Origin of the sequence: Streptomyces triculaminicus, assembly GCF_017349075.1 — a bacterium.
Lineage (GTDB): Bacteria > Actinomycetota > Actinomycetes > Streptomycetales > Streptomycetaceae > Streptomyces > Streptomyces triculaminicus.
Window position 1 is genome coordinate 1,031,082 of sequence record NZ_JAFMOF010000004.1, and the last position, 57,671, is coordinate 1,088,752.

46 protein-coding genes, 1 tRNA gene and 2 pseudogenes (2 of these 49 cut by a window edge) are annotated in these 57,671 nt (G+C 73.9%); 16 read left to right on the forward strand and 33 right to left on the reverse strand.

The window, feature by feature from the left end:
- From shc to J1792_RS27700, 12 genes are all read right to left on the reverse strand, one after another.
- On the reverse strand, window positions 1–1,275 hold the 5' portion of the coding sequence (gene shc / locus J1792_RS27645; protein ID WP_086568483.1) for a squalene--hopene cyclase. It extends 744 nt beyond the left edge of the window; only the first 1,275 of its 2,019 coding nucleotides appear in the window; it begins with the start codon at window positions 1,273–1,275; its stop codon lies beyond the left edge, outside the window.
- A gap of 151 nt (window positions 1,276–1,426) precedes the next feature.
- Window positions 1,427–2,491, reverse strand: a complete 1,065-nt coding sequence (locus J1792_RS27650; RefSeq protein WP_242705312.1) for a polyprenyl synthetase family protein — start codon at window positions 2,489–2,491, stop codon at window positions 1,427–1,429.
- Between the two features lie 71 nt (window positions 2,492–2,562).
- Window positions 2,563–4,023 (reverse strand): hydroxysqualene dehydroxylase HpnE, encoded by a 1,461-nt coding sequence (hpnE, locus tag J1792_RS27655; RefSeq protein WP_086568482.1) that lies wholly within the window; start codon window positions 4,021–4,023, stop codon window positions 2,563–2,565.
- 82 nt (window positions 4,024–4,105) lie between these two features.
- Complete coding sequence (hpnD, locus tag J1792_RS27660) at window positions 4,106–5,056, reverse strand: presqualene diphosphate synthase HpnD (RefSeq protein WP_086568480.1); 951 nt, start codon at window positions 5,054–5,056, stop codon at window positions 4,106–4,108.
- Complete coding sequence (gene hpnC / locus J1792_RS27665) at window positions 5,053–5,952, reverse strand: squalene synthase HpnC (RefSeq protein ID WP_179198840.1); 900 nt, start codon at window positions 5,950–5,952, stop codon at window positions 5,053–5,055. The genes hpnD and hpnC overlap by 4 nt, the downstream gene beginning before the upstream one ends.
- A 418-nt stretch (window positions 5,953–6,370) precedes the next feature.
- Complete coding sequence (locus J1792_RS27670; RefSeq protein ID WP_086568478.1) at window positions 6,371–7,162, reverse strand: ABC transporter ATP-binding protein; 792 nt, start codon at window positions 7,160–7,162, stop codon at window positions 6,371–6,373.
- On the reverse strand, window positions 7,155–8,090 hold the full coding sequence (locus J1792_RS27675) for an ABC transporter permease (RefSeq protein WP_086568477.1): 936 nt from the start codon (window positions 8,088–8,090) through the stop codon (window positions 7,155–7,157). Before J1792_RS27675 ends, J1792_RS27670 begins: the two co-directional genes overlap by 8 nt.
- 79 nt (window positions 8,091–8,169) lie before the next feature.
- Window positions 8,170–9,063: a glycosyltransferase family 2 protein gene (locus J1792_RS27680; protein ID WP_086568475.1), complete on the reverse strand. Its 894-nt coding sequence runs from the start codon at window positions 9,061–9,063 to the stop codon at window positions 8,170–8,172.
- Complete coding sequence (locus J1792_RS27685) at window positions 9,060–9,839, reverse strand: CDP-alcohol phosphatidyltransferase family protein (protein WP_086568473.1); 780 nt, start codon at window positions 9,837–9,839, stop codon at window positions 9,060–9,062. The genes J1792_RS27680 and J1792_RS27685 overlap by 4 nt, the downstream gene beginning before the upstream one ends.
- Window positions 9,817–10,878: an iron-containing alcohol dehydrogenase family protein gene (locus J1792_RS27690; protein ID WP_086568472.1), complete on the reverse strand. Its 1,062-nt coding sequence runs from the start codon at window positions 10,876–10,878 to the stop codon at window positions 9,817–9,819. The genes J1792_RS27685 and J1792_RS27690 overlap by 23 nt, the downstream gene beginning before the upstream one ends.
- The gene (locus J1792_RS27695; protein ID WP_086568470.1) at window positions 10,866–11,618 is read right to left on the reverse strand and encodes a phosphocholine cytidylyltransferase family protein; all 753 of its coding nucleotides are present in this window, start codon (window positions 11,616–11,618) and stop codon (window positions 10,866–10,868) included. Before J1792_RS27695 ends, J1792_RS27690 begins: the two co-directional genes overlap by 13 nt.
- Window positions 11,615–13,390: a DUF5941 domain-containing protein gene (locus tag J1792_RS27700; protein WP_086568468.1), complete on the reverse strand. Its 1,776-nt coding sequence runs from the start codon at window positions 13,388–13,390 to the stop codon at window positions 11,615–11,617. Before J1792_RS27700 ends, J1792_RS27695 begins: the two co-directional genes overlap by 4 nt.
- Window positions 13,391–13,668: 278 nt before the next feature.
- Between J1792_RS27700 and galE the strand changes: the two genes are divergently transcribed.
- The 3 genes from galE to idi all read left to right on the forward strand — a co-directional run bounded on the left by galE (window position 13,669) and on the right by idi (window position 16,475).
- Window positions 13,669–14,655 (forward strand): UDP-glucose 4-epimerase GalE, encoded by a 987-nt coding sequence (gene galE / locus J1792_RS27705; protein WP_086568466.1) that lies wholly within the window; start codon window positions 13,669–13,671, stop codon window positions 14,653–14,655.
- 153 nt (window positions 14,656–14,808) lie between these two features.
- Window positions 14,809–15,756, forward strand: a complete 948-nt coding sequence (locus J1792_RS27710) for a cation diffusion facilitator family transporter (protein WP_086568465.1) — start codon at window positions 14,809–14,811, stop codon at window positions 15,754–15,756.
- Between the two features lie 110 nt (window positions 15,757–15,866).
- Window positions 15,867–16,475 carry an isopentenyl-diphosphate Delta-isomerase gene (gene idi / locus J1792_RS27715; protein WP_086568463.1) on the forward strand — a complete coding sequence of 203 codons (609 nt, stop codon included), beginning with the start codon at window positions 15,867–15,869 and terminating at the stop codon, window positions 16,473–16,475.
- On the opposite strand, the gene J1792_RS27720 is transcribed toward idi, so the two are convergent.
- Complete coding sequence (locus tag J1792_RS27720) at window positions 16,450–16,962, reverse strand: ATP-binding protein (protein WP_086568461.1); 513 nt, start codon at window positions 16,960–16,962, stop codon at window positions 16,450–16,452. The genes idi and J1792_RS27720 overlap by 26 nt on opposite strands.
- A gap of 235 nt (window positions 16,963–17,197) precedes the next feature.
- On the opposite strand from J1792_RS27720, the gene J1792_RS27725 reads away from it, so the two are divergent.
- From J1792_RS27725 to J1792_RS27735, 3 genes are all read left to right on the forward strand, one after another.
- Window positions 17,198–17,950, forward strand: a complete 753-nt coding sequence (locus J1792_RS27725; protein WP_207248414.1) for an enoyl-CoA hydratase/isomerase family protein — start codon at window positions 17,198–17,200, stop codon at window positions 17,948–17,950.
- A 71-nt stretch (window positions 17,951–18,021) separates the two neighbouring features.
- Window positions 18,022–18,879, forward strand: coding sequence for an SCO6745 family protein (locus J1792_RS27730; protein ID WP_207248415.1), 858 nt, complete (start codon window positions 18,022–18,024; stop codon window positions 18,877–18,879).
- 99 nt (window positions 18,880–18,978) lie between these two features.
- The gene (locus J1792_RS27735) at window positions 18,979–21,363 is read left to right on the forward strand and encodes a Tex family protein (protein ID WP_372446185.1); all 2,385 of its coding nucleotides are present in this window, start codon (window positions 18,979–18,981) and stop codon (window positions 21,361–21,363) included.
- 155 nt (window positions 21,364–21,518) lie between these two features.
- Here the strand turns inward: J1792_RS27735 and J1792_RS27740 are convergent, their stop codons facing one another.
- Complete coding sequence (locus J1792_RS27740; RefSeq protein ID WP_086568455.1) at window positions 21,519–23,156, reverse strand: ABC-F family ATP-binding cassette domain-containing protein; 1,638 nt, start codon at window positions 23,154–23,156, stop codon at window positions 21,519–21,521.
- Window positions 23,157–23,169: 13 nt separating this feature from the next.
- Window positions 23,170–24,249, reverse strand: coding sequence for an oxidoreductase (locus J1792_RS27745; protein WP_242646630.1), 1,080 nt, complete (start codon window positions 24,247–24,249; stop codon window positions 23,170–23,172).
- 70 nt (window positions 24,250–24,319) lie between these two features.
- Between J1792_RS27745 and J1792_RS27750 the strand changes: the two genes are divergently transcribed.
- Window positions 24,320–25,270, forward strand: a complete 951-nt coding sequence (locus tag J1792_RS27750; protein ID WP_207248417.1) for an FAD-dependent oxidoreductase — start codon at window positions 24,320–24,322, stop codon at window positions 25,268–25,270.
- 76 nt (window positions 25,271–25,346) lie between these two features.
- Here J1792_RS27750 and J1792_RS27755 read toward each other — a convergent pair whose 3' ends face one another.
- Entirely contained in the window at window positions 25,347–27,275 is a 1,929-nt protein-coding gene (locus tag J1792_RS27755; RefSeq protein WP_307843109.1) for a Xaa-Pro dipeptidyl-peptidase, read from the reverse strand.
- A gap of 234 nt (window positions 27,276–27,509) precedes the next feature.
- On the opposite strand from J1792_RS27755, the gene J1792_RS27760 reads away from it, so the two are divergent.
- Together J1792_RS27760 and J1792_RS27765 are read left to right on the forward strand one after the other, a co-directional pair.
- The gene (locus J1792_RS27760; protein WP_086572351.1) at window positions 27,510–29,021 is read left to right on the forward strand and encodes a M1 family metallopeptidase; all 1,512 of its coding nucleotides are present in this window, start codon (window positions 27,510–27,512) and stop codon (window positions 29,019–29,021) included.
- A gap of 154 nt (window positions 29,022–29,175) precedes the next feature.
- Entirely contained in the window at window positions 29,176–29,913 is a 738-nt protein-coding gene (locus J1792_RS27765; protein WP_086572353.1) for a MerR family transcriptional regulator, read from the forward strand.
- 40 nt (window positions 29,914–29,953) lie between these two features.
- Here the strand turns inward: J1792_RS27765 and J1792_RS27770 are convergent, their stop codons facing one another.
- The 7 genes from J1792_RS27770 to J1792_RS27800 form a co-directional block, all read right to left on the reverse strand.
- Window positions 29,954–32,134, reverse strand: a complete 2,181-nt coding sequence (locus tag J1792_RS27770; protein ID WP_207248418.1) for a 3-hydroxyacyl-CoA dehydrogenase NAD-binding domain-containing protein — start codon at window positions 32,132–32,134, stop codon at window positions 29,954–29,956.
- Between the two features lie 218 nt (window positions 32,135–32,352).
- Window positions 32,353–33,567, reverse strand: coding sequence for an acetyl-CoA C-acetyltransferase (locus tag J1792_RS27775; protein WP_086572357.1), 1,215 nt, complete (start codon window positions 33,565–33,567; stop codon window positions 32,353–32,355).
- Between the two features lie 60 nt (window positions 33,568–33,627).
- The gene (locus tag J1792_RS27780) at window positions 33,628–34,770 is read right to left on the reverse strand and encodes an acyl-CoA dehydrogenase family protein (protein ID WP_207248419.1); all 1,143 of its coding nucleotides are present in this window, start codon (window positions 34,768–34,770) and stop codon (window positions 33,628–33,630) included.
- Entirely contained in the window at window positions 34,767–35,936 is a 1,170-nt protein-coding gene (locus J1792_RS27785; protein WP_207248420.1) for a CaiB/BaiF CoA transferase family protein, read from the reverse strand. The genes J1792_RS27780 and J1792_RS27785 overlap by 4 nt, the downstream gene beginning before the upstream one ends.
- Window positions 35,937–36,040: 104 nt before the next feature.
- The gene (locus tag J1792_RS27790; protein WP_372446186.1) at window positions 36,041–36,400 is read right to left on the reverse strand and encodes an MmcQ/YjbR family DNA-binding protein; all 360 of its coding nucleotides are present in this window, start codon (window positions 36,398–36,400) and stop codon (window positions 36,041–36,043) included.
- A 131-nt stretch (window positions 36,401–36,531) separates the two neighbouring features.
- Entirely contained in the window at window positions 36,532–37,455 is a 924-nt protein-coding gene (locus J1792_RS27795) for a dihydrodipicolinate synthase family protein (RefSeq protein ID WP_086572074.1), read from the reverse strand.
- Window positions 37,456–37,486: 31 nt separating this feature from the next.
- A complete protein-coding gene (locus tag J1792_RS27800; RefSeq protein WP_086572072.1) occupies window positions 37,487–38,188 on the reverse strand; it encodes an endonuclease V in 702 nt (233 codons plus the stop codon).
- Between the two features lie 83 nt (window positions 38,189–38,271).
- On the opposite strand from J1792_RS27800, the gene J1792_RS27805 reads away from it, so the two are divergent.
- Window positions 38,272–38,571 (forward strand): YciI family protein, encoded by a 300-nt coding sequence (locus tag J1792_RS27805; RefSeq protein WP_086572070.1) that lies wholly within the window; start codon window positions 38,272–38,274, stop codon window positions 38,569–38,571.
- A 28-nt stretch (window positions 38,572–38,599) separates the two neighbouring features.
- On the opposite strand, the gene J1792_RS27810 is transcribed toward J1792_RS27805, so the two are convergent.
- Complete coding sequence (locus J1792_RS27810) at window positions 38,600–39,679, reverse strand: WD40/YVTN/BNR-like repeat-containing protein (RefSeq protein ID WP_372446187.1); 1,080 nt, start codon at window positions 39,677–39,679, stop codon at window positions 38,600–38,602.
- 292 nt (window positions 39,680–39,971) lie between these two features.
- Here J1792_RS27810 and ssgD point away from each other — a divergent pair, with 292 nt between their 5' ends.
- Window positions 39,972–40,385, forward strand: a complete 414-nt coding sequence (gene ssgD / locus J1792_RS27815; protein ID WP_086572067.1) for a spore wall synthesis regulator SsgD — start codon at window positions 39,972–39,974, stop codon at window positions 40,383–40,385.
- 47 nt (window positions 40,386–40,432) lie between these two features.
- On the opposite strand, the gene J1792_RS27820 is transcribed toward ssgD, so the two are convergent.
- From J1792_RS27820 to J1792_RS34640, 3 genes are all read right to left on the reverse strand, one after another.
- A complete protein-coding gene (locus J1792_RS27820) occupies window positions 40,433–40,933 on the reverse strand; it encodes an inorganic diphosphatase (protein ID WP_086572065.1) in 501 nt (166 codons plus the stop codon).
- A gap of 322 nt (window positions 40,934–41,255) precedes the next feature.
- The gene (locus tag J1792_RS27825; RefSeq protein WP_086572063.1) at window positions 41,256–42,323 is read right to left on the reverse strand and encodes a DMT family transporter; all 1,068 of its coding nucleotides are present in this window, start codon (window positions 42,321–42,323) and stop codon (window positions 41,256–41,258) included.
- A 270-nt stretch (window positions 42,324–42,593) separates the two neighbouring features.
- On the reverse strand, window positions 42,594–42,929 hold the full coding sequence (locus J1792_RS34640) for a hypothetical protein (protein ID WP_242646793.1): 336 nt from the start codon (window positions 42,927–42,929) through the stop codon (window positions 42,594–42,596).
- Between J1792_RS34640 and J1792_RS27830 the strand changes: the two genes are divergently transcribed.
- The 4 genes from J1792_RS27830 to J1792_RS27845 are packed head-to-tail and all read left to right on the forward strand — an operon-like array spanning window position 42,846 to window position 50,360.
- Window positions 42,846–44,270: a flavin monoamine oxidase family protein gene (locus tag J1792_RS27830; protein ID WP_242646780.1), complete on the forward strand. Its 1,425-nt coding sequence runs from the start codon at window positions 42,846–42,848 to the stop codon at window positions 44,268–44,270. The two genes, J1792_RS34640 and J1792_RS27830, sit on opposite strands and share 84 nt — an antisense overlap.
- Window positions 44,270–47,563: a ferritin-like domain-containing protein gene (locus J1792_RS27835; protein WP_207248422.1), complete on the forward strand. Its 3,294-nt coding sequence runs from the start codon at window positions 44,270–44,272 to the stop codon at window positions 47,561–47,563. Before J1792_RS27830 ends, J1792_RS27835 begins: the two co-directional genes overlap by 1 nt.
- Window positions 47,560–49,164, forward strand: coding sequence for an FAD-dependent monooxygenase (locus J1792_RS27840; protein ID WP_207248423.1), 1,605 nt, complete (start codon window positions 47,560–47,562; stop codon window positions 49,162–49,164). The genes J1792_RS27835 and J1792_RS27840 overlap by 4 nt, the downstream gene beginning before the upstream one ends.
- A complete protein-coding gene (locus J1792_RS27845; protein WP_086572058.1) occupies window positions 49,161–50,360 on the forward strand; it encodes a cytochrome P450 in 1,200 nt (399 codons plus the stop codon). The genes J1792_RS27840 and J1792_RS27845 overlap by 4 nt, the downstream gene beginning before the upstream one ends.
- A 6-nt stretch (window positions 50,361–50,366) precedes the next feature.
- On the opposite strand, the gene J1792_RS27850 is transcribed toward J1792_RS27845, so the two are convergent.
- The 6 genes and pseudogenes from J1792_RS27850 to J1792_RS27875 form a co-directional block, all read right to left on the reverse strand.
- The gene (locus tag J1792_RS27850) at window positions 50,367–51,941 is read right to left on the reverse strand and encodes an FAD-dependent oxidoreductase (RefSeq protein WP_179198981.1); all 1,575 of its coding nucleotides are present in this window, start codon (window positions 51,939–51,941) and stop codon (window positions 50,367–50,369) included.
- Between the two features lie 82 nt (window positions 51,942–52,023).
- Window positions 52,024–53,343: an FAD-dependent monooxygenase gene (locus tag J1792_RS27855; protein WP_207248424.1), complete on the reverse strand. Its 1,320-nt coding sequence runs from the start codon at window positions 53,341–53,343 to the stop codon at window positions 52,024–52,026.
- Between the two features lie 65 nt (window positions 53,344–53,408).
- Window positions 53,409–53,549: pseudogene (locus J1792_RS27860) on the reverse strand (FAD-dependent oxidoreductase); the annotation flags it as partial.
- Window positions 53,550–53,691: 142 nt separating this feature from the next.
- A complete protein-coding gene (gene uriT / locus J1792_RS27865; protein ID WP_086573245.1) occupies window positions 53,692–55,155 on the reverse strand; it encodes a uridine transporter UriT in 1,464 nt (487 codons plus the stop codon).
- Between the two features lie 67 nt (window positions 55,156–55,222).
- A tRNA-Leu gene (locus J1792_RS27870) sits at window positions 55,223–55,307 on the reverse strand.
- Between the two features lie 178 nt (window positions 55,308–55,485).
- Window positions 55,486–57,029: pseudogene (locus tag J1792_RS27875) on the reverse strand (aldehyde dehydrogenase family protein).
- A 186-nt stretch (window positions 57,030–57,215) separates the two neighbouring features.
- Here J1792_RS27875 and fdhD point away from each other — a divergent pair.
- Window positions 57,216–57,671: the 5' portion of a formate dehydrogenase accessory sulfurtransferase FdhD gene (gene fdhD / locus J1792_RS27880; protein WP_207248490.1), read on the forward strand. It continues 378 nt past the right edge of the window; the window shows 456 of its 834 coding nt (coding positions 1–456); the start codon lies at window positions 57,216–57,218; its stop codon lies off the right edge, out of view.

The window sequence follows — 57,671 nt, forward strand, 5'->3', positions numbered from 1 at the left end:
CGCGACGCGCTTGAGGGCGAGGGCGACCTCGGCGGTGTCGTCGATGTCGGGGTAGTTGTCGTTGTCGAACTCGAAGGCCCAGCCACCCGGGGGAAGTTCCGGCCGGCGCACGGCCCAGTCGCCGGAGCGCAGGATCTGCTCGTCGAGCATCCAGTCGGCGGCCCTGACCAGCGCCGGGTGGTCGGCGGGCACGCCCGCGTCGGCGAGCGCGATGGTGGCCAGGCAGGTGTCCCAGACCGGGGACTGACAGGCCTCGATCATCCGGACGGGGGCGCCGTCCGCGTCCTCGTGCCAGACGGCGAAACGGTCCAGCGACTCGAGCCCGGCGCGCAGCACCGGGTGGTGGAGGTCGTAGCCGAGGAGGTTCAGGGCGATGACGGAGTAGACGGCGGGGGGCTGGATGCCGCCCCAGCAGCCGTCGTTCTCCTGGCGCTCGATGATCCAGCGGGCCGCGGAGTTCAGCGCCGCGCGGCGCAGCGGGCCCACCGGGAAGCGGTGGTAGAGGTGCAGCGCCTTGTCCATGCGCTGGAAGAGGCCGTCCCAGGTGGTGGCCGGGGCGAGCGGGCGCTGCGGGTTCGGCCGACGGGGGTCGGTGTGGAGCTCGTCGAGGCCGAAGGGGGCGGGCCGTACGGGCCGCAGGGCCGAGACGATCGTCAGGGGGACGATGGTCTGCCGGGCCCACTGGCCGAAGTCGTAGATGTTGAGGGGGAATCGCTTCGGCAGGTACATGATCTCCGGCGGCAGCTCGGGGAGATCCTCCCACCGCCACCAGCCGAAGAGGGCCAGCCAGATGCGGGTGAAGACGCGGGTGGCGGCGATGCCGCCCTGCTCGCGGACCCAGGCGGAGGCGGCGGTCATGTGCGGCGCGTCGGGGGCGTCCCCGGCGAGCCGCAGCGCGACATAGGCCTCGACGGTGGCGGAGAGTTCCGGGGGCCCGTTGTGGAAGGTGGCCCAGGTGCCGTCGGGGAGCTGCCGCGAGCGGATGAAGCGGGCGGCCGCCGCGGTGGTCTTCTCGTCGCGGACGCCGAGGAACTGACGGAGCAGCAGGTCTTCGGCGTCCATGGTGACGTTGGTCTCCAGGTCGCCCTTCCACCAGCCCCGCGGGTCCTGGCGGGTGAGGAGGTGCTCGACGGCGCGGGCGGTGGCCCGCTCCACGGCTTCGCGCCCCTTGGGCGGCTCGGCGTCCGTCGCCGCGCCGGGTGGCGCGGTGGTGCTCTGGCCGGCCTCGGCCACCCGGGGCGGTAGCGCCCCGGTGCCGTCGGTCGTCGCTGTCATGGCTTCCCCTAATGCAGTGAGTTTCTTCTCTGCCGTACTGCTTGTTACTGCCGTACTTGGGGGGGGGTTCCGTCGGCCGGCGCCGAGCAGGGCACCGGCCGGCGACCGCGAGGGTGGCTAGTTCGGGTGAATGGCGATCCTCTTTCGTTCCTCAGCTCTTGCGCACGACGACGAAGTCGGCGAGCGCGGTCAGCTGCGCCCGGACCTCGGCCGGCATGTCGATCGCGCTCAGGGCCTGGATGGCCGTGGCGTGCTGGCGACGGGCCTCCTCGGAGGTCCACTCGCGGCCGCCCGCCTCCTCGATCAGCGCCGCGCGGCTGGCGAACTCTTCCTCGGTGAAGTGGGCGAGCTGAGCGTCGCTCAGCTTGGCGTCGTCGGCGAGGATCCGGGCCAGCCGCTCGGAGGCCGGGCCGCCCGCCGCGAGGGCGGCGACGACCGGGAGGGACTTCTTGCGCTGGCGCAGGTCGCTCCAGGTCTGCTTGCCGGTGGTCTCCGGGTCGCCCCAGATGCCCAGCAGGTCGTCGACGGCCTGGAAGGCGAGGCCGAGGTGGTAGCCGTAGGCCTCCAGGGTGTCGGCCGTACGGTCGTCGGCACCGCCGAGGACCGCGCCGATGGAGACCGCGCAGGCCAGCAGGGCGCCGGTCTTGTTGCCCTCCATCTCCAGGCATTCCTCGACGGTGACCCGCTCGCGGTGCTCGTAGGAGATGTCCTGGGCCTGGCCGTCGATGAGCTTGCGGGTGGCGGTGGTCAGCCGCCGGGTGGCCCGGCCCGCCTCGACGGTGCCGAGCTCGAGGAGCACCTCGTTGGCGAGCGCGAAGAGCGCGTCGCCCACGAGGATGGCCTGGGCCGGGCTGTAGGCCTTCCAGACGGTGTCGCGGTGGCGGCGCTGCTCGTCGCCGTCCATCAGGTCGTCGTGCAGCAGCGAGAAGTTGTGCACGAGCTCGACGGCGACGGCGCCGGGGACGCCCACCTCGGGAGCGGCGCCCGCCGCCTCGGCGGACAGCAGGGCGAGGGCGGGCCGGATGGCCTTGCCGCTGTCGCCGTGCGCCGGCCGGCCTTCGACGTCGATCCAGCCGAAGTGGTAGGCGGCGACGGTGTCCATGGGTGCCGCGAGCCGGTTGACGGCGGCACGCAGCACCGGCGTGGCAAGCGTCCGTCCGCGCTCCAGCAGGGCGCGAACGCCCGCGGTGTCGACAGCTGGGATCGCCGATGTCACGGTCTCTCCTCTGGTGATCGTGCTCACGCGCGTCCCGCCTGCGGGAACGCGCGCCTTGATGGCTCGCTGGTTCATACCGCCGCCTCCCTGAGGGGGCTTCGGTGAGGTCGGCCGAGCTCGGAGAGTGCCGCGCCGGCGGCGTTCAGACCGCTTCGCACCGCGCTCTCCATGGTCGCGGGCCAGCCGGTGGCGGTCCACGCACCGGCCAGGTAGAGGCCGGGCGCGTTCGTGGGGGCGTCCGGCCGCAGCCGGCCGACGCCCGGGGCGGGGGCGAACGTCGCCGTGCGCTCCCGGGTGACGAAGAAGTCGCGTACGACCGCGCCCCGGGCCGCCGGAAGCAGCCGCTCGAGCTCGGGAAGATAGCGCTCGCGCAGCTCGGCGACGGGCCGGTCGATGTCGTCCTGCGCGACCGACTGGGAGACGGCCAGGTACTGGGCGCCGGGCTCCCGCTCGGCCAGTCCGGAGGAGTCGGTGCGGTCGAAGACCCACTGCACGGGGCTGCCGAGCGCGGCGAAGAAGGGCTGCCGCAGCACCGTGCGGTCGTAGACGACGTGCAGGTTGAGGATGGGGGCCGTGTCGATGCCGAGCAGGCGGTCGGCGTCGTCGAGGGCGCCCTCGGGCAGCAGGGCGTGGGTCTCGCGCTGGGGTACGGCCAGCACGACGACGTCGGCGTCGAGCCGCTCGGCGGCGCCGGGTCCGGCCTCGGTGCGCACCTGCCAGCCGCCGGCGCCGACGCGCTCGACGTGGGTGGCGCGGGTGCGCAGGGCGTAGCGGACGCCCGCCCGGTCCAGGGCGGCGCGGGCCCGGGCGTCGTGCAGCTCGCCGAGCGGCACGCGCGCCCAGCCGATGTCGGCGGCGCCGGGCTCGGAGAGCAGCCCGGTCTTGAAGACCATGGCGGCCAGGCCCAGCGAGGACCGGTCGGCGGTGGCGTTGAGGGTGGCCACGCCCACCAGGTCCCACAGGGCCTCGACGGCGCGGTCCGACTGGCCGTGGCGGTGCAGCCAGGAGGCGAAGTCCTCGCCGTCCAGCGCGGGGTCCATCGGGTCGAGCTTGCCCAGGGCCAGCGCGGCCCGGCCGACCTTGGCCCGCTCGGCGAGCGAGAGGTGGGGGTAGGTGGCCAGGCTCGCCGCCAGGTGCAGGGGCACGGGCAGGGCGGCGCGGCGCAGCCGGCCCAGGCGGGGCCGTCCCGAGGGGTGGCCGACGTCCAGGACGGGCACGTCGAGCCGGTCCTGCAGGGGGGCCAGGTGCAGCGCGTCGACCCGGTCGAGGAACCACTGGTAGGCGGTGCAGCAGCGCAGGTAGACGTGCTGGCCGTTGTCGACGGTGAGGTCGCCGCGGCGGAAGGAGAAGGCCAGGCCGCCCAGGCGCGGCCGGCCTTCGACGAGCGTGACGGACAGGCCGGCGTCGGCGAGCTCGAGGGCGGCGGTGACGCCGGCGAGCCCGCCCCCGATCACTACCGCGGCCGCCCCGTCGGGGCGGCCTGCCTCGTCTGTGCGGAGCCGGTCGGGCCGGGTCGTCGTCTCCGATGTCATGCGCCCACCCCCTCGGCTGATGTCAGGGACGCGACGGCCGGCTGGAGGGTTGCGCACCGCTTTCCGGTGCCGGGACGGAGCATCAGGCGCGCCCCCTGGCGGCCTGCCGGTGGACGCTGCGCGCGTCGTAGCCGGACAGCCCGCGCACGGCCACGAAGGCCTTCTCCCGGCCGGGCAGGGAGACCCTGCCGCGCAGCACGGCGGCGGGCTCCTCGGCGATACGATCCAGCAGCCTGCGGTAGATGCCGGACATGGCGGCCACGCAGGCGCCGCTGCGCCGGTCGAGCATGGGCAGCAGCTTCATTCCCTCGGCGAACAGCGCGCGGGCGCGCCGGACCTCGAAGTGCACCAGCCCGGCGAAGTCCGCGCCGGCCGGGGGCCGGACGGAGTGGAAGCCCGCCGAGCAGCCGAACTTGGCGAGGTCGTCGGAGGGCAGGTAGCTGCGGCCGTTGGCGGCGTCCTCGCGGAGGTCGCGCAGGATGTTGGTGAGCTGCAGCGCGAGGCCCAGGGTGTCGGCGTACTCGGGAGCGCGCGCCGCGTCCCGGGCTCCGGGCACGGTGCCGAACACGCCGAGCGAGAGCCGGCCGATGGCGCCCGCCACGCAGCGGCAGTACCGGGCGAGGTCGTCCCACGTCTCGTAGGTCTCGCCGCGCACGTCCATCTGGACCCCGTCGATGAGCTCGTCGAGCCCGCCGATGGGGATGGGGAAGCGGCGCACGGCGTGCGCGAGCGCGACGGCCACCGGGTCGGTGTCGTCCTCGTCGACATCGCCCGCCCGGATCCGCTCGAGCGTGGTCCGGGCGTCCTCCAGGCGCAGCCGCTTGGCCTCGGGGTCCAGCGGCCCGTCGCCGATGTCGTCGACGCGCCGCGAGAAGGCGTACAGCGCCGACATGGCCCGCCGCTTGGCGGTCGGCAGCAGTCTGATGCCGTAGCTGAAGTTGCCGGCCTGCTGTCCGGTGACGGCCTCGCAGTAGCTGTACGCGGCGAGTACCGGTGCGGACGCGTGTGGCGTTCCGTTCACGGTCCCGCTCACCCCTCTCTTCGCAATGTCGCCCCGGCCTCGCGCAGCACACTGAGCCTGGTGGCCTTGGGCGGTCCGGGGAGAACGTCGTATCCGGCGGCGGCGACCGCCCGGAGCGCTGCCCTCCCCCCGCCCACGAATCCCGCGAGCAACAGCTTCAGCCTGCCGTGGACGCTACCCACCAGGGGGGTGCCTTCATTCAGCAGGTGCCCGGCGCGTTCCGCCTCGTACGCGACCAGCGCGCGCACCGATGCGCCGCTGGTGGGGAGCGCCAGGTCGGCCTCGGTGACGCGGAAGCGCTCCATGTCCTCGGCGGGCAGGTAGACGCGGTCGCGGCCGAGGTCCTCGGCGACGTCCTGCAGGTGCTCGATGATCTGCAGGGCCGTGCAGACCGCGTCCGAGCGGCGGATCCGCTCGGGGCTCGCCGTGCCGGTGACGCCCAGGACGAGCCGGCCGACGGGGTTGGCGGACAGCTCGCAGTAGGCGAGCAGGTCGTCGTACGTGGCGTAGCGGCGCACCCGCTGGTCCTGGCGGTTGGCCTCGATCAGCCCGAGGAAGGGCTCGGGGGTCAGGCCGTGCCGGCGCACGGTGGGCCGCAGGCGGAGCAGCAGCGGGTGGCGGGGTCCGGTGCCGGCGGTGTCGAAGACGCGGCGCAGGTCGGCCTCGAAGGCGTCGAGCATGGCGAGGCGGTCGTCGGTCTGCTCGCGGTCCAGGCCCAGCAGCTCCGCGTCCCGGCCGCCGGGGGCCAGGTCGCCGTCGCCGATGTCGTCGACGAGGCGGGCGTAGCCGTAGACGGCCATGAGGTCCTCACGCCAGGCGCGCGGCACGAAGAAGGGCGCCACGGGGAAGTTCTCGTGCGCGGCCTTGTCGAGCACGGCGCGCGCGTGCGCGTCCGTCCCCGCGGTCATCGCGGGTTGCCCGGACCGGGGACGGCGTACGCGTCTCGCTTCCGGAGAGGCCCCGCAGCCAATACAGCCATTGCCGTCACATCTCCCGTTCTACACTGCCGACCCAGAACATCCTATTTCGGACACGCCGCAGGCCTGTCCCGCCATGGGGCTCCCCCTCGAGCCTCCCTCCGCGGCGCCCCCGCCGGCGGTCCGGCGCGGTTTTCGCCACGCCCCGCCCCAAACGGCCGCAAATGCACGCTACAGCGTACGCCGTACAGGTGCCCGACGTCCGCCCGGGTACGCGCCTTGATCCATACCATGCCACGCAGGAGCCGAATCAACCCTGCGGACAAGGCAGTTGGTCGTTACGGATAGGTCAAGGCCCCCGAGGGCACGAGCCGACGGGGGCCGGACCACGGCGTGTCCGCGCTCTTCGCTAGCGCGCCGTCTCCTTCTCGTACGCCCGGACCACCTCGTCGGTCGGCCCGTCCATCAGCAGCTCCCCGCGTTCCAGCCACAGCACCCGGTCGCAGGTGTCCCGGATGGACCGGTTGTTGTGGCTGACCAGGAAGACCGTGCCGGCCTCCTTGCGCAGCTCGCGGATGCGGGCCTCGGAGCGCTTCTGGAACGAGCGGTCGCCGGTGGCCAGCGCCTCGTCGATCATCAGCACGTCGTGGTCCTTGGCCGCGGCGATGGAGAACCGCAGCCGGGCCGCCATGCCGGAGGAGTACGTGCGCATGGGCAGCGTGATGAAGTCGCCCTTCTCGTTGATGCCCGAGAAGTCGACGATCCCCTGGTAGCGCTCGCGGATCTGCTCGCGCGACATGCCCATGGCCAGACCGCCGAGCATCACGTTCTTCTCGCCCGTGAGGTCGTTCATCATGGCCGCGTTCACGCCCAGCAGCGAGGGCTGGCCGTCGGTGTAGATCTTCCCGCGCTCGGTGGGCAGCAGCCCGGCGACCGCCTTGAGCAGGGTCGACTTGCCGGAGCCGTTGGAGCCGATCAGACCGATGGCCTGGCCTCGGTACGCGGTGAAGCTCACACCCCTGACGGCGTGCACCTCGCGCACCCCCGCGCCGGGCGTGCGCTTGATGATGCGGTTCAGGGCGGCGGTGGCGCTGCCGCGGCCGGTGTTGCCGCCGTAGACGCGGTAGACGATGTGGACGTCGTCCGCGATCACGGTGGGCACGGGTGCGGACGCCTGGGCGCCGGTTTTCGGATCAGCCACGGCCGTACTGCTCCTCAGCCTTCCAGAAGTACACGAAGCCGCCGAGCCCGACCAGCACGGCCCAGCCCACCGCCAGCGCCCACACGTGCGGCGGCAGGTGGATCCGGCTGTGGTCGTCGATCAGCGACCAGCGCATGAGGTCGATGTAGACGGCGGCCGGGTTGGCGCTCAGCACGTCGATCACCCACGCCGGGGCGTGGTTGTTCTTCAGCGCGTCGGTCAGGCTGTACATCACACCGGACGCGTACATCCAGGTGCGGGTGATGAACGGCAGCAGCTGCGCCAGGTCGGGGGTCTTGCTGCCCGCGCGGGCGAGGGCCATCGCCAGCCCGGTGTTGAAGAGGAACTGCAGCGTCAGCACCGGGACGACCAGCACCCAGGACAGCGCCGGCATGTGCCCGAACCCGATGAGGAAGACGAAGAGCACGCCCATCGACAGCAGCAGCTGCTGGAGCTGCTGCAGCGCGAACGAGATCGGCAGGGCCGCCCGGGGGAAGTGCAGGGCCCGCACCAGCCCCAGGTTGCCCGCGATGGAGCGCACGCCCGCCATGGCCGAGCTCTGGGTGAAGGTGAAGACGAAGACGCCCGTGATCAGGAAGGGGACGTAGGTACGGATCCCCATGCCCTTGCTCTGCTGCATCAGCAGACCGAAGATCAGGAAGTACACCGAGGCGTTCAGCAGGGGCGTGGCCACCTGCCAGACCTGACCCAGCTTGGCCTGGCTGTACTGGGCGGTCATCTTCGCCCGGGAGAAGGCGATGATGAAGTGCCGCCGGTCCCACAGCTGCCGGGCGTACTCCGCCAGGCCGGGGCGGGCCCCGCTGACCGCGAGGCCGTACTTCCTGGCCAGATCGGCGGCGGGAAGACCGTCGTCGGGTGACGGCGGGGCACTCAGGGCGACCGCACCGTCGTGCGTTGTCTCGCTCACAGTTGACACTTTCGTCCTCAAGGTGCGCTGCCGGGGCCGGGCCCCGGACCGCGCCCGATGCTCTTAAGACACGAGCTTGTCAGATCACGGGCGGGCGACCCAGTCGGGTCAGGCGCCACACGGTACGCCACTTCATCGGCCGGCGCGGACCGCAGGAAGCCGTCCAGCCCTCCTTGAAGCCGCCCAGCCACGCGCGCAGCGCGGCCGGGGACGGCCGGCGGGCCAGGGTCAGCAGCAGCCACACCCCGAGATAGACCGGGACCAGCGGGGCGGGCAGGTTGCGGCGGGCCAGCCACACCCGGTTGCGGGCCACCATCCGGTGGTAGACGGCGTGCCGGCTGGGGGCGGTGGTCGGGTGGTGCAGGACCATGTCCGCCCGGTAGTCGATCATCCAGCCGGCGTCGAGGGCCCGCCAGGCCAGGTCGGTCTCCTCGTGCGCGTAGAAGAACTCGTCCGGCAGGCCGCCGACCTCGGCGAGGACCCGGGTGCGCACCGCGTTGGCGCCGCCGAGGAAGGTGGTCACCCGCGAGGAGCGCATCGGGTCCGAGGCGCGCAGCCGGGGCACGTGGCGACGCTGGGTGACGCCGGTGTCGGGGTCGGCGATGCGGAAGCTGATGATGCCGAGCCGGCGGTCGGCGGCGAAGGCCTCCCGGCACAGCTGGGCCGTGTCCTGGCGCGGCAGCAGACCGTCGTCGTCGAGGAAGAGAAGGATGTCGACGTCGCGGCCGGCCGGGCCGAACGCCTCGATGCCGACGTTGCGGCCGGCCGGGATGCCCACGTTCTCGGGCAGCTCGACGGTCCGTACGGCCAGGCCCGGGACGGTCAGCTCGGGCAGCGGGGAGCCGTTGCCGACGACGACGACCTCGATGGGGTCGCCGTTCTGCTTGGCGACCGACTCCAGCAGGGCGCGCAGCTCGTCGGGGCGGTTGCCCATGGTCAGGACGACCGCGCCGACCTTCGTGGGGGCGCTCATCGCAGCCTGCTGGAGACGAGGATGGACACCAGGTGCAGCAGCGTCTGGACGAGCGCGATGCCGGCCAGGACCGCCACGCCGAGGCGGCTGAAGAACAGGTCGCCCCGCACCGCGTCCAGGATCGCGAGGCCCAGGATCAGCAGGGACGCCTCGATGCCGAGGATGAGGCGGTGGAACTTCAGGGCGGCGGCGGCCTTGCGGGCCAGCGCCATGCCGGACGAGCGCGGCTCGGACGCCGACTCCTTGACGGGCGGCAGCCCGCCCTGGTGCCGGGCGACCCCGACGAGGTCGGTCTCGGCCTTGATCAGGATGGCGCCGAGGGCGGCGAGGGTGCCCAGGAACGCCCACAGCCAGTCGATCCGGCCGGAGCCCCACAGGTCGGCGGCGCGCAGCCCGAAGCCGACCAGGACCGCGGCGTCGCACAGGTAGGCGCCGACCCGGTCCAGGTAGACGCCGCCGAGCGAGAACTGCTTCTTCCAGCGGGCGACCTCGCCGTCGACGCAGTCGAGCAGCAGGTAGAGCTGGACCATCAGCACGCCGAGCACGGCGCCCGGGATCCCGGGCACCAGCAGGGCCGGGGCCGAAAGGACGCCGAAGACGGTCATCAGATAGGTGAGCTGGTTGGGCGTGATCCGGGTGTTGACCAGGTACCGGTCGCAGCGCAGCGAGATCTCTCGCATGTACAGGCGGCCGGCCCAGTGCTCACCGCTGCGCCGGTCCTTCACCCCCGCGGGGTGGACGACCGGGCGGAGTTCAGCGACTGACGGTTTGTGCATAGTCGGCGTATGCGTCCCTGATCTGGTCGGTGGAGAGGTCGAGGTGCTCCAGGATGGTGTAGCGCCCGGGGCGGGTCTGCGGAGCGAACTCGACGACCTTGACGAACTCGTCGTCACTGAAGCCGATCTCGCCCGGCAGCACGGGCAGGCCGTGCCGGCGCAGGACCTCGACCATCAGCGCGGACTCCTCGTGGGCCCCGCGCAGGTGCATCGCGAAGGCGGCGCCGAGGCCGCACTGCTCGCCATGGCTGGCGGCTCGCTTGGGGTAGAGCAGGTCGAAGGCGTGGTTGATCTCGTGGCAGGCGCCGGACGCCGGGCGGCTGTCGCCGGCCACCGACATCGAGATGCCGGTGAGGACCAGGCCCTCGGCGAGCACCTGCAGGAAGCCGTCGTCGCCGACCCCGCCGGGGTGGCGCAGCACGGCCTCGCCGGCCTGCCGGGCGATGGCGGCGGCCAGGCCGTCGATGTCCTCGCCGCGCTCGCGGTGGGCGAGCTCCCAGTCCGCGACCGCGGAGATGTTGGAGATCGCGTCACCGATGCCGGAGCGGACGAAGCGGACCGGGGCCTCACGGATGACGTCGAGGTCGATCACGACGGCGATGGGGTTGGGCACGCCGTACGAGCCGCGGCCCGCGTCGTTGTCGAGGGTGGCGACCGGCGAGCACAGACCGTCGTGCGAGAGGTTCGTGGCCACGGCCACCAGCGGCAGGCCGATGCGCGCCGCCGCGAACTTCGCGCAGTCGATGATCTTGCCGCCGCCGAGGCCCACGACCGCGTCGTAGTGCCCGGACTTCATGGCGTCGGCGAGCTTGATCGCGTCGTCCAGCGTGCCGCCGCCGACCTCGTACCACGAGGCGCCGGGCAGCGCCGGGGCGAGCCGCTCGCGCAGCTTCGCCCCGGAGCCGCCGCTGATGGCGACGGCCAGCTTGCCGGAGCTGGAGATCCGCTGGTCGGCGAGGACACTCGCCAGATCGTCCAGGGCTCCGGCACGGATGTCGACGACGACCGGCGAGGGGATGAGCCTCGTCAGTACTGGCACGCGATCTCCCGGCCCTTGGCGAGGTCGTCGTGGTTGTCGATCTCGACCCACTTGACGTCGCCGATCGGCGCGATGTCGATCTTGAAGCCGCCGTTGACGAGCTCCTGGTAGCCGTCCTCGTAGTAGAGGTCGGGGTCGCGCTCGAAGGTGGTCTTCAGCGCGTCGGCGAGCTCCGCGCCGGCCTCGGCCTCGATGAGGGTGACGCCGATGTACTCGCCGGTGGCCTCGCTGGGCTCCATCAGCTTGGTGATCTTCTGGACGCCCTTCTCGGCGTCCACGACGACCTTCATCTCCTCGTCGGCGAGGCTCTTCACCGTGTCGAGGGCGAGGATGATCTTCTGACCGTCGCCGCGGGCGGCGAGCAGGGTCTTCTCGACCGAGACCGGGTGGACGGTGTCGCCGTTGGCGAGGATCACACCGCGGCCCAGGACCTCACGGGCGCACCACAGGGAGTAGGCGTTGTTCCACTCCTCGGCCTTGTCGTTGTCGATCAGGGTGAGCTTGAGGCCGTACTTGGCCTCCAGCGCCTCCTTGCGCGCGTACACGGCCTCCTTGCGGTAGCCGACGACGATCGCGACCTCGGTCAGGCCGACCTCGGCGAAGTTGCCGAGGGTCAGGTCGAGGACGGTGAGCGACTCCTCGGCCCCTTCGGGACCGACCGGCACCAGCGCCTTGGGCAGGGTGTCGGTGTAGGGGCGCAGACGCCGTCCGGCGCCGGCTGCCAGCACGAGGCCGATCATGCGGGTTCTCCTGTTTCGTCGTGTACTGCGGGCGCCCCGGAGGACACCCAGAACCGGATGCTCTCCGAGAGCACCGCGAGCGCGATGGCGACCGCGAGGGCCGTCAGCGCGATGGTGAAGCCTTGACCGTGCCAGAGGGCGGCGGCGATCGTGACCGCCAGGACCCGTCCCTCGTGTCCGCCGATCGCCCGCACCAGCCAGTGCGGGGGCGCACCGGTGCCGCCGCGGATGCGGTACACCGTGTCGTAGTGATGGTAGGCGACCGCGGCCACCAGGCCGAAAGCCGCAGGAAGCGCCCCGTCGGCCCCGGATTTCGCCGCGAGCACGAGGATCATGCCGTACTCGGCGGCCCGCAGGACGGGCGGTACGAGCCAGTCGAGGGGGCCCTTGAGGGGCTGCGCCACGGCGACGCCCGCGAAGACGGCGTAGACCACGGCCTGCAGGACGGCCCGCCAGGTGCCGGCGTTGCCGGCGAAGAGCGGACCGACGAGCAGCGAGGCCGTCGCCAGCAGCGCCCAGAAGGGCGCGCTGTAGGCCGTGGCGGGCACCGTGCGGCCGACGCTGCCGGCCGCGAGCTCGGCGAGCGGGCCGGAGTCGGCGAGGTCCGCCAGCGCCTGGGCGGCGCGGTCGGTGCGCTTGGCCTTGCGGGTCAGCGAGCGCAGCACGCGGCCCGCGGTGGTGTAGCAGGCGGCGAACGCGCAGCCGATCAGCAGCACCGTGAAGACGACGCGGGGCGTGGTGAGGGCGGTGAGGACCGCGATCAGCGCCCAGCGCTCGCCGATGGGCAGCACGATCATGCGGCGCGCCCAGACCGTCCAGCCGACGCTGTCGAGCTTGTCGGAGAGGGCGGCGGTGGGGCTGGTGTTGGCGGTGGCGTCGTGGTTCGCCTCGTTGAAGGAGAAGTCGACGACGTGCCGGCAGGTCTGCAGGACCATCGCGCCCAGCGCCAGCGCCCAGACGTCGTCGCCGCCGCGGGCGGCGCCGAGCGCCAGGCCCGCGTAGTAGGCGTACTCCTTGGCGCGGTCGAACGTGGCGTCGAGCCAGGCGCCGAGCGTGGAGTACTGCAGGGAGTAGCGGGCGAGCTGGCCGTCGGTGCAGTCCAGCACGAAGGAGGCGATCAGCAGCACGCCGGCCGCGACGTACCCGCCCCGGCTGCCGGTGGCCGCGCAGCCGGCCGCGATCAGTGCGGTGAGCAGCGAGGCCGTGGTGACCTGGTTGGGGGTGAGGCCCCGGCGGGCGCACCACCGCGCGATGTAGCGGGAGTACGGGCTGATGAAGAAGGTGGTGAAGAACCCGTCGCGGGACTTCACGGCGGCGCGCAGCCGGACGGCCTCGTCGTCGACGGCCTCGACCTCGCCCAGCGTCTTGGCCCGGGCCTCCTCGCCCTCGGGCACGGCGGCGACGAGGACGCCCAGCTCGGGACGGTGGACGGCGACGCCGTCGGCCTCCATCCGGGCGGCGAGGTCACCGGGGCCGGTGGCAGTGGAGGCGGCGGAGGCGAGCTCGGCGCGCGCCTCGGGCAGGGCGCCGAGCGCCCCTTCGACGGCGCAGGCCGGGAAGCGGGGGTCGGTCAGGGCCAGCCGCAGGGCGTGCACGTGGCCCACGAAGCGGGGGTCGACCACGGCGACCCGCTCTCCGGCCGGGACCGCGGCCAGCTCACCGGCGATGCCGGCGCCAAACGCGGCCGTACGGACGTCGAAGCCCAGCGACCGCAGGTCGTCCTCGAGGGAGGAGCCGGCGGGCGGCGGACCGATGAGGATGGCGGTCGACAGACGAACTCACTCCTTGCGGCTGGCGTGGCCGCCTCGGGGCCGCGGTTCACGGCGGGCAGCGGGCGTGGCGCGCCAGGGCCCCGGCGAGGGGGCGGCGTGCGGCACGTCGGCAGAGGCTATCGGATCAACGGAAGCCGCCGTTCACCGCACGTGCACCCGGGTGTCCCGCCACTGACAGGACGCGCGGGAGGCGCGCCCGGTTCCCGGACCGCGTCCGTCCGGGCGGGCCCGGACGGAGGAAACGCTTCCGGTCGCCGGGCTGGAATAGGGTGCCGTGCATGACGTGGCTGATCACAGGCGGAGCGGGCTACATCGGGGCGCACGTGGCGCGGGCGATGACGGAGGCCGGGGAGCGGGTGGCCGTCCTGGACGACCTGTCCTCGGGCGTCACCGCCAGGCTGCCGCGGGAGGTCCCGCTGGTGCGGGGCTCGGTGCTGGACCGCGCGGTGCTCGACCGCGCGTTCGCGGAGCTGGGCGTGACGGGTGTGGTGCACCTGGCGGCGAAGAAGCAGGTCGGGGAGTCGGTGGAGAAGCCGCTGCTCTACTACCGGGAGAACCTGCACGGGCTGACCGTGCTGCTGGAGGCGGTGGTCGACGCGGGCGTCGGCAGCTTCGTCTTCTCCTCCTCGGCGGCCGTCTACGGCATGCCCGACGTCGATCTCGTCACCGAGGAGACGCCCTGCCTGCCGATCAACCCGTACGGCGAGACCAAGCTGGCCGGCGAGTGGCTCGTACGGGCGACCGGGGCCGCGCACGGCATCTCCACCGCCTGCCTGCGCTACTTCAACGTCGCGGGCGCGGCCCGGCCGGAGCTGGCGGACACCGGCGTCTTCAACATCATCCCGATGATGTTCGACCGGATCACCCGCGGCGAACGGCCGCGGATCTTCGGCACCGACTACGACACCCCCGACGGCACCTGTGTCCGTGACTACATCCACATCGAGGACCTGGCCACCGCGCACCTGGCCGCCGCCCGCCGGCTGGCCGAGCGGCCCGGTGCGGGCGACCTGACGCTGAACGTCGGCACCGGGCAGGGGGTCTCCGTCCGCGAGATGGCGGACCTGATCGGCGCGGTCACCGGCCGTACGGACCTGACGGCCGAGACCGGGCCACGCCGTCCGGGTGATCCGGCGCGTGTCGTCGCCTCCGGCGAGCGCATCGCCAAGGAGCTCGGCTGGCGGGCGCGGCACGACGTGCGGAGCATGGTCACTTCGGCGTGGGAGGGATGGTGCCTGCACCACCCCGAGGCGCACCGCGGCTGACCTCCCGGAACCGCGGTCACGACATCGCCGCAGGTCAGGGCAATGACAACGGTGTTCAGTGCCGCGTTGCCCCCTACCCCCCACCCGTTGTTCACTGGGCCTCGGCCGGCACCCGCCGGCCGTTTCTGGGCACGTGTTCGGGAGGCGGCATTCATGGGAGCGGGGCACGACCACGGCCACTCGCACGGGGGACCCCCCGCCGGCGTGAGCGGCACCGCGGCCGCCGCCTACAAGGGGCGGCTGCGGATCGCGCTGGGCATCACGCTGACGATCCTCGTCGCGGAGATCGTCGGCAGCGCGCTGACCGGTTCGCTGGCGCTGCTCGCGGACGCCGGGCACATGGCGACGGACGCGGTCGGCGTCTCGATGGCGCTGGTGGCGATCCACTTCGCCAACCGGCCCCCCAGCGCGCGGCGCACCTACGGCTACGCCCGCGCCGAGATCCTGGCGGCGCTGCTGAACTGCCTGCTCCTGCTGGGCGTCGGCGGCTTCATCCTGGTCGAGGCGATCGACCGGCTGATCACCCCGGCCCCGGTGCCGGGCGGCACCACCGTGATCTTCGGCCTCGTCGGCCTGGTCGCCAACCTGGTCTCGCTGGCCGTGCTGATGCGCGGCCAGAAGGAGAGCCTCAATGTGCGAGGGGCGTTCCTCGAGGTCCTCTCGGACGCGCTGGGCTCCCTCGCGGTGGTCGTCTCCGCCCTTGTGATCATGGTCACAGGGTGGACCCAGGCGGACCCGGTGGCCTCGCTGCTGATCGCCGTGATGATCGTGCCGCGCACGCTGAAGCTGCTGCGCGAGGCGCTGGACGTCCTGCTGGAGGCCGCGCCGAAGGACGTGGACATGGCCGAGGTGCGGGCGCACATCATGGCGCTGCCCGGCGTGGAGGACCTGCACGACCTGCATGTGTGGACCATCACATCGGGCATGCCGGTGCTCTCGGCGCACGTGGTGGTCGACCCGGCACGGCTGGACTCCGCCGGGCAGGAGAAGATGCTGCACGAGCTGCAGGGCTGTCTGGGCGAGCACTTCGCCGTGGAGCACTGCACCTTCCAGCTCGAGCCGAGCGGGCATGCCGCGCACGAGGCGAGGCTCTGCCACTGAGCTCCGGCCGCCCGCTACGGGCCGGGCGGGCCGACCGGAGTCATCTGTCGCTGTTGTGGGCATTCCGTACGGCAGACTTGAGGGTCGAAGACCGACAACGAGGATGGTCAATGCCGATCACATCAGCCACGGGCCGCTCCGCCGGCTCCGCCCCGGTCCCCGCCGACGCCACCGCTGAGCCGATCATGCTGGAGCTGGTCGACGAGAACGGCAGAACCATCGGGACCGCCGAGAAGGTCTCCGCCCATCTCGCGCCCGGCCGGCTGCACCGCGCCTTCTCGGTCTTCCTCCTCGACGACGCCGGCCGGCTGCTGCTGCAGCAGCGGGCCCTGGGGAAGTACCACTCCCCCGGCGTCTGGTCGAACACCTGCTGCGGCCACCCCTACCCCGGCGAGCCGCCGTTCGTGGCGGCCGCCCGGCGCACGGGAGAGGAGCTGGGCCTGGCCCCCTCGCTGATGCGCGAGGCGGGCACCGTGCGCTACAACCACCCCGACCCGGCCTCGGGCCTGGTCGAGCAGGAGTACAACCACCTCTTCGTGGGGACCGTGCGGGCCGAGCCCAGCCCGGACCCGGAGGAGATCGCGGAGACGGCGTTCGTGACGCCCGGGGAACTGGCCGGGCTGCTGGAGAAGCATCCGTTCTCGGCGTGGTTCACCACGGTGCTGGACGCCGCAAGGCCGGCGATCCGGGAGCTCACCGGGGACGCAGCGGGCTGGTAGCCGAGGGGCGCAGCGGCAGGGCGGCCCAGACCACCTTGCCGCCGCTCGCCGTGTGCTCGACGTCGCAGCGGCCGCCGGCCTCGTCGACGGTGGCCTGGACGAGCAGCAGGCCGCGGCCGCCCGTGCGCGGCTCGTCGTCGGGGAACGCCTCGAGCGGTCCGGGCCGGTACGGGTGGCTGTCCTCGACGGCCACGCGCACCCACTCGGGGCCGACGGAGACCTCCAGCCCCACCTCCGGGGAGAGCAGCGCCGCGTGCCGGACGGCGTTGGTGACCAGCTCGGAGACGATGAGCAGCAGCCCCTGCAGCAGGTCCTCGCGCAGGGGTACGTGCCGGCGGCGCATCAGGTCGCGGACGGCGTGCCGGGCGCGCGGGACGGTGGAATCGAGCGCGGGGGCGGTGTACCGCCAGGTCCCGTCGTACTCGGCGGGCTTGCGGGGCAGGGGCGCGTGCCCCGGCTCGGGCGGGACGCTCCCGAGTGTCTCCATGTCCGATACCAACCCCTCGCCGTGGCTCGACCGCACGGACCGAGTGTTGGGAACCGCGGGCTCCGCACCGGCGAGCTGACAGGAAGTCGATGCCTATCGACGGCTTTTGATCGCGTGCGTATGCCGCGGTCACTCTCACGACTGTTCCTGGTGTCCCCTTTCGCCCTTCACTGAGCGATCCTGGCGCGGGTACGGCCCGGAGGGACGCGGGTACGGCCCGGATAGCATCCCACGCATGGAGCCCGCACTGCGTCTGGACGTCGACGGCACCACCGCCACCGTCCGCATCGCCCACCCCGCCAAGCGCAACGCCATGACCACGGACATGTGGCGGCGGCTGCCCGAGCTGCTGCGGCGCTGCGCGGCGGACCCGGCCGTACGGGTGCTGGTGCTGACCGGCGAGGGCGACACCTTCTGCGCGGGGGCCGACATCTCCGCGCTGACCGCCGACGGCGGCCGGGAGTCGAGGGACCTGGCGGTCGCGGCCGAGGAGGCCCTGGCCGCCTTCCCCAAGCCCACCATCGCGGCGGTGCGCGGCCACTGCGTGGGCGGCGGCTGCCAGCTCGCGGCCGCCTGCGACCTGCGGTTCGCGGCGGAGGGGGCGTCGTTCGGCATCACCCCGGCGCGGCTGGGCATCGTCTACGCCGCCTCCTCCACCCGCCGCCTCGTCGATCTGGTCGGCCCGGCGACGGCCAAGTACCTGCTGTTCTCGGCCGAACTGATCGACGCCGAACGGGCGCTGCGCACGGGCCTGGTGGACGAGGTGTGGCCGGCGCAGGAACTGGACGGGCGGGTGGCGGAGTTCGCCCGGACGCTGGCCTCGCGCTCACAGCTGACCCAGGCTGCGGCCAAGGAGTTCGCGGCCGGTCCGGTGGACGCGGACCGCCTCGCGTACTGGGCCGGGCAGGCGCACGGCAGCGGCGACGGCACCGAGGGGGTCGCCGCGTTCCTGGAGCGCAGGACGCCGCGCTTCGAGTGGACGGGGTGACCTCCGGCGACGTCGGCGTCCTCCCGCCCGGGGACTTCCCGCACGTACTGACCGGTCGGTAGCCTTCGGGCATGGAGACTCTGCCCGAAGGCGCCGTCCGGCGCTGTGCCCACCGCGTCAACTCCGTTCATTCCACGGTCTACTTCTCCCCCGACGTCCGCCGGGAGCTGGGCGCCCTCGGCGTGGAACACCACCGGGCGGTCTACTTCGCCTCGCGCTCGGCCGCGTTCGGCAGGGTCGGCCCGGGCGTCGTCACCGCCACGTTCCACAGCTTCAAGCACGACCTGGTGGCCGAGCACCTGCCGCGCGTGTGGGACGTCGTGACGCCCGACCAGGTCCTCGCCGCCCGCCTGCGGGCCGCCGACACCACGCTGCGCCGCGTGCTCGGCGACGAGCTCGTCGTCTCCCCGGAGATGGCCGAGGCCGCCGCCCTGGCGCTGCGCGCCGCCGAGGCCTGCGAACGCGCCGCCCGCCCGCTGTACTCCGCCCACGCCGACCTGCCCGTGCCCGACGCCCCGCACCTCGCCCTGTGGCACGCCACCACCCTGCTGCGCGAGCACCGGGGCGACGGGCACCTGATGGCCCTCACCCGCGCCGGGCTCGACCCGGTCGAGGCGCTCGTCAGCCACACCGCCGCCGGGCGGGGCATGTCCCTGGAGTGGCTGGTGCGCACCCGCGGCTGGAGCATGGCCGAGCTGACGGCGGGCCAGGACAGGCTGCGGGCCCGCGGACTGCTCGACGCGGACGCACGGCTGACGGAGGCCGGCGCCACCCTGCGCGAGGAGCTGGAGACGGAGACGGACCGGCTCGACACGGCCCCCTACGCGCACCTGGGCGCCGCGGCCACGGCCCGGCTGACGGAGCTGGTGAGGGCCTTCACCGCCACCGCCGTGGCCGCCGGCGCCTTCCCCGCCGACCTGAACGGCTGACCGGCGGCACGGCCGGTCGCGATCCCGCGCCGCCCTGGGCACCTGCCACAATGCAGGTTCGCGGCCCATCGCGGCCCGGGAGACAAGCGGAGCGTGATCGTGACGACGTCGACGTCGGTCGAAGGCAGGATCGCCGAGGAACTCGGCGTACGGGAACGGCAGGTGCGGGCGGCCGTCGAACTGCTCGACGGCGGGTCGACCGTGCCCTTCGTCGCCCGCTACCGCAAGGAGGCCACCGGCGCCCTCGACGACGCGCAGCTGCGCACCCTCGAGGAGCGGTTGCGGTATCTGCGGGAGCTCGAGGACCGGCGGACGGCGGTCCTGGAGTCCGTACGCTCGCAGGGCAAGCTGGACCAGGCGCTGGAGGCGCGGATCCGCGAGGCCGACTCCAAGGCCCGGCTCGAGGACATCTACCTGCCCTTCAAGCCCAAGCGGCGCACCAAGGCGCAGATCGCCCGGGAGGCCGGGCTCGAGCCGCTGGCCGACGGGCTGCTCGCCGACCCCGGCGTCGAGCCGCTCGCGGCGGCGGCCGCCTTCGTCGACGCGGACAAGGGCGTCGCCGACGCCGCCGCGGCGCTGGAGGGCGCCCGGGCCGTGCTGACCGAGCGGTTCGGCGAGGACGCCGACCTCATCGGCGAGCTGCGCGAGCGCATGTGGACGCGCGGCCGGCTGGCGGCCAGGGTCCGTTCCGGCAAGGAGGAGGCCGGCGCGAAGTTCGCCGACTACTTCGACTTCGCCGAGCCCTTCACCGCGCTGCCCTCGCACCGCGTCCTGGCCATGCTGCGCGGCGAGAAGGAGGAGGTACTCGACCTCGTCCTGGAGCCGGAGCCCGCGGACGAGGCCGCAGGGACAGCCGCGGGCCCCAGCTCGTACGAGCAGATGATCGCCCGCCGCTTCGGGATCGCGGACCGGAACCGGCCGGCCGACAAGTGGCTGGGCGACACGGTCCGCTGGGCCTGGCGCACCCGCGTCCTGGTCCACCTCGGCATCGACCTGCGACTGCGGCTGCGCCAGGCCGCCGAGGACGAGGCGGTCCGCGTCTTCGCCGCCAACCTGCGCGACCTGCTGCTCGCCGCCCCGGCCGGCACCCGCGCCACCATGGGCCTCGACCCCGGTTTCCGTACGGGCGTGAAGGTGGCCGTCGTGGACGCCACCGGCAAGGTGTGCGCCACCGAGACGATCTACCCGCACGTCCCGCAGAACAAGTGGGACGCCTCCCTGGCCACGCTGGCGCGACTGGCCCGCGAGCACGGCGTGGAGCTGGTCGCCATCGGCAACGGCACGGCCTCCCGCGAGACGGACCGGCTGGCGACCGACCTGATCTCCCGTCACCCCGAGCTGAAGCTCACCAAGGTGATGGTCTCCGAGGCGGGCGCCTCGGTGTACTCCGCCTCCGCCTTCGCCTCCCAGGAGCTGCCGGAGCTCGACGTCTCGCTGCGCGGCGCGGTGTCCATCGCCCGGCGCCTGCAGGACCCGCTCGCCGAGCTGGTCAAGATCGACCCCAAGTCGATCGGCGTCGGCCAGTACCAGCACGACCTGTCCGAGGTGAAGCTCTCCCGCTCGCTCGACGCCGTGGTGGAGGACTGCGTCAACGGCGTCGGCGTCGACGTCAACACCGCCTCCGCCCCGCTGCTCTCCCGCGTCTCCGGCATCGGCTCGGGCCTCGCCGAGAACATCGTCGCCCACCGCGACGCCAACGGCCCCTTCCGCTCCCGCAGGGGCCTGAAGGACGTGGCCCGGCTCGGCCCCAAGGCCTACGAGCAGTGCGCCGGCTTCCTGCGCATCCGCGGCGACGACCCGCTGGACGCCTCCAGCGTGCACCCCGAGGCGTACCCCGTGGTGCGCAAGATGGTGAAGGCCACGGGCGGCGACGTCGCCTCCCTCATCGGCAACACCGCCACCCTGCGCTCGCTGCGGCCCGACGACTTCGTCGACGACACCTTCGGCCTGCCCACCGTCACCGACATCCTGCGCGAGCTGGAGAAGCCGGGCCGCGACCCGCGGCCGGCGTTCAAGACGGCGACCTTCAAGGACGGCGTCGAGAAGATCGGCGACCTGCGCCCGGGCATGCTCCTGGAGGGCGTCGTCACCAACGTCGCCGCCTTCGGGGCGTTCGTGGACGTCGGCGTCCACCAGGACGGCCTGGTGCACGTCTCGGCGATGTCGAAGACGTTCGTCAAGGACCCGCGTGACGTGGTCAAGCCGGGCGACATCGTGCGGGTGAAGGTGCTCGACGTGGACATCCCGCGCAAGCGGATCTCGCTGACGCTGCGGCTCGAGGACGAGGCGGCGCCGGCCGCCGAGGACGGCCGGGGTGCGGCCCCGGCCGCGCCGCGCGAGCGCGCCCCGCGCCGGGGCGGTGCCCCGCGCCGGGGCGGTGCCCCGCGCCCCCGCCGCGAGGCGGGCGGCCGGCCGGCTCCGGCTCCCGCCGCCGACGGGGCGATGGCGGACGCGCTGCGGCGGGCGGGCCTGCTGCGCGACTGAGCCCCGGTCCCGCCCTTTCACCGTGTCCCGGGGCTCCGCTCCGGACCTGGGTCTTCAAACGCCGGACGGGCTGCCGTGCTTTGTCCTCAAACGCCGGACGGGCTGAAATCAGCCCGTCCGGCGTTTGAGGACAGCGCGCGCGGCGCGGCCCGGACTCAGCGTTCCGTAACGCGGCCTTCGGACACCTCGAGGCGCCTGGTCACAGTGACAGCGTCCAGCATGCGGCGGTCGTGGGTCACCAGCAGCAGCGTCCCGTCGTACGACGCCAGCGCCGACTCCAACTGCTCGATGGCCGGCAGGTCCAGGTGGTTGGTGGGCTCGTCCAGGACGAGCAGGTTCACGCCCCGGGCCTGCAGCAGGGCCAGCGCCGCCCGGGTCCGCTCGCCCGGGGAGAGCGTGACGGCGGGGCGCAGCACGTGCGCCGCCTTGAGCCCGAACTTGGCCAGCAGGGTGCGCACGTCCGCCGGGGCCAGCTCCGGGACGGCCGCACCGAAGGCGTCGAGCAGGGCCTCGCCGCCGAAGAACAGCGCCCGGGCCTGGTCCACCTCGCCCACGACGACGCCCGGCCCCAGGGACGCGCTGCCCTCGTCCAGCGGCAGCCGGCCGAGCAGGGCGGCGAGGAGGGTGGACTTGCCGGAGCCGTTGGCGCCGGTGACGGCGACCCGGTCCGCCCAGTCGATCTGCAGGTCGGCGGGGCCGAAGACGAACGGGCCGCGCCGGACCACCGCCCCGCGCAGGGTCGCCACGACGGCGCCGGAGCGCGGCGCCGCGGCGATCTCCATCCGCAGCTCCCACTCCTTGCGCGGCTCCTCGACGACGTCGAGCCGCTCGATGAGGCGCTCGGTCTGGCGGGCCTTGGCGGCCTGCTTCTCGGTCGACTCGGCGCGGAGCTTCCGGCCGATCTTGTCGTTGTCGGTGGACTTGCGGCGGGCGTTGCGGACGCCCTTCTCCATCCAGTTGCGCTGGGTGCGGGCACGGGCCTCGAGGGAGGAGCGGGTGTCGGCGTACTCGTCGTAGGCCTCGCGGGCGTGCCGGCGGGCGGTCTCGCGTTCTTCCAGGTAGGAGGCGTAGCCACCGCCGTAGAGGGTGACCTGCTGCTGGGCGAGGTCGAGCTCGAGGACCTTGTCGACGGTGCGGGCGAGGAACTCGCGGTCGTGGCTGACGAGGACCGTGCCGGCGCGCAGGCCGGTGACGAAGTCCTCCAGCCGGGCCAGGCCGTCCAGGTCGAGGTCGTTGGTGGGCTCGTCCAGCAGGAAGACGTCGTAGCGGCTGAGCAGCAGCGAGGCCAGCCCGGCGCGGGCGGCCTGGCCGCCGGAGAGGGCGGTCATGGGCCGGTCCAGGCCGACGGTCAGGCCGAGCGAGCCGACCACCTCGTCGGCGCGCTCGTCCAGGTCGGCGCCGCCGAGGTCCAGCCAGCGCTCGAGGGCGGTGGAGTAGGCGTCGTCGGCGCCCGGGGCGCCGTCGACGAGGGCCTGGGTGGCGGTGTCGAGGGCGGTCTGGGCGGCGGCGACGCCGGTGCGGCGGGCGAGAAAGGCGCGGACCGTCTCGCCCTCGCGCCGCTCGGGTTCCTGCGGCAGGTGGCCGACGGTCGCGGTCGGCGGGCTGAGCCGCAGCGCGCCCTCCTCGGGCCGGTCCAGGCCGGCGAGGAGGCGGAGCAGGGTGGACTTGCCCGCGCCGTTGGCTCCGACGAGACCGATCACCTCACCGGGCGCGACGACGAGGTCGAGCCCGGAGAAGAGGGTGCGGTCGCCGTGCCCGGCGGCGAGATCCTTGGCGACGAGGGTGGCACTCATGAGGCCACCGACTCTATCGGGTGGCCTCCCGGGCACCGAACCGGTTTTCGCCCTGCGCCCGGCCGTCCGCCCCGGCGCCCACGCGCGTGACCAGTACGTCGCCGTACGTACGCGCCACGACGTACGCCACTCTGGGCCCCAGCGGCACCCGGTGGCATCCGGGCTCGAGCGGTCCGTCGAAGACCTCGAGCATCCGGGCGCCCCGCAGCCGCCCCGGCCGGTAGGCCGTCACCCTCACCCGGCAGGCGGCGGCCGTCTCCAGGCGGGCCTCCCCCGCCGCCGCGCTCAGCCCGGCCAGCCGGCGCTCGCCGCCGGGCGAGCGCCGCAGCGCCTGCTCCAGCTGCGCGACCAGCAGCTCCGCGACGGGCGCCGGCGCCTCGACGAACGTCGCGTCTCCGCCGGCGGTCGCGAACGCGGCGCGCACCGCGGCCCGGCCCGCCTCGTCGACCGTACGGTCGAAGGCCACCGCCCCGTACGTCCGTAGCTCGTCCGCGTGAGCTCCCGCCGCGTCGCGGGAGATCTCCGCGCCGATGCCGCCGGCCCGCAGTCCGGCCGCGGCACGGGCGAAGAGGGCGACGCGGGGGCCGACCAGCAGGACGCGCCGGGCGGGCGGCGCGGTCCCGTCGGCCGTCAGCGCGGCGAGCGCGGCGCGGTACTCGCCGGCGCGGAAGCGGAAGGGGCCGACCCCGGGGTAGCCGTCGCGCCGGGGGTCCGCGCCCTCGCCGGTCTGCCAGACGAAGTCCCGCCAGACGACGTCCGCGCCCTCGCGCTCGACGACGGCGGTGACGACCCCGCATTCCAGCAGTGCGCACTCGGAGCAGGCGTAGAGGACGTAACGGCCGCTCTCCAGCGGGGGATCGCCGCACGGGGTGTCCTGGGGCAGCAGGGCGCGCGCATGCGGGGTGAGCGGGGAGGGGTCCACGTCGGAGGCGAGCGGCGAGACCGCTCCGGCCGCGGCGAGGAGGGTGAGCAAGGGTTTGCCGCCCACGACGAAGTCCGGGGACTCCCGGCGCACTTGACCGGCGCCGACGACCTGTTCCGCGCCGGCGCGGGGCGCCGCTTCCAGCGCGAGGGACACGTACTCCACTGCCATGCACGGTCTATTCCCCCGCGTGCGCCGCTTCGAGCCCGGCGGCCGTGTTTTCGCCTGTACCGTCACCCCCATGGCAAGCGATGTGATCGTGGTCGGCGCCGGCGTCATCGGCCTGACCAGCGCGGTCGTGCTGGCGGAACGCGGGCGCGGCGTCAAGGTGTTGACGCGCTCGCCGTCCTCGGAGACCACGTCGGCGGTGGCCGGCGGGCTGTGGTGGCCCTACCGGATACAGCCCCAGGAGGCGGCCGGGCGCTGGGCGCTGCGTTCGCTGCCGGTCATGGCGGGGCTCGCCGGGCAGCCGGAGACGGGGGTGCGGATGGTCTCCGGTACCCACGCGGGCCTGACACCGGTCGAGTTGGGCCCGTGGTCGGCGCGGGTGCCGGGGCTGCGGGCGGCCCGGGAGGCGGAGTTGCCGCGCGGGTACGACCGAGGGGTGCGCACCCGGCTGCCGTTGCTCGACATGGCGGCCCATCTGGCCTATCTGCAGCGGCGGCTGGCCGCTGCGGGCGGCACGGTCACGGTGCGGGCGGTGCGTTCGCTCGCCCAGGCGGGCGAGGGGGCAGCGGCGGTGGTGAACTGCACGGGCCTGGGCGCCCGCGACCTCGTGCCCGATCCGTCGGTCCATCCGGTGCGGGGCCAGCTGGTCGTGGTGGAGAACCCGGGCGTCGAGGAGTGGTTCACCGCCGTCGACGACCACAAGGGCGACTCCCTGTACGTCTTCCCCCAGCCGTACGGCGTGGTGCTGGGCGGCACGGCCCGGGCGCACGCGTGGGACCGCACGCCCTCGCCGTGCACCGCGCAGGCGATCATCAGTCGCTGTTCGAGGGTGTTCCCCCGGCTGGCCCAGGCCCGGATCCTCGGCCACCGCGTGGGGCTGCGGCCGGGGCGCCCGCGGGTGCGGCTGGAGGCCGAGCGGCTGCCGTCGGGTGCCCGCCTGGTGCACAACTACGGCCATGGCGGGGCGGGCATCACGGTGTCCTGGGGGTGCGCGCTGGAGGCGGCGGACCTGGTGGAGGGCTGACGCGGGACGGCCCGGGGGCCGGGAGGCCGTAGGGGCCGAGGGGGCCTGTGGGGCCGCCCCGCGTCGGACGAGCGGGTCAGCGCAGGAGTGCGGGCGCGGGCGGGCGCAGACCGTTCAGGGGCGCGCCGGGACGCTCGTACGCCGGGTCGCTGTGGCGCGTGGCGCGGGCGAAGGCCCGGGAGCCGCCGACGAACGGCAGGCTCGCCTCGCCGCCGGCCAGATCCACGGTCACCCGGGGCGTGGTGGAGGCCGGTTCGACCAGGCGGGCGTCCGTGCCGGCGACGATCAGGGCGAGGCGGTGGCCGGCGGGGACGACGTGGTCCGTGGCGGCGAGGCCGAGGGTGATGGTGTAGGGCCGCCCGGGGGTCAGCGGGCCGCCGTGGGAGAGGCCGGCGTGGTGGCCGAGGTCGGCCCAGCCGCGGCTGAAGACGGTGTGGGCGACGCTCGCGGTGTCCGCCTCGGTGCGCTGGAAGCAGCCGCTGTCGCCGGTGGTGCCGCTGCCCCAGCAGGTGCGGTCGGCGAGGGTGCGGATGCCCTCGCCGCTCGCGGCGTAGTCGCGGATCACGGCGGGCCCGAGGTCGACGAGGACGGCCGACAGGTGGGCGGAGGCGGTGGAGGGGGTGACCGTCAGCCGGACCGTCGAGGAGCCGGACAGCCGCAGGTCGGCGGTGAGCGGCGGGGTGGTGAAGCCGGCCTTGGCCGGCGTCGTCTCGTCGACGCGGGAGGCCCAGTCGCTCTCGTCCAGCCGCGGGTCGTCGGTGAAGGACTCCACGGCGCCGGCGGGCGCCGCCCGGGTGCCCAGGGAGCCCACGCCGGGGGCGGGGCCGGGGGCCGGGCGCAGGGTGGTGGGGGCGGTGGCGCGGGGCGGCCAGACGCGGTCGGTGGTCCACTGTCCGGGCGCGCGCTCGATGTCGGCCATCGGCTCGCGCTCGACGCCGTTGTCGTAGCCCATCAGGTAGTGGTCGAACCAGCGGTGCAGGGCGGTCACCCAGCTCTCGCGGCGGAAGTCGAAGGGGTCGACGTGCCCGGCCTGGGAGAGCCACACCTTGCGTTCCACGCCCTGCCCGGCGAGGGCGTCCCACCACTGGCCGAAGTGCTTGGTGCGGACGTTGAGGTCCTGCATGCCGTGGACCGCGAAGACGCTGGCGCGGACCTTGCGGGCGTCCTTGAGGTAGTCGCGCTCGCTCCACAGCGGCGTCCAGTCGCCGTTGCGGGGCGCGCCGTCGGCGAGCGCGCGCTGCACGGCCTGGCAGCGGCCGCGCGCGGCGGGGCTCTCGACGCGGTCGGCGAGGGCGTCGGGGCCACTGCCGAAGAGGGCCGCGCCCTGGGCGAAGTAGTAGTCGTACCAGGAGCTGATGGCGCCGATGGGGACGATGGTCCTCAGGCCCGGTACGCCGGTGGCGGCGACGCCGTTGGCGATGGTGCCGTCGTAGCTCTTGCCGATCATGCCGACGGCCCCGGTGGACCAGTCGGCCCGGGCGGCCGCCCGCCCGGTGCGGGAGGCGTAGCCGCGGGCGCGGCCGTTGAGCCAGTCGACGACGGCCTTGGCGGAGGCGATGTCGGAGCGGCCGCCGATGTCCACGCAGCCGTCGGAACGGTTGGTTCCGGCGAGGTCGACCAGAACGACGGCATAGCCGCGCGGTACGAAGAAGTTGTCGTAGTACAGCGGGAACTGGACAGGGTTCCCCTGGGCGTCATAGGTCTTCTTCTGGCTTTCGTTGCCGCGCCCGCAGCAGGAGTAGTACGGGCTGGCGTCCATCACGACCGGTACCCGGCGGCCCTGTTCGGCGGGCTCGCGGGGGCGGACGACGTCGACGGCGACCCGGTCGGCGCGGCCGTCGCCGTCACCGTCGATCCCGGTGTCCACCCAGACGGATTCCCGGACGGCCCGGTCGTAGGAGTAGACAGGCCTGCTCTCGTCCGGCGCGCCGGGGGACGCGGCCGCCGCGGACGCGGCGAGCGGGGCCGGAAGGAGGAGGGCGACCACAGTGATCAGGGCCGCCACCAAGGGAGTTGTCCACGCTCTGCGGGGATTCCGCGTGTGTATCGGCACGGGGCGGACGGTAGCGCGGGTGAACGGCGGACAGAAGGGGTCGGGGGTGTCCGGGAGATGGCCGGGAGCGTTCTCATGACACCCACATGTCGATCACATGTCGGTACGCACCATGGACATGGCCCTTCCCTCAATGAGTACATAGGCTCCGAGTGATCTTTCGCCCCCTACGAGTTGGAGTGACTCGTGCGTCACAGACTCATCGTTCCGAGCGCGGCCGCCGCCTTCCTGATGCTGGCGGTCCCGGCTTCGGCCGCCGACGCCACGCCCGGCGCGCCGGGAGCCGGAGACGCGTACTACCCGACGTCCGGGAACGGCGGTTACGACGTCTCCCACTACGACCTGCGGCTGAAGTACGAGCCGAAGTCCGACAAGCTGGACGGCACGGCGACGCTGACCGCCACCACCACCCAGGCGCTCTCCCGCTTCAACCTCGACTTCGCCCTCAAGGTGAGCGAGGTCCTGGTCAACGGCAGGCCCACCCCGTTCGCCAAGACCGGCGCCCACGAACTGGAGATCACGCCCGCCTCCCCGCTGGAGGAGGGCAAGGAGATCACGGTCGTCGTCCGCTACAGCGACACCCCTTCGCAGGTGAAGATCGACGGCTACTCGGCCTGGCAGCGCACCCCGGACGGGGCCGTCGTGGCCAACGAGCCGGAGTCGGCCGTCTGGTGGTTCCCGAGCAACGACCACCCGCGCGACAAGGCCACGTACGACATCTCGGTCTCGGTGCCGGACGGCCTGCAGACGGTCAGCAACGGCGAGCTGAAGTCGCAGACCTCCAAGCTGGGCTGGACGCGCTACAACTGGCGCGCCACCAAGCCGCAGGCCAGCTACCTGACCACCCTGGCCGTCGGCAAGTTCGACATCACCACCGACAAGACGGCCGACGGGCTGCCGGTCCTCAACGCCTACAGCAAGGACCTGGGCGACAACCTCGCCTCGGCCAAGGCCAGCGTCGGGCGCACCACCGAGATCATCGACTGGGAGAGCAAGGTCTTCGGGCCGTACCCCTTCAACGCCATCGGCGGCTACGTTCCCAACGTCAAGACCGGCTACGCGCTGGAGACCCAGACCCGGCCGTACTACAGCCCGTCGGGCTTCGCCAACGGCGCGAACGCCTCCCTGGTCGTGCACGAGCTCGCGCACCAGTGGTTCGGCGACAGCGTCTCGGTGAAGAACTGGCGTGACATCTGGGTCAACGAGGGCTTCGCCACCTACGCGCAGTGGCTGTGGTCGGAGAAGGAGGGCGAGGGCACGGCCCAGCAGCTCGCCGACTACGTCTACAACGGCGTTCCGGCGGACAACGAGTTCTGGAAGGTCAAGCCGTCCGACCCGGGCGCGAACAACCAGTTCCACTCCGCCGTCTACAACCGCGGGGCCGTCGCCCTGCAGGCGCTGCGCAACAAGGTCGGCGACAAGACCTTCTTCGCGCTGCTGAAGGACTGGACGGAGCAGAACCGCTTCGGCAACGGCTCGGTCGAGGACTTCGCGAAGTTCGCCGAGAAGGTCTCCGGCAAGCCGCTGCAGAAGCTGTTCGACACCTGGCTGAACACCGCCTCGAAGCCGAGCGCGGCCGCCGCCGCCAGGGACGGCATCGGCAAGGCCACGGCCGGCGCGTCGGGCAAGTCGCTCAAGGCCGCCGAGCCCAGGTCCTGGAAGAAGATCCAGGAGGCCCAGCGGGCCCACCGGCACTGACCCGGACCCGCTCCGGTCACCCTGAAGGGCCCGTCGCCACCGGCGACGGGCCCTTCCCGCATCCGGCCACGAGGCGTCCCACGAGGTTTCACAGCGGTGGTGGCACAGCAATACTGTTGAGCCGGAAGGGCGCGACAGGAAGGCGGGCACAGCGATGGCCACCGAAGCCGAGGACGTGGCGGAAACGCACCTCACCGTCGACGAGTTGGCGGCCCGCGCCGGGGTGACCGTGCGCACGGTGCGCTTCTACGGCACCCGGGGCCTGCTGCCCCCGCCCGAGATCGGCCCGCGCCGGGTCGGCCGCTACGGGCAGGGCCACCTCTCCCGGCTGGCACTGATCGAGGAGCTGCAGCACCAGGGGCTGACGCTGGCCGCCATCGAGCGCTACCTGCGGCGGCTCCCGGACGATCTCAGCGCCCACGATCTGGCCATCCACCGCGCCCTGGTGGCCTCCTGGACGCCGGACCGGGCGGAGGAGACCCCCCGGGCGCTGCTGGAGCGGCGGGCCGGGCGGGCGCTGACCGAGGAGGACGTCGAGCGGCTCGTCGCCATGAACGTGCTGGAGCGGACGGAGGGCGGGACGGACACCTTCCGGGTGGACCCGGCCCTGCTGGGGCTGGGCGTCCAGCTGCTGGACGTGCCCATGGCCCTGGAGACCATACGCGCCGCCAGGGCCGTGCTGGTCGAGCACGCCCGTGCCACGGCCCGCGAGCTGACCCGGCTCTTCCACGACGAGGTCTGGGGGCCCTACAGCGCCGGCGAGAGCGACCCGGAGGAGGTCGAGGCCATGAAGTCGCTCTCGGCCCATATGCAGCCGCTGGTGGTGCAGGCCCTGGTGACGGCCTTCCAGCGGTCGCTCAAGCAGGAGCTGCGGGCCACGTACGGGGGCTGAGGGGCGCCGCCCCGGGCGCCCCCGTACGTGGCCCGGCGGGTCAGTCCGTGAACGTCTCGCCCTTGGCCGCCTTCTCCACCAGGAGCGCGGGCGGCGCGAACCGCTCGCCGTACGCCGCCTCGAGCTCGCGCGCCCGGGCGAGGAAGCCGGGCAGGCCGCCCTCGTAGCCGTTGACGTACTGCAGCGCGCCGCCCGTCCAGCCGGGGAAGCCGATGCCCAGGATCGAACCGATGTTGGCGTCGGCCACCGAGGTCAGCACGCCCTCCTCCAGGCAGCGGACGGTGTCCAGCGCCTCGGAGAAGAGCATGCGCTCCTTCATGTCGGCGAACGGGATCCGGGCGTCGTCCCGGCCGAAGTGCTCGGCCAGCCCCGGCCAGAGGCCGGCCCGCTTGCCGTCCGCGTAGTCGTAGAACCCGGCGCCGCCGCTGCGGCCGGTGCGGCCGAACTCCTCGACCATCCGGTCGATGACGGCGTCGGCCGGGTGCGGGGTCCAGGTGCCGCCGGCCTCCTCGACCGCGCGCCGGCTCTCCTCGCGGATCTTCCGGGGCAGGGTGAGGGTCAGCTCGTCCATCAGGGAGAGCACCTTCGCCGGGTAGCCGGCCTGGGCGGCGGCCTGCTCGACGGAGGCGGCGGGGACGCCCTCGCCGATCATGGCGACGCCCTCGTTGATGAACCGCCCGATGACGCGCGAGGTGAAGAAGCCGCGCGAGTCGTTGACCACGATGGGCGTCTTGCGGATCTGCCGCACCAGGTCGAACGCCCGGGCGAGGGCCTCGTCGCCGGTCCGCTCGCCCTTGATGATCTCCACCAGCGGCATCTTGTCGACGGGCGAGAAGAAGTGCAGGCCGACGAAGTCGGTCTGCCGCTCGACGCCCTCGGCCAGCAGGGTGATGGGCAGGGTGGAGGTGTTGGAGCACAGCAGCGCGTCCGGCGCCACGACGTGCTGGATCTCCTGGAAGACCTTGTGCTTGAGCGCGGGGTCCTCGAAGACGGCCTCGATGACGGCGTCGCAGCCCGCGAGGTCGGCGACGTCGGCGGTGGGCGTGATCCGGGCCAGCAGCTCGTCGCGCTTGCGCTCGGTCGTACGGCCCTTGGCCAGCGCCTTGGCGAGCAGGCCCTCGGAGTAGGCCTTGCCCTTGCGGGCGTTCTCGGCCGAGACGTCCTTGAGGACGACCTCGATGCCGGCCCGGGCGCAGGCGTAGGCGATGCCCGCGCCCATCATGCCGGCGCCCAGGACGGCGACCTTGCGCACCGGGCGCGGCTCGGTGCCCTGGGGGCGGTTGGCGCCGGAGTTGACGGCCTGCATGTCGAAGAAGAACGCCTGGATCATGTTCTTGGCGGTCTGCCCGGTGACCAGCTCGGTGAAGTACCGGGCCTCGATGACCTGCGCGGTCTCGAAGTCGACCTGGGAGCCCTCGACGGCGGCGGCCAGGATGGCGCGCGGCGCCGGGCAGGGCGCGCCGCCGGTCTGCTTCCTGAGGGTGGCGGGGAAGGCCGGCAGGTTCGCCGCGAAGCGGGGGCTGGCCGGGGTGCCGCCGGGGATGCGGTAGCCCTTGACGTCCCAGGGCTGCACGGCCTCGGGGTGGGCGTCGATGAAGGCGCGGGCCTTGGCCAGCATCTCGTCGGCGTCGGAGGCCACCTCGTGCACCAGCCCGGCCTCGAGGGCGCGCCGGGGGTCGTACTGCGTGCCCTGCAGCAGCACCTTCAGCAGCGCGTCGGTGATGCCGAGGAGGCGTACGGCGCGGGTGACGCCGCCGCCCCCGGGCAGCAGGCCGAGCGTGACCTCGGGCAGGCCGATCTTCGAGCCGGGGGCGTCGAGGGCCACGCGGTGGTGGCAGGCGAGGGCGATCTCGTACCCCCCGCCGAGGGCCGCGCCGTTGACGGCGGCGACGACCGGCACGCCGAGGGTCTCGATGCGGCGCAGGTCGCGCTTGACGGCCAGGCTCGACTCGAACACGCGCTGTGCGTCGGCGGGCGTCGCGGCGATCAGGTCGCGCAGGTCGCCGCCGGCGAAGAAGGTCTTCTTGGCGGAGGTGATGATGACGCCCCGCACGGACGCCGGATCCGCGCCGCGCTCGGCCTCCAGGCGGTCGGCGACCGCGGCGAGGGAGGACGCGAAGGCGTCGTTCATGGTGTTGGCGGACTGCCGGGGGTCGTCGAGGACGAGGGTGACGACGCCGTCGCCGTTCTGCTCCCAGCGGATGGTGGTGGGCTCGCTCATTTTCTCGAAGTCTCCAGAGGTAGGGGGAGCGGTAGGGGGTGTCCGATGGGTCGGTGCGGGTCCTGCGGCGTCTGGTGCGGTGCATCGCAAGGCGGAGCGTCTCCCTCGGACTGGGCGTCCTTGGGCGATGCGACAACGCAGCGAGGTGCCGTGCTGGGGGCACCTCCCAGCGGTAGCTGGGGGAGCCGCAGGGCCCGTGCCGACCCATCGGACACCCCCTAGACGCGCTCGACGACCGTGGCGATACCCATGCCGCCGCCCACGCACAGCGTGACCAGCCCGTACCGCTTGTCCTGGCGTTCCAGCTCGTCGACGACGGTGCCGAGCAGCATGGCGCCGGTGGCGCCCAGCGGGTGGCCCATGGCGATGGCGCCGCCGTTGACGTTGATGCGTTCCAGGCCGATGCCCATGTCCTTGGCGAAGCGCAGCACCACGGCCGCGAAGGCCTCGTTGATCTCGATCAGGTCGATGTCGTCGATGGTCAGCCCGGCCTTGGCCAGGGCCTTCCGGGTGGCGGGGGCCGGGCCGGTGAGCATGATGGTGGGCTCGGAGCCGGAGACGGCGGCGGAGACGATCCGGGCCCGGGGCCGCATGCCGTAGCGCTCGCCGACCTCGCGGCTGCCGATGGCGACGAGGGCGGCGCCGTCGACGATGCCGGAGGAGTTGCCGGCGTGGTGGACGTGGTCGATCTTCTCGACCCAGTGGTACTGCTGCAGGGCCACGGCGTCGAAGCCGCCCTGCTCGCCGATGCCCGCGAAGGAGGGCTTGAGCGCGGCGAGCGACTCGGCAGTGGTCCCCGGCCGCAGGTGCTCGTCGCGGTCGAGGACGACGAGGCCGTTGCGGTCGCGCACGGGCACGACGGAGCGGTCGAAGCGGCCGTCCTTCCAGGCCGCCGCGGCCAGCTCCTGGGAGCGGGCGGCGAAGGTGTCGACGCCGAAGCGGGAGAACCCCTCCACCGTGGCGATCAGGTCGGCGCCGATGCCCTGGGGCGCGAAGTTGACGTCGAGGTTGGTCATCGGGTCGGCGAACCAGGCGCCGCCGTCGGAGGCCATGGGCACCCGGGACATCGACTCGACGCCGCCCGCGAGGACCAGGTCCTCCCAGCCGGAGCGGACCTTGGCGGCGGCGAGGTTGACGGCCTCGAGGCCGGAGGCACAGAAGCGGTTCTCCTGGAGGCCGGCCACGGTGTCGGGCAGTCCGGCGGCGATCGCGGCGATGCGGGCGATGTCGGAGCCCTGGTCGCCGACGGGGCTGACGACGCCGAGCACGATGTCGTCGATCGCGGCGGGGTCCAGGTCCGGGAAGCGCCGCCGCACCTCGTGGATGAGGCCGACGACGAGGTCGATGGGCTTGGTGCCGTGCAGCGCGCCATTGGCCTTACCGCGCCCGCGAGGGGTGCGGATCGCCTCGTATACGTACGCTTCGGTGCTCAAGGTCGTAAGCCTTTCGGGAGGCCGGAGGGGGCGGGGTTCCCCGCCGGGGGCGGGGGTGGGTCAGGAGAGCAGGGAACGGCCGATGATCTCCTTCATGATCTCGGTCGTGCCGCCGTAGATCGTCTGGATCCGGCCGTCGGTGAAGGCCTTCGCCACCGGGAATTCGGTCATGTAGCCGTAGCCGCCGTGCAGCTGCAGGCAGCGGTCGGCGACCCGCTTCTGCAGCTCGGTGGCCCACCACTTGGCCATCGAGGCGTGCACCGCGTCGAGCTCGCCGCGGTCGTGGTCGGTGATACAGCGGTCGAGGAAGGCGCGGGTGACGGCGCATTCGGTGGCCATCTCGGCGATCTCGAAGCGGATGTGCTGGAGCTTGGCCAGCGGCCGGCCGAAGGCCTCGCGCTCCTTGACGTACCGCGTGGTGGCCTCCAGCAGGTGCTCGGCCGCCGCGATCGCGCTCACGGCGATGCTCAGCCGCTCCTGGGGGAGGTTGCCCATCAGGTGGAGGAACGCGCCGTCGAGCTCGCCCAGGAGGTTCTCCTTGGGCACCCGGACGTCGCGGAAGAAGAGCTCGGCGGTGTCCTGCGCCTTCTGGCCGATCTTGTCGAGGTTGCGGCCGCGCTCGAAGCCCGGCATGCCCCGCTCGACCACGAGCAGGCTCAGCCCCTTGGCCCCGCCCTCCGGCGTCGTCTTCGCCACGACGACGACCAGGTCGGCGAGGATGCCGTTGGAGATGAAGGTCTTCGAGCCGTTGAGCAGCCAGTGGTCGCCGCGGTCCTCGGCGGTCGTGCGGATGCCCTGCAGGTCCGAGCCCGCGCCCGGCTCGGTCATGGCGATGGCGCTGACGATCTCGCCCGAGCAGAAGCCGGGCAGCCAGCGGCGCTTCTGCTCGTCGGTGGAGAGCTTCGCCAGGTAGGGGCCGACCATGTCGTTGTGCAGCGGGACGGCGAGGCCGGCCGCTCCGGCCCGGGTGAACTCCTCGGCGAGCACGGCGCTGTAGCGGAAGTCGGGGTCGCCCCCGCCGCCGTACTCCTCGGGCACGGCCAGGCCCAGCAGCCCCTGCCGGCCGGCGGCCAGCCAGGCGTCGCGGGAGACGATGCCGTCCTCCTCCCAGCGCGCGTAGTGCGGGGCGACCTCGCGGGCGAGGAAGGCGCGCACGGTCTCCCGGAAGGCCTCGTGGTCGGGACTGAAGATCTGACGCTTCATCTGTTCGGGCTGCCTTTCTGCGGCTCGGTCTCCTCGAGGGCGTGTTCCCCGAGGCCGGGCACGTCCCAGTCGCGGGCCACCTCGGCGGTGTGGGCCCCCGGCCGGGCCGGCGGCCTGCGCAGGGAGCCGGGGGTCGCGGAGAAGCGCGGGGCGGGGGCGGGCTGGGTGATGCCGGCGTGCTCGGCGAACGTGCCGCGGGCGGCCAGGTGCGGGTGGCGGGGGGCCTCGCGCAGGGACAGGACGGGGGCCACGCACGCGTCGGTGCCCTCGAAGATCTCGGTCCACTCGGCGCGGGTGTGCTGCCGGAAGCGCGCGGCGACGGCCGCCCGCAGCTCCTCCCAGCGGCCGGCGTCGGCGCGCGCGGCGGCCTGGGCGTCCTCGAGGCCCAGCAGGCGGGCGAACTCGGCGTAGAAGCGGGGTTCCAGCGCGCCGACGGCCATGTGGCCGCCGTCGGCGGTCTCGTACGTGCCGTAGAAGGGCACGCCTCCGTCGAGGAGGTTGGCGCCGCGCCGGTCCTGCCAGCCGCCGGCCGCCAGCATGGCGTGGATCATCGCGGTGAGGTGGGCGGTGCCGTCGACGATGGCAGCGTCGACGACCTGTCCGGTGCCGGTGGCGCGCGCGTGCTGGAGGGCGGCGAGGACGCCGACGACGAGGTAGAGGGAGCCGCCGGCGTAGTCGCCCAGGAGGTTGGCGGCGGGGTAGGGCGGCCCGTCGGCGGGGCCGGTCATGCCGAGGGCGCCGGTGACGGCGATGTAGCCGATGTCGTGCCCGGCGGCGTGGGCGAGGGGGCCCTGCTGGCCCCAGCCGGTCATCCGCCCGTAGACCAGGGCGGGGTTGCGGGCGAGCGCGGCGTCGGGGCCGACGCCGAGGCGTTCGGCGACGCCTGGGCGGTAGCCCTCGAGGAGGATGTCGGCCCGCCCGGCCAGGTCGAGCACGGCCGGGGGGCCGTCCGGGCTCTTGAGGTCGACGAGCACCGAGCGCTTGTTGCGGTTGGTGATGTCGTACGCCGGGTCGACGCCCAGGCCCGGGCCGCCGGGCCGGTCGACGCGTACGACGTCCGCGCCGAGGTCGGCGAGCAACATGGCGGCGAAGGGCCCCGGCCCGATGCCGGCGAGCTCGAGCACGCGCACTCCGGTGAGCGGACCGCTCGCCCTCGTCTCCGTCATGCGGCCGCCCCCACATCCGATGCCTTATGACACAACTGCTGTAACAGTCGTGATGTCAGTGATGTTAAGAACGTGTTCCACCGTCCACAAGCCCCCTCCGCGCCTCATCGCGCGTCGAGTTGGGCGATGAGCCGCTTGGGGGCGATGACGCGGTAGCTCTCCTCGACCCAGTCGCAGAGCAGGCCGGCGGGTGCCCCGGCGAGCGGGACGCTCACCCAGCCGTGCCGGCCCAGCCCGTAGGCCGTGGGCGCGGCGCCGGGGACGGCCAGGGCGTGGCCGTGGGCCTCTTCGTCCTTGAGCTTGACGGAGATGCCGGGCGACTCCGTGTCCCCCTCGGAGCCGAGGAAGACGAAGATCTTCTTGTTGACCTTGACGACCGCGTCGTCACCCCAGGGGAACTCCTCGACGGCGCCGGGGAGGGAGAGGGCGAAGTCACGGACCTTCGTGCGCTGTGCGGCGGACACGGGGATGCCTCCAAAAGGCCGGGCGGGCGTGCTCTGGTGACGTCGATGGTGCCCCATGCCACTGACAACGCGGCCCGTGCGGCGCGCGGGCCGCCGGCCGGCGCACCCCGCGCCCGGTGGGCCGACGCCGCCTACAGCAGCCCGGCCTCCGCCAGCAGCCGCCGAACCCGCGCCACCGCGTGGTCCGGCAGGACCCGCAGCGGCGCGGCGGTGGCCGCGCACTCGATGACCCCGAGCGCCCGCAGCGCCGCCTTGAAGCCGCCCAGCGCCGCCGCGCTGCCGCTCATCTCCGCCGTGCCCCCGGCGTCGACCAGCGCGAACAGCGCCGCGAGCCGGTCCTGTTCGGCGGCCGCCTCCGCCCAGCGCCCGGCCCGGGCGTGTTCGTACAGGCGCACGTAGCCCGCCGGGTCCACATTGCCCAGCCCCGGCACGACGCCGTCCGCGCCTGCCAGCAGCGCGGCGTCGACCGTCAGCTCGGAGCCGGTGAGCACCGCGAAGTCGTGGGCGCGCCCCCGCTCGCGCAGGGCGACCAGCAGCCGCCGCAGGGCGCCCAGGTCCCCGCTGCTGTCCTTGAGTCCGGCGAGCGTGCCGTCCTCGGCGAGCTCGAGCAGCGTCGGGGCCGAGAGCTTGCTGTGCACGGCGGAGGGGATGTCGTAGGCGAGCAGCGGCAGCCCGGCACCGGCCCGGACGCGCCGGAAGTGGTCCGCGACCTCGGCCGGATGGGTGCCGGTGTAGAACGGCGCGGTGGCGACGAGCGCGTCGGCGCCCAGCGCGGCGGCCGCGCGGGCGTGGTCCAGGACGCGGGCGGTGGTCATGTCGATGACCCCGGCCAGGACGGGCACCCGGCCGGCGACGGCCTCGACCGCCGCCGCCAGCGCGGCCGCGCGCTGAGCATCGGTCAGAAGGGCGCTCTCGCCGCTGGTCCCCAGGACGAAGACGGCATGGGCGCCGGCCGCCAGCACGTGCTCGACCAGGGAGCCGAGGGAACGCGTGTCGACCTCGCCGTCGGCGGTGAGCGGCGTGCAGAGCGGGGGGACGACCCCGGAGACGACCACGCGCCGACTCTGGCCGACGGCCGGGGGCGCGTCAAGGGCGCCCGTGGCCGGCCAGCGCGCGCCGGCAGAGCGCGTCGGCGGCCCGGGTGGTCTCCGGCAGCCGGAAGCGCGGGGCCAGCCGCAGGACGTGCTCGCACGCCCGGTCGAGGCCGACGCGGTGGCCGACGGAGACGAAGACCGGCTTGACGCCGGGCTGGGTGCGCAGCGCCCGCCCCACCTCCTCCTCGCCGTCCAGCAGCGGCGAGGCGTCGCCGCGCAGTGGTCCGGGCGGCTCGAAGCGGAAGGTGAAGGGGTTCTTCGCGACGCCGACGACCGGCAGGCCCGTCAGCACCCCGAGGTGGCTGGCCAGGCCGAAGCGGCGGGGGTGGGCGAGGCCGTAGCCGTCGCAGACGACGAGGCCGGGCGTGACGTCCAGCCGGGCGAGGGCGTCGAGGACGGTGGGGACCTCACGGAACGCCAGCAGGCCCGGCACATAGGGGAAGGAGACCCGGCCGACCGCCGTCGCCTCGGCGACGACGTCCAGCGTCGTGGCGTCGAGCGCGACGGCGGCCGCCGCGACGACGTCGCGCTCGTCGTCGTACGCGACGTCCACGCCGACCGCCACCAGGGGCGCGCCGGGCGGCGGCCCCGGCTCGTCCAGCACCACCCGCCCCCGCAACTCCTCCTGCACGGCGGTCGCTTCCGCCTCGGTGGTGGGCCAGTCGGGGGGCAGGGCGTACGGTGCGTCAGTCATGGTGCCCCCACGCTAAGGGACACGCGCGCCACGCCCGTCGGCGGGCGCCCTTCCCCGCCGGGCCGCGGCGTAGCCTGTCGATCATGTTTGTACTGGAACTGACCTACATCGCTCCGATCGACCGCATCGACGCCGCCATGGCCGAGCACGTCGCCTGGCTGGACGCCCACTACGCGTCCGGCGTCTTCATCGCCTCCGGCCGCAAGGTGCCCCGCGACGGCGGGATCATCCTGGCCCTCGGCGACGACCGGTCGAAGATCGAGGAGATCACCCAGAGCGATCCCTTCACCGTGGCGGGCGTGTGCGACTACACGATCACGGAGTTCATCCCGACGAAGACCTCGGAGGCGATGGAGTCCTACCGCCAGGAGCTGCCCTCCTGAGGCGAGGCGGGCCCCGCCGCCACGCGCCCTACCGCCCCGTGCCGAGGCGCGCGGCGCGCCCCTTCTCCCCGGCCGCCCAGCAGGCGCCGTCGGGCGCGCAGGCGACCGTGTCGTACGACCCGGTGTCGAAGCCGTGCCACTGACGGCCGCCGTCCGTGCTGACCTCGCTGCCGGTCGGGCCGACGGCCACCGCCGTGGCGCGGCCGCGCGGCAGCCAGGCGACGCCGGAGCGGTAGGCGGCCGGCGGGCGGGGCGCCGTCGTCCAGTGGCGGCCGCCGTCGCCGCTGAGGGCCGCGGCGGCCGGCGACGGCTGCCCGGTGCGGTAGTCGCCGCCGACGGCCAGTCCGTGCGCGCGGTCGCGGAAGGCGAGGGCGAACACGCCGCGGGCGGGGTCGCCGGCCGGTACGGGTGTCGTGGTGGCCGTCCAGGTGCGGCCCCGGTCGGCGGAGTGCAGCACGCGGGAGGCGGCCGCACCGCCGGTGGCGATCCACGCGTCGCGGCCGCCGGAGCTCACCACGCACTGGCCGCTCGCGGCGAAGGCGGCCTCGCCGGGCAGGGCGGCGGGCATCCCCCCGTCGGGCGCCGGGCGCCAGCTGCGCCCGCCGTCGCCGGTGGCCAGGATGCGGAACCTGCCGTCGACGGGGTCGCCCAGCGCGATGCCGTGCCGGCGGTCGAAGAACGTCACACAGTCGTAGAAGGCCCTCGGGTCGGTGTTGCGGAAGGTCTCGGTCCAGCTCGCCCCGCCGTCGTCGGTGCGCAGGATCCGCGAGGCCTCGCCCTCGCCGATGGCCAGGACCACCGCGTGCCGCGCGTCGAACGCCTCGACGTCGCGGAACTCCAGGCCGCCCGCGCCCGGCGGCGAGACGTCGCGCCAGCTGCGGCCGCCGTCCCGGGTGAGCAGGACCGTCCCCTTGGTGCCCGCCAGCCACGCCGTGGAGCGGCCGACGGCCGCCAGCCCCCGGAAGCGGGCGTCGGTGCCGGTGTCCTTGGTCTCCCAGGACAGCGGGTGCGGGGCGGCCTGCGCCGAGGGCGCCGTCCCCACCAGGGCGAGGGCGGCCCCGCAGGCCCCCGCCAGTACTGCGCGCAACGTCTTCCCCATCCGCTTCATGAGGGGGGAAGCTAGCGGAGCGGCGGCGACGCGTCCACGACAAGAAACGGACGGTGTTGCCGGGGCGGCAGTGAGCCCGGGCGACGCAAAACAACGCTTGATGACGCCAGCCTTGCCGTAATTCCTTCAAGTTCATTGACGTAGAAGGCAAATGTCTTCTTTTAAAAGGGCAGTGATACAGCTCACGCTCGAATCATGTGCACTACGGCGATCGTTCACTCGTCTCACCACACGAGGACGTCGTAACGGCACGGAAGAGCACCACCGGAAAACGACCGCAAGGGAGCTGGCGTTGTCCACTGTCATCGAACAGGCTGTCCAGGCACGGATCATCGCGTCGGCCCCGCCGTCCCGGACGGTTCCCGCGCGCCTGCTGTACCGGCGCTCCGACCCCTTCGCCGTGCGCGTGGCCTTCCCCCCGGCGGCCTCCCTCGACGGGGCGGACGTCGAATGGGCCTTCGCCCGCGAGCTGCTGGCGCGGGGCCTGCTGCGCTCGGCGGGCGGCGGCGACGTACGGGTGTGGCCGTGCGGCCCGCACCGCACGGTGCTGGAGTTCCACGCGCCGGAGGGCGTGGCCATGGTACAGATCGACACCCCCGAACTGCGGGCGTTCCTCGCCCGCACCTACACGCTGGTGCCGGTGGGCGGCGAGGGCGGTCACCTCGACGTGGACAGCGACCTGGCGGCCCTGCTGCGCCAGGCCTGAGGGGGCGCCCCGTCCGGGCCGCGACCGACGCGGCCCGGACGGGGCGCTCACCAGCGCGCGCCCTCCCCCGCCCGCTCGGCCCGTACGCGCGAGGCGACGATCTCGGTCTCCGCGGCGTCCCGGCCCGCCCAGCGGGCGGCCTCCACCGACTTGCCCGGCTCGAGCTCCTTGTAGACCTCGAAGAAGTGCTGGATCTCCAGCCGGTCGAACTCCGGCAGATGCCGCAGATCCCTCAGGTGCTCGTGCCGCGGATCCCCGGACGGCACGCACAACACCTTGTCGTCCGCCCCCCGTTCGTCACGCATCCGGAAGAGCCCGATCGCCCGGCACCGGATGACGATGCCGGGAAAGGTCGGATCGCCCGCCAGCACGAGCGCGTCCAGCGGCTCCCCGTCGGCGCCGAGGGTTTTGTCGATGTAGCCGTAGTCGGCCGGGTAGCGGGTCGAGGTGAACAGCATCCGGTCCAGCCGGATTCGCCCCGACGCGTGGTCCATCTCGTACTTGTTGCGGCTGCCTTGCGGGATCTCCACGACGACGTCGAAGTCCATGGGGGCTCCTCCGGAAAGAGGCGGCGGGATCAACCATGGTGGCGCGAACCGGCCTACGAGCGCCATGGCGCCTCCGGCGGGGCCCCGGTGGGGTGCGGGTGCGCCGCCGTACGCCCTGCGAGCGGCTGGGGGAGTTCCGCGGGTGCCGCACGGCGGTGTTCGACGGATGCCGCAGGGCGCCCTGCGGGCGTCCGGGGGCGGCGGGTGCCGCAGGGCCGGCCCGGACGGCCGCCTCGCGAGGCAGACGGCGTCAGGCCCGGGGCCGAGCCCGGATCCGGCCGTTCATCCGTCCGGTGCCGGCCGCCGCCTCACGGCCCGTCAGTCAGCCCTGCCGCGTGCCGGAACGTTCCGGCACGGGACGCCGGGCGCGCGATCGCGCGCCGGGTACCCGGGCGGTCGCGCCCGCGCCGGAAGCCCGGCTCGCGGGTGCGGGGCCGCGTCGGGGCCTGGGGCCGGGTCGGGAGGCGGCCGTCGCGACAGCGGGCGCGAGCTCGGCCGTCGCGGCGCCGGACCCCGGCCCGCCCGCCGGCACGGCCTCTCGCCCGCCGCCCGCAGGGCCGGGGTCCTGCAGCGTCAGGGCCACCACGCCGGACGCCGCCAACAGGCCGGCCGTTGCCGCGAGCAGGGCGCCGGTCGTTCCGAAGCGGAAGTCCTCGCCGAGGGCCAGGACGCCGACGGCTGCGGCGACCACGGGGTTGACGACGGTGACCGTGGCCAGGGGGGCGGCGAGGCCGGCGTCGCGGTAGGAGGCCTGGGAGAGGAGCATGCCCGCCGAGGCGAGGAGGGCGATGGCGCCGAGGGGCGGCAGCAGGGCGGGCACGGCCTGGTGCGCGGCCCAGTCCTCGGCGACGGCCTTGGTGAAGACCGAGGCCATGCCGAAGGCCGCGCCGGCGGCCGTGGCCAGCGCCACGCCGCGGACGACCGGGCGGCGCAGCCGGCGGGCGCCGAGCGCCACCGCGGCGGCGAAGGCGAGCACGCCGGCGGCCAGGAGCGGCCGTTCCCCGACGGCGAGGGATTCCGTGCGCGGCGGTCCGGTCAGGCTCAGCAGTCCGGCCAGTCCGACGGTGGCCAGCAGCGCGCCGCGCCACCCGGCGGGGCCGACGGGCCGGCAGGCGAAGAGTGCGGCCATGGGCAGCGCGAAGACGATCGTCAGGGCGCCCAGCGGCTGCACCAGGCTGAGCGGCCCGCAGGCCAGCGCCACGACGTGGAGCGCGGAGCCCAGTCCGGTGAGCGCGACCGCGCCCCACCAGCCCGGGCGGCGCAGCGGCGCGTACGCCGCGTCCGCGCGGCCGGTGGCGGTGGCGGCGACGCGCTCCTGGGCGATGGCCGCGCCGGCGTAGCAGACGGCGGACACCAGGCACAGCAGCACCGCCGGGACGAGCGTGCTCACGGCCGTCCCCCCTCGTCCTGGGCGCCTCCGCGGCCCGGCCCGTCTCTTCGATCCGTCCCCTGGTGATCCATGCCCTCCACGATGCCGTCCACCAGCGGCCCGGGCGTCGTACTTGAGTACGGGCTTTTCCGTACTCCTCAAGGAGTACGCGGGGCGGCACCAGCGCGTCACAAGTGCCGTGAGAGGCCGGCGTGAGGTGCCGGAGCGTTCCGGCGCATTTCCGCATGGGATTCCCGGGGGATCGACGGCCGTTTTTCTGCGTATGGCGTCTCATCCTTTGTCGACGCCTTCCGGAAAATCCCGCGCCGGAATGCCGACGGCCTGAATTACCATTGCCACGAGCCCGCGCACATGAAATATATGGGCGGGCTCGATGGGGGAATTGAGCAGGTCACGGGGGGAACACCGATGGACGCCGCTTCGCAGATTTGGCATGCTCACGCATTCGAGAAATTCGAACGGCCCGGCCGCCGGGTCGTCGTCATCGGGGCCGGAATCTCCGGTCTCGTCACGGCCTACGAACTGGAGTGCCGGGGTTACCGCGTCAGGGTCCTGGAAGGCACCACACGCATCGGGGGGCGCATCCACACCCACCGGTTCGGCCATGGCCCCGGCGCACCGTCCGTGGAACTCGGCGCCATGCGCATTCCGGCCCATCACCACCACGCCCTCGAATACATTCGACGAATGGGGCTGGCCGGAAAACTCCGCACCTTCACCACACTCCTGTCCGACGAAAACGCCTTCCTGCGCACCGAGGACGGCTTCCTGCGCATCCGGGAGGCTTCCGGCCCGCTGCGCGAGAACTTCCGGCGCGAGCTGGAACGACACCGCCCCTGGCAGCGCCACGACGAGCGCCTCGACGACGGCATCGTCGCCTTCGGCGCCTGGCTGACGGCCATCGTCGACGCCATCGCCCCGCCCGACCTGCGGGAGGCGCTGCGCACGGACCTGCGGCGCCAGCTGCTGGACCTGGTCGCCCTCGTCGACCTCGGCCCGCATCTGCGCGGCCCGGCCCGCGACCGGGTCGACCTCCACTCGCTGTTCTCCGCCCACCCAGGCATCCGGGCGGGCTGCAGCGCCCGGCTCAACAGCTTCCTCGACGACATCCTCGCCGAGACCAGCCCCGACCTGCTGCGTCTGCACGGCGGCATGGACGCGCTGCCGCGCGCCGTGGCCGGCCGGCTGCGCGGGCCGGTGCTTCTCGGCCACCGGGTGACCGGGATCGAGGTGTGCGACGACCTCGTCCGGCTCACCGTCCGCGCCGGCAGCCGCACGGTCGAGGAGCACGCGGACCTCGTGGTGTGCACCGCGCCCTTCCCCGCCGTCCGCCGGATGCGGCTGCGGGGGCTGGACGCCGACAAGCTGGACGTGCTGCGGGAGGTGGAGTACTGCCCGGCCACCAAGGTGGCCGTCCACTGCCGCGAGGCGTTCTGGCGCGAGGGAGGCATACAGGGCGGGGCCTCGTTCACCGGAGGGCGCGTCCGCCAGACGTACTATCCGGCCCCCGACGGCGCACCCGGGCAGGGCGCGGCGCTGCTCGCCAGCTACACCATCGGCGACGAGGCCGCCCGGCTCGGCCGGATGTCCGCACGGCGGCGGCACCGCCTCGTCCTCGACGAGCTCAGCGTGGTCCACCCCGAGCTGATGACTCCCGGCATGGTGCTGGACGTCGTGAGCGTGGCGTGGGGGAACGTCGCCTGGAGCGGCGGCGGTTGCGCCTACCGCTGGGGCAAGAGCGACGAGAGGTGCGCGGAGGAACTGCGCCGCGCGTTCCACCCGGTGGGCCGGCTGTTCTTCGCCGGCGAGCACTGCTCGACGGCCTCCGCGTGGATCGAGGGAGGGATCGAATCCGCGCTGCGGGCCGTCGAAGCCGTCGGACGCCACGATCGGGCCCACCGCACCGCGACCGCCGCCGACCGCCACGACCCAGCGGGAGCCCTGTGATGAGCGTGTTCGACCTGCCCAGGCTGCACTTCGCCGGCACCGCCACGACGAAGCTGCCGACCGGACCGCGCGGCGGGCTGACCGATCTGGCGGCCCACCGCGCGCTGACGGACGACGGGCCGTTCCCCGTCGAGCGGCCCGCCGCCGAGTACCACGACTATCTGCGGCGGCGCGGGCCGCGCTTCGACGCGGCCGGACGGCCGTCGCCGGAGGGGGAGTTCAGCGCCGCGAAGGGCTGGAACTTCGACGGCAACGGCCACTTCTGGATCACCGCCGAGGTCGTGTCGGTGGAGGGCCCGGACGCCGCCCCCGGGGATCCGCCCGGCACCGCCGATCCGGTCGTGGGCCGGAGCGTGGACGTGTGGGGGCACTACAACCCCTATCTGCGCACCACCGTCAACCGGGCCCGCGTCTTCGACCTCGACCCGGCCTCGGGGTGGACGACGGCGCTGATGGTCGGCCGGTTCGGGTTCGGGCGGCTGGGGCGCTCGCACGACGACGGCTATATGCTCACCGGCCCCGTCAGCGGCCTCCAGCCGCCGCGCTGGGCCGACTTCGGCCGGATCCTCGACGTGGGCGAGCACGTCCTGGCCCGGCAACTGCGCTACTGCGCCGTCCACCAGTTCGTGCTCACCCCGCCCGGCGGCCCGGAGCGCGGGCTGGGGTGGCTTCCGGACAGCGACCGCTCCCCCGCCGTCGGCGCGCTGCGCCGGGCGGTGGAGCGGGGCGCGGACGGGCTGGTGGTCCAGTTCGCCCTGGACGCCATGTCCTCGCCGACGGTCCCCGACGCCCCCAGCCACTGGCGGGTGCGCGGCACGATCGCCCCGTGGCGCGCGGAGGAGATGCGCAGCTACCCCGCCGGGCGGCTGCTGGTCCCCCTCGCGGGGACGGGGCGGACGCTGCACCACATGACGGTGGAGGTGGCCCGCGGCCGGGCCGCCTTCAACATGGTCTCCGCCGTGCCGGTCACCGACCGGGCGCGGCAGGCGGGCCCCGGCCCGCTGCACCGGCTCGGGCCGCCCCTGGACGCCGGCGACCTGGAGCTGCGTACGGCCGGATCCGGGCGGCTGGTCGCCCGGGTGCCGGCGGGGGCGTACCCCTCGGACGCGACCTCGGGCATCGTCACGGTGCCCGCCGAGCCCGGGTGGGAGGCGGCGGCGGACGAGGGGCTGTGCCTGACCGGCACCCCGCCCGGCGCCCGGCGGCGCACCACGCTGCTGGCCGAGCGCGAGGCCAACGTGCAGACCGACGACGCCCTGCTCGTCCTGCACCACCGCGACCGCGGCCACGGCCGCGACCACGCGGTCGGCGTGCCACTGCGGTCGTTCGTGCGCGGCCGTCCGGCGAGCGTGGGCCGGGTGTCCGCGCGGCAGTTCTTCAACCCCCGTGCCCTGCCCGCCGACCCGGTCGCGGGCGCGCCCGGGGCCCGTTGCCGGGACGCGGTGGTCCTCGGGATGCGCGACGAGGGCCCGTACGCCGAGGGTTGCGTGGTGGCGACCGACGAGCACGGGCGCGGCCTGCTGACCCTGCGCGGCGAACGGGCCGGCACGTGCCGGGTGCTGCTGTCCGCGGACCCGGCCGGCCCGCCGCCCGTCGACCCGGCCGCCGAGGGCTCGGCGTGGGCAGCGTACGACGACGAGGACGCGCTGGGCTTCTGGGCGGGCGCCGGCTCCCTGGCGGTGCGTGTGCTGCCCGACGACTGGTACCTGGACGACGTGCCCAGGGCGGAGGTGGACTTCGCGCTCCTGCACCGGGAGGTCTTCGCCTTCTACGAGCACATCTCCTCCTTCATGCGCTCGGAGGTCTTCAGCCTCGCCGACCGCTGCAAGGTGGAGACGTACGCGGAGCTGGTGTGGCAGATGTGCGACCCGCGCAACAAGGAGAAGACGTACTACATGCCGCCCACGCGCGATCTCACCGATCCCAAGGCGCGGCTGCTGCTGGCGTATCTGCGCAACCACCAGGCGCGCACGCGCCCGCCGCTGACCACCCCGGCCGTCCTCGCCGGGGAGCCGGCCATCACCACCCGGGGCGAGCTGCTGACCGCGCTGCGGCAGGCGGCAGCCCTGGAGCTGGCCGTGATGCTGCAGTACCTCTACGCGGCGTTCTCCGTGCCGACCCACGGCGCGGGCAGGGAGTACGTGCGCCGGGGCGAGTGGACCGCCGGGCAGCTGGAGCTCGCCTGCGGGCAGGGCGGGGCGACGACGGACGACGGGATCCGCGGGGTCCTGCTGAACGTGGCGCGCGAGGAGATGATCCACTTCCTGCTGGTCAACAACATCATCACGGCGACGGGCGAGCCCTTCCACATCCCGCTCGTCGACTTCGCCACGATCGGCGCCGAGCTGCCGGTGCCGCTGGACTTCGCGCTCGAGGGGCTGAGCGTCGGCAGCGTGCAGCGCTACATCGCCATCGAGCAGCCCGCCGGGCTCGTCCCCGGGGTTCGCTCCGAGGGCGGTCCGCGCGGCGCGCCCGTGCGGCCGCTCGGATTCACCTGGGGCTCGGTGAGCGAGCTGTACGCGGGCATCAGGGAAGGGCTGCGCCGCGTCCCGGGCCTGTTCCTGGTGGAGAAGGGGCGCGGCGGCGGCGAGCACCATCTGTTCCTGCGCGAATCGGTGGACGCCGTGCACCCGGACTACCAGCTGGAGGTCGACGACCTCTCCAGCGCCCTGTTCGCGGTGGACGTCATCGCCGAGCAGGGCGAGGGCGGCGTGCTGGGCGGGGCCGCGCCCTCGGACTCCTCGCACTTCCAGAGCTTCCTGCGGATCGGCGAGGCGCTCACCACCGAGCGCGTCCCGGGCCCGTACGGACATCTGGTGTCGTGGAGCCCGGCCTACCCGGTGCTGCGCAACCCCACCCTGGGGGCGGGCGGCGGGGCGAAGGACGCGATCACCGACCCGGAGGCGCGCGCGGTGGGGCGGCTGTTCAACCGCTCGTACCACCTGACGTTGCAGCTGATGGCGCAGCACTTCGGCGAGAGCCCGGACGGCAGCCTGCGCCGGTCGAAGCTGATGAACGCCTCGATCGACGTGATGACGGGCATGATGCGCCCGCTGGCCGAGCTGCTGGTGACGATGGAGTCGGGGCGGCGCGGCCGCACGGCCGGCCCCACCTTCGAGCTCGACGCCCCGCCCGCCTGCGTGCCCCGCCCCGACGTGGCCCGCCGCTCGCTCGCGCTGCGCTTCGACCACCTGTCGGCGGCGGCCCGCAAATGCGAGCCGGTGCCGGCGCAGGTCGCCGGCATGGCGGCCTTCTACGCCGACTTCTTCCGCCGCAGTGAGGAGCGGGCATGACGAACCCGGGCAGGACGCACTACGACACCGACGTCCTCGTCGTGGGGGCCGGGCCGGTCGGGATGGCGCTGGCCCTGGACCTGGCCCAGCGGGGCGTGGACTTCATGGTGGTGGAGGCCTCCGACGGCAGCGTGGCGCACCCCAAGGTGGGCACCGTCGGCCCGCGGTCGATGGAGCTGTTCCGGCGCTGGGGCGTCGCGGACGCGATCCGCGCGGCGGGCTGGCCGGAGGACCATCCGCTGGACGTCGTCTGGGTGACCGCGCTGGGCGGCCACGAGATCCACCGCCTGGACTTCGGCACGACCCGGGACCGGCCCGAACCACCCTGGACGCCCGAGCCCGAGCAGGTGTGCCCGCAGCACTGGCTCTCGCCGCTGCTGGCCCGCGCGGTGGGCCTCCACCCGGACGGCCCGCTGCGGCGCCGCTGCCGCGTGGAGAGCGTCGTCCAGGACGCGGACGCGGTGACCGCCACCGCGCGCGACCTGGACGACGGCGGCAGGCGCCTGACCGTCCGGGCGCGCTATCTCGCCGCCTGCGACGGCGCGTCCTCGCCCGTGCGCAAGGCGGCGGGCATCGCGGCACCGGCCCGTCACCCCACCCAGGTCTTCCGCAACATCCTCTTCCGGGCGCCCCGGCTGCGCGAGCGGCTGGCCGGGCGGAGTGCCCTGGTGTACTTCCTGGTGCAGCCCGGAGGGCTGCGCTTCCCGCTGCGGTCGATGGACGGCCGGGAGCTGTACCGGCTCACGGCCGGGGCGGGGCTGACCCTGGAAGGGGACGCGCTGTCGGTGGTCCGCTCGGCCATCGCCTTCGACACCCCGCTGGAGATCCTCTCCGAGAACGTCTGGTACCTCACCCACCGCGTCGCCGAGCGCTACCGCGCCGGCCGTGTGCTGCTCGTGGGCGACGCCGCCCACACGCTCTCGCCGTCCGGGGGGTTCGGCATGAACACCGGCATAGCCGACGCCGCCGACCTGGGCTGGAAGCTCGCCGCCGAACTGGCGGGCTGGGCCGGGCCCGGGCTGCTCGACGCGTACGAGGCCGAGCGCCGCCCGGTCGCGGCGCGCAGCCTCGAGGAGGCCAACGCCAACCTGACTCGGACGGTGCGCCGCGAGGTCCCCGCGGAGGTCCTGCTGGACACCCCGCGGGGCGTCGAGGCCCGCGCGGCGGTGGCGCGCGGGCTCAGGTGCGGCGGGGTGCGGCGCGAATTCGAGGCGCCCGACGTGCACTTCGGCTACCGCTACGACTCGCCGCTGGTCGTGGGCGGCGGCGAGCGGGGCGGGGAGTGGCGGCGGACGCCGCTGCCGGGCGGGCGGGCGCCGCACGCCCGGCTGGGCCCGGGCCGCTCCACGCTCGACCTGTTCGGGCGGTCCTTCCGGCTGCTGTGCGCGGCGCGGGCGGACGAGCCGCGGCTGAAGGGGTTCGAGGACGCCTTCGCGCGCCGGCGCGTGCCGCTGGGCGTCACCCGCTGGGACGAGGAGGCGCCGGAGCCGTACCGGGGCCTGCACGTCCTGGTCCGCCCGGACGGCCACGTCGCCTGGCGGGGCGCCGCCCTTCCGGCGGAGCCCGGGGCGCTGGCGGACACGGTGCGGGGTGCGCGATGAGCGACGCGCCCCTGCCCCCGTTCCGCGCCGCGGACGTCCACGTTCCCGACCCGTACCCCCTCTACCGGCGCTACCGCGAGCAGGACCCGGTGCACCGGGCGGAGGACGGCTGGCTGCTCTTCCGCCACGACGACGTGGCCCGGGTGCTGACCGGCCGGGGCCACGGGCGGGGCGCGCCGCCGTCCCGGCTGCCGCGCGAGTGCCCCCACCTGCGGCGGACGACCGCCAACTGGATGGTCTTCATGGACCCTCCGGAGCACACCCGGGTGCGCGCGATGGTGGCCAAGAGCTTCACGCCGCGCATCGTGGAGGGCCTGCGCCCCCGCATCCGGCAGCTCGCGGCCTCCCTCGTCGAGGAGCTGCGCGCGGCCGGCACCGCCGACCTGGTGGACCGCTTCGCCGCGCCCTTCCCCATCCTCGTCATCAGCGAACTGCTGGGCGTGCGCGCGGCGGACCGGCCGTGGTTCCGCGCCCAGGCGGTGGACCTGCAGCAGGCCACCAGCGCGCGGGTGGCGCGCCGGGCCGACGGCTTCGCGGTGGCCGACGCGGCGGCGCGGGAGCTCGACGCGTACTTCCGCGCCGAGCTGGCCCGCCGCCGGGCCGCGCAGCACCGCTACGAGGCCGACCTGATCGGCGCGATGCTGCGCGCCCAGGAGCAGCTTGCCCTGGGCGACGACGTCCTCGTCGGCACCTGTGTCCACCTGCTGACGGCGGGTCATGAGACGACCACCAACCTGGTGGCCAAGGGCCTGCTCGCGCTGTTCGCCCACCCCGAGCAGCTCGCCCTGCTGCGGGCGCGGCCGGAGCTGATGCCGGGCGCGGTGGAGGAGCTGGTCCGCTACGACTCGCCGGTGCAGATGATCAGCCGGCAGGCCCTCGCGGACGACGAGATCGGGGGGCGGACGATCGCCGCGGGCAGCAAGGTGACCCTGGTGCTGGGTTCGGCCAACCGCGACCCGGCGGGTTTCCCGTCCCCCGACCGGCTCGACATCCGCCGGGACGCCCGCCGGCACTGCGGCTTCGGCATGGGCCGGCACTACTGCGTCGGCGCCCCGCTGGCCCGTGTCGAGGCGGAGACGGGCCTGCTGGAGCTGCTGGGCGGCCTGCCCCGGCTCGCCCTGGCCGACGAGCCGGTGACCTACGCCGACGACCTGGTCTTCCACGGGCCGTCACGGATGGTGGTGCGCACCGGCTGAGCGCTGTCAGGTCCGTGGGAGGAACCACCGCCGCAGGTAGTCCTCCAGCGCCTGCCGGTCGCCGAGCCGTGCCCGCAGCCCGATGTGCCCGTCGGGCCGTACGAGCAGCATCGTGTCCCGGGGCAGCGCGCCGTCCTCGAGCTGCCCGGGCCGCAGGACGCAGACCTCGGCCGGGATCGCGTACCGGCCGATCAGCCGGCTCAGGGGGGCGAACTGCTGGTCGTTGCCGATCGCGTCGCCTGCGCCGACGATCAGCAGCGTCCACCGGTCGTACGCCAGCAGGTCGTGCGTCCCGCCCCGCTTGCCGCCCTCGCCGACCGGGAGGTCGGGCAGCCGGTCGCCGGCGCGCAGGGAGCCCCGGCCGCCCTTGTCGGTGGACAGCTCACTGGCGCGGTGGTGCCGGGGGAGCTCGCTGAGCAGCGCCCGTCCGCGCCGGCTGAACCGCTCGCTGCCCATCAGCACCGGTCCCAGGAGCCGCATGGCGGCCAGCGTGAGCGGGGACGGCGGCAGCTCCAGCAGATTGCGCCGCATCTGCCGCATGATCTCCTGGGCGGTGTGCCGCTGTTCGGCGGAGTAGGTGTCGAGGAGCGCGTCGACGGCCCAGCCGTGGTGGACGGCCGCCAGCTTCCAGGCGAGGTTGTGCGCGCCCCGGAAGCCGGTGTTGAGCCCGCGGCCGCCCACCGGCGCCCACATGTGGGCGCTGTCGCCGGCGAGCAGGGCCGGGCCCTGGCGCAGGGAGGCGGCGATGCGGTCGTGGAAGCGGGCCCGGTTCAGCCATCGCGGGTCGGTGGGCACCAGGCGGGTGTCCGGGTCGTGCGCGGCCCGGGCCACCAGGTCGCGCATCTCGGCGGCGTCCGGGGGGTCCACGCGCGCGGGGTCGGGGTCCTGGCAGAAGCTGAAGAAGCGGTAGCCGCCGCCGGGGCGGGGCGAGGCGATGAGGCACACGCGGCGCTCGATGAAGAAGTAGGTGACGTCCGGGGCGACGGGGTACTTCCACTCGGGCACGGCGTTGATCTGCAGGGCCTGCAGGTCGGCGCGGCGCTCACCCTCGAAGGCGATGCCCAGCGTCTTGCGGACGAGGCTGTGCGCGCCCTCGCAGCCCACGACCCAGCGGCAGCCGATCGTGCGCGAGCGGCCGTCGGGGCCGCGTACGTCCACCTCGGCGCCGCCGGCGCCCGGCCGGACGGCCACCGCCTCGGTCTCCCAGCACACCTCGGTGCCCAGTTCGGCCAGTCGCTCGGCCAGCAGGCTCTCCATGGCGGTCTGTTCGATGCCCAGCGGCCGGGGGAAGGGCGTGTGCTCCATGGCGTTCTCGTGGCCGCCGATACGGCGCCCCTGGACGTACATCTCGGCCCGGCGCAGGGGCAGTCCGCTGTCCGTGAACCGGTCGGCGCAGCCGAGGTCGCGCAGGATCTCCAGCGCCCGCTGCCAGATGACGCTGGCCCGCACTTCCCGCTGGGTGCCGGGTTTCCTGTCGACGACGGTCACGGCCAGCCCGTGCTGCCGCAGCGCGACGGCGAGGGCGAGGCCGGTGGGTCCGCCGCCGATGATCAGGACATCCGGGCCGGTGTCGTCGCTCATGTCGTCCCCCCGTTTCCGCTTCATCCCCCTTTATGGTCCGGGATGAAGCGGTGGGGGTTCAATAGGGGCCTATTCTCCGATATTAGCTATCTAGTACGAACCACCGGCGCATGTACGCCTCCAGCTCCTCGAGGCGGTCGGTGCTGAGCGCGATGTGACGGTCGGGGCGTACGAGCACCAGCGCCGCCGAGGGCAGCCGCCGCTCCATTCCGGGGTCCAGCCGCGGCCGGACGACCGCCACGGGCGTGGCATGACGTTCCGTCACGGCCCGCAGCCGGTCCTCGTCCAGCGGCGCCCCGGGGGCGGCCAGCAGCGTCCAGCGCCCGTACGACAGCAGCTCGTGCAGCCGGCGCCGGCGGCCCGCCACCATCACCGGCGGATCGGCCAGCCGGTCCCCCGCGCCACCCTCGGACAGGGCGCTCTCGCGGTGGTGCATGGCCAGGTCGCTGAGCATCGTGCGGATCCGCTCGGCGAACCGCTCACTGCCCATCAGGCGCGGCCCCGCCAGCCGCATTCCCCGGAGCGTCAGGGCGGTCGGCGGGAGCTCCAGCACGTTGTGCCGCATCTCCCGCATCACCTTGTGGGCGGTGAGCCGCTGTTCGGTGTCGTAGGTGTCGAGCAGCTCCTGCGGCGCCCGGCCGCGCAGCACCGCCGCGAGCTTCCAGGCGAGGTTGTGCGCGCCGCGCAGGCCGGTGTTGAGCCCGTGCCCGCCGATGGGCGCCCACAGATGGGCGCTGTCCCCGGCCAGCAGCGCGCGGCCGGAGCGCAACGAGGCGGCGACGCGGTCCTGGAAGCGGGCCCGGTTGGCCCACGGCGGATCCGTGGGCACCAGCCGCACGCCCGGGTCGTGCGCGGCCCGGGCGACCAGCTCCCGCATCTCCTCCAGCCCGGGCGGCCCGTCGAGGGCCGGGTCCGGGTCGGTGGTGAAGCAGAAGAAGCGGTACCCGCCGCCGGGCCGGGGGGAGACCCCGAGCGAGGCCCCGCGCTCCAGGAAGAAGTAGCTGCGGTCGCGGTGGTACGGATGCTTCCAGTCGGCCTCGGCGTTGAGCTGCACGCACTGCAGGTCGGGCCGCCGCTCGCCCTCGAACGCGATGCCGAGCTGTTTGCGCACCACGCTGTGCGCCCCCTCGCACCCCACGGCCCAGGCGCAGCGGACGGTGGAGACCCGCCCGTCCGGGTGTCGGAGATCGACCTCGGCCCTCTCGTCCCGGGTCCTGACCGCCAGCGCCTCGGTGGACCAGCGCACCTCGCCGCCCACGGCCGCCAGCCGCTCCCCCAGCAACCGCTCGACGGCGTCCTGCTCGATGGACAACGGATACGGGAAGGCCGTGCCCCCGCACCCCACCCCCATGCCGCCGACCCGTCGCCCCTCGGCGAACACCTCCACCCGCCGCAGCGACACCCCTCCCCCACCATCTCCTCGGCGCACCCCAGGTCCCCAGCACCTCCAGGGCCCGCTGCCACACCACCCCCCGCGCGCGCCTCCCGCTTCCCCCGCGTCTCCTTCTCCACGACGGTCACGTCCACCCCGTACTGCCGCAGCCCGATCGCGAGCGCGAGCCCCGTCGGGCCCGCGCCTATGACCACGACGTCCCGGAAGTCCCTCATGGCTGTCTCCCCCCGCCGAGCGGCCCATGCCTTTCCTTCCACCTTGCCCTGGAACGCGGCGGACGGATACGCGAACGACAGAACCCCGGCCGGGGCCGGGGTTCTGTCGTAGCCATGCGCCTCAGGGGCGACGCGGGGCCTTTCAGTCCTGCGCCTCCGCCGAGACCGGCTTCGGGATCAGGAAGGACGTCGCCAGGGCGGCGGCCATGATGGCCACGCCCGCGATCATGCCGGCGGTGTAGCCGGTGGACGAGGCGGGGTCGGCGGGCTGGGTGGCCGTCTTGACCGCGTAGAGGAGGGCGAAGCTCAGGCCCGCGCCGAGGTTGAAGGCGCCGGCGTTGAGGCCGGGCAGGAAGCCCGGGTTCTCCTTGGGGGACAGCACGATGCCCAGGCCGTTGAGGACGATGTTCGCCACGCCCGCGTAGGTGATGCCGACCAGCAGCGAGGCCACCAGGAGCAGGGCCCGCGAGTGGGCGGGGATGGTGAGGATCATCAGGACGACGGACGCCGCGGAGCCCACGAGCCCCAGCCGCAGCACGCGGCCGTAGCCGAAGGTGGCGGCGAGGCGGCCGGCGACCGGCCCCATGGCCAGGCCGGCCAGGGCGTACGGGGTGAGGGTCCACCACGCCGAGGCCTCAGCGGACAGACCCAGACCCGCCTGGACGTCCTGGGCCAGGGAGGGGATGAGGCCGTTCATGACGGCGAAGACGCCGGTCATGGTGAGCACGGTGGTCAGCAGGGTGGCCCAGGTCGCGCGCTGCTTGAGGTGGCGGGTGGCGACCAGCGGGTGGGCGCTGCGGTTCTCGGTGCGCCAGAACAGGGCGAAGGCGGCGACGGAGACGGCCGTCAGCGCGACGACCATCGACCAGCGGGCGGCGCCCAGCTTGCCGGCCTCGTTCAGGGCGATGAGCAGCGAGCCGACGGAGACCACGAGCAGGGCCACGCCGGGCCAGTCCATGCGGTCGGCGGCAGCGACCTTGGTCTCGGGCGTCAGGGTGGCGACCAGCAGGGTGGCGACGACGGCCACGACGGCCATCGCCCAGAAGACGGCCTGGAAGCCGTGGTTGTCCGCGAGGAAGCCGCCCGCGAGGGAGTCCACGCCGGCGACGCCGCCGTTGACGGCCGTGATCACTCCGAGCAGGGTGCCGTAGCGCTTGGGCTCGGTCACCTCGACCCGCAGCATGATCAGGCACAGCGGCACGGTGGGACCGGACGCGCCCTGCAGGATCCGGCCGGCGAACAGCATGGGCACGCTCTCCGCGAGCGCGGCGACGACGCAGCCGACGGCCATCAGGGTCAGCATGCCGACCAGCACCTTGCGGCGGCCGATGACGTCGCCGAGCCGGGGCAGGAACAGCGAGAACAGCGCCGCCGAGGTGAAGAAGGCGGTCTGGGTGAGCCCGATCTCGGCCGAGCTGGCGCCCAGGCTGTCCTCGATGCTCTTCAGCGCGGGGCTGAGCATGCTGGCGTTGAGCTGGAAGGCCACGCAGGCCGTGAGCAGTGCGGCGACGAGCACGCCCACCCGGACGGGTCGGCTGCCCGTCACATCGGCGGCGGGCAGGTCACCGGTGGCGCGCCCGGCGCGCTCGGTGGTGGAAACGTTCATGCTTGGTGGATCTCCGCTTGGTTCTGCACACACAGAAAAACCCCAGCTCAGCTGGGGTTTTTCGTTGTGTCCGAGGGGGGACTTGAACCCCCACGCCCGATAAAGGGCACTAGCACCTCAAGCTAGCGCGTCTGCCATTCCGCCACCCGGACCAGGTGTGTGTCTCTGCGGGGTGTTCCCCGCGGCGACATGGATAACTCTACCAAGGTTTCGGAGTGCCCTTCACCAGGCTTTTCGTCCGGGACGTAGGACCCGTTCACGGACAGACCCGAGCATTCCGCCCGGTCCCGGCGCGCGCCGGGCGCCGGGACCGGGCGGAGCGGCACCGGGTCAGGGCATCAGATGGTGGTCCGGGAAGTTGCCCGGCACCCGCTCGCCGGTCGCCGGGCCCTCGGTCACCGCCCTGACCAGCAGCTCGCCGCCGACGAAGGCGCCGCGCCAGGACGCGCCGAAGCCGCCGAAGAGCTCCTGCCGGTCGCCGCGCGAGCGCGGCACGCCGTGTCCGGTCTTGAAGGCGCGGATCTGCGGGGCCAGCCGCTCGTAGGCCGCCGGGTCGTCGCAGGAGAGGGTCGCCACGAGGGCGCCGTTGCTGGCGTTCATGGCGGCCAGCAGTTCGGCCTCGGTGTCCACGAGCACGATCGTGTCGACGGGCCCGAAGGGCTCGGCGTGGTGCAGGGGCGAGGAGGGAGGAGGGTTGAGGAGGGCCACGGGCGCCATGTACGCGCCGGTGTCCTGCCCCGGCAGGAAGCGGCCGGGGTCGAGTGCGCCCTGGTGCAGGGGGATCGCCCCGCGGTCGACGGCCTCGGCCACCTGGTCGGTCAGCTCCTCGGCCTTCGCCGCGTTGATCAGGGGCCCGAAGTCGAGCTCGGGCAGCGGTCCGGCCGGGTCCGCCACCGCCAGCGGATGGCCCAGGGTGACGGAGCGCACGGCGGGCAGGTAGTGCTCGAGGAAGTCGGCGAAGGCCGTGCGCTGGACGACGAAGCGCGGGTAGGCCGTGCAGCGCTGCTTCGCGTAGTCGAAGGTCTTGCGCAGCTGCGGGGCCAGCGCGTCCCAGTCGGTGAAGTTCCAGATTCCCCAGGTGTTGAGGCCCTCCTGCTCGAGGATGTGCCGCTTGCCGAGGTCGGCGACGGCCGTGGCGACCCGGGCACCGGTGTCCCGGCCACCCACGAAGGACACGCACCCGATCTCCGGGGCGCGCACGAGAGCCTCCGACAGCTCGCCGCCGCTGCCGCTCAGCAGCGTCACCGGCAGGCCCTCGCGGGCGGCGAGGGCGCTCGCCAGAGTCAGGCAGGCCAGGCCGCCGTCCGTGGGGGTCTTGGCGATGACCGCGTTGCCGGCCAGCGCCTGCACCAGCATCGCGTGGACGAGGACGCTCATGGGGTAGTTCCAGCTGGCGATGTTGCTGACCGGGCCGGCCAGCGGAACACGGTCCGCCAGCATGTCGTCGATCCCGGCCGCGTACCACCGCACGCCGTCGATCGCGCGGTCCACGTCCGCCCGGGCCAGCCGCCAGGGCTTGCCGATCTCCCAGACCAGCAGCAGGGCCAGCAGGTCGCGGTGTTCGGCGAGCGCGTCGAGGGCGGCGTTCACGCGGGCGGTGCGGTCGGCGAGGGGCACCTCGCGCCAGGCGCGGTGCTGGTCGAGGGAGGCGCGTACGGCCCGGTGGGCGGCGGCCGCGTCGAGGCGGGGCGGCCCGGCTATGGGGTCGCGTCGGCGGGGGTGGTGGCGGGGAGCGGGTCGCCGTCGGCGTGCCAGGCGCCGTTCCAGAGGTTGAGGACGCGTTCGTCGCGGAAGGCCTCGGGGGCGACGGCCAGGCAGCGCCGCCAGGCGGTCGCCCAGTCCGTGCCGGGCTTGAGGGTGAGGGTGGGTGCCATGGGTCTTATCTCCGCTCTCGGTGCACGGTCGGGGCGGGGAATTGACGCTTCCTACCGAACGGTAGCCACCGGCGGCGGGCCGGGAAGGGCACCCGCCGCCGATGAGGCCCACGTCACGTGAGAGCGTTCATGGCGAGACTGCCCACCACACTCGACTTGGTCGACTTCACTCCGGGACTGATCGCCATGGGACGGGTCACCCAGCGCCGCCGCGTCATCCGCATCCGCGACGGGGCCGTCGGCACCCGGCCGGACACCCTCGTCGCCGAGGAGCCGCTGGAGATCCGGCTCAACGGCAAGCCCCTCGCCATCACCATGCGCACCCCCGGCGACGACTTCGCGCTCGCCGCGGGCTTCCTGGTCAGCGAGGGCGTGCTGGGCGCCGCCGAGGACCTCGCGAACATCGTCTACTGCGCGGGCGCCACCGACGACGGCTCGAACACCTACAACGTCGTCGACGTCCGCCTCGCACCCGGCGTGCCCGTCCCCGACGTGGGCCTGGAGCGCAACGTCTACACCACCTCCTCCTGCGGCCTGTGCGGCAAGGCGAGCCTGGAGGCGGTACGCACCACCGCCCGCTGGCCCGTCGCCGACGGGCCGTCGCCCCTGCGGCTCGAGCCCGCCCTGCTCGCGGAGCTCCCC

Bases quoted from the DNA above. Each gene is read 5' to 3' on its own strand.
- J1792_RS27710 (WP_086568465.1), top strand. From the start codon at position 14,809: ATGGGAGCGGGGCACGACCACGGCCACTCGCACGGGGGACCCCCCGCC.
- J1792_RS34640 (WP_242646793.1), bottom strand. From the start codon at position 42,929: ATGGCCGAACCGGTGGGTGTGGATGCGCCCCCCGATGCGTGTGGTGCC.
- hpnC (WP_179198840.1), bottom strand. From the start codon at position 5,952: ATGACCGCGGGGACGGACGCGCACGCGCGCGCCGTGCTCGACAAGGCC.
- J1792_RS27835 (WP_207248422.1), top strand. From the start codon at position 44,270: ATGAGCGTGTTCGACCTGCCCAGGCTGCACTTCGCCGGCACCGCCACG.
- J1792_RS27740 (WP_086568455.1), bottom strand. From the start codon at position 23,156: ATGAGTGCCACCCTCGTCGCCAAGGATCTCGCCGCCGGGCACGGCGAC.
- J1792_RS27770 (WP_207248418.1), bottom strand. From the start codon at position 32,134: ATGAGCGAGCCCACCACCATCCGCTGGGAGCAGAACGGCGACGGCGTC.
- J1792_RS27695 (WP_086568470.1), bottom strand. From the start codon at position 11,618: ATGATCGGCCTCGTGCTGGCAGCCGGCGCCGGACGGCGTCTGCGCCCC.
- J1792_RS27680 (WP_086568475.1), bottom strand. From the start codon at position 9,063: ATGAGCGCCCCCACGAAGGTCGGCGCGGTCGTCCTGACCATGGGCAAC.
- J1792_RS27785 (WP_207248420.1), bottom strand. From the start codon at position 35,936: ATGACGGAGACGAGGGCGAGCGGTCCGCTCACCGGAGTGCGCGTGCTC.
- J1792_RS27840 (WP_207248423.1), top strand. From the start codon at position 47,560: ATGACGAACCCGGGCAGGACGCACTACGACACCGACGTCCTCGTCGTG.
- galE (WP_086568466.1), top strand. From the start codon at position 13,669: ATGACGTGGCTGATCACAGGCGGAGCGGGCTACATCGGGGCGCACGTG.
- J1792_RS27745 (WP_242646630.1), bottom strand. From the start codon at position 24,249: ATGGCAGTGGAGTACGTGTCCCTCGCGCTGGAAGCGGCGCCCCGCGCC.
- J1792_RS27845 (WP_086572058.1), top strand. From the start codon at position 49,161: ATGAGCGACGCGCCCCTGCCCCCGTTCCGCGCCGCGGACGTCCACGTT.
- uriT (WP_086573245.1), bottom strand. From the start codon at position 55,155: ATGAACGTTTCCACCACCGAGCGCGCCGGGCGCGCCACCGGTGACCTG.
- J1792_RS27810 (WP_372446187.1), bottom strand. From the start codon at position 39,679: ATGAAGCGGATGGGGAAGACGTTGCGCGCAGTACTGGCGGGGGCCTGC.
- J1792_RS27750 (WP_207248417.1), top strand. From the start codon at position 24,320: ATGGCAAGCGATGTGATCGTGGTCGGCGCCGGCGTCATCGGCCTGACC.
- idi (WP_086568463.1), top strand. From the start codon at position 15,867: ATGCCGATCACATCAGCCACGGGCCGCTCCGCCGGCTCCGCCCCGGTC.
- J1792_RS27805 (WP_086572070.1), top strand. From the start codon at position 38,272: ATGTTTGTACTGGAACTGACCTACATCGCTCCGATCGACCGCATCGAC.
- J1792_RS27800 (WP_086572072.1), bottom strand. From the start codon at position 38,188: ATGACTGACGCACCGTACGCCCTGCCCCCCGACTGGCCCACCACCGAG.
- J1792_RS27780 (WP_207248419.1), bottom strand. From the start codon at position 34,770: ATGAAGCGTCAGATCTTCAGTCCCGACCACGAGGCCTTCCGGGAGACC.
- J1792_RS27730 (WP_207248415.1), top strand. From the start codon at position 18,022: ATGGAGACTCTGCCCGAAGGCGCCGTCCGGCGCTGTGCCCACCGCGTC.
- J1792_RS27720 (WP_086568461.1), bottom strand. From the start codon at position 16,962: ATGGAGACACTCGGGAGCGTCCCGCCCGAGCCGGGGCACGCGCCCCTG.
- J1792_RS27820 (WP_086572065.1), bottom strand. From the start codon at position 40,933: ATGGACTTCGACGTCGTCGTGGAGATCCCGCAAGGCAGCCGCAACAAG.
- J1792_RS27725 (WP_207248414.1), top strand. From the start codon at position 17,198: ATGGAGCCCGCACTGCGTCTGGACGTCGACGGCACCACCGCCACCGTC.
- J1792_RS27850 (WP_179198981.1), bottom strand. From the start codon at position 51,941: ATGAGCGACGACACCGGCCCGGATGTCCTGATCATCGGCGGCGGACCC.
- J1792_RS27765 (WP_086572353.1), top strand. From the start codon at position 29,176: ATGGCCACCGAAGCCGAGGACGTGGCGGAAACGCACCTCACCGTCGAC.
- J1792_RS27685 (WP_086568473.1), bottom strand. From the start codon at position 9,839: ATGCACAAACCGTCAGTCGCTGAACTCCGCCCGGTCGTCCACCCCGCG.
- hpnE (WP_086568482.1), bottom strand. From the start codon at position 4,023: ATGACATCGGAGACGACGACCCGGCCCGACCGGCTCCGCACAGACGAG.